51 protein-coding genes and 1 pseudogene (1 of these 52 cut by a window edge) are annotated in these 55,438 nt (G+C 63.5%); 25 read left to right on the forward strand and 27 right to left on the reverse strand.

The features are described from left to right. Positions 1-183 (reverse strand): annotated as a pseudogene (locus tag ACZ6YA_RS12710) (hypothetical protein); the annotation flags it as partial. Positions 184-360: 177 nt separating this feature from the next. Here ACZ6YA_RS12710 and ACZ6YA_RS12715 point away from each other — a divergent pair. After that, positions 361-1,053, forward strand: a complete 693-nt coding sequence (locus ACZ6YA_RS12715) for a response regulator (RefSeq protein WP_465897470.1) — start codon at positions 361-363, stop codon at positions 1,051-1,053. Further along, complete coding sequence (locus ACZ6YA_RS12720) at positions 1,050-2,309, forward strand: HAMP domain-containing sensor histidine kinase (RefSeq protein ID WP_465897471.1); 1,260 nt, start codon at positions 1,050-1,052, stop codon at positions 2,307-2,309. The genes ACZ6YA_RS12715 and ACZ6YA_RS12720 overlap by 4 nt, the downstream gene beginning before the upstream one ends. 28 nt (positions 2,310-2,337) lie before the next feature. On the opposite strand, the gene ACZ6YA_RS12725 is transcribed toward ACZ6YA_RS12720, so the two are convergent. Both ACZ6YA_RS12725 and ACZ6YA_RS12730 read right to left on the reverse strand, forming a co-directional pair. Continuing rightward, positions 2,338-3,039, reverse strand: coding sequence for a DUF3053 domain-containing protein (locus tag ACZ6YA_RS12725; RefSeq protein ID WP_465897472.1), 702 nt, complete (start codon positions 3,037-3,039; stop codon positions 2,338-2,340). A gap of 99 nt (positions 3,040-3,138) precedes the next feature. Continuing rightward, entirely contained in the window at positions 3,139-4,083 is a 945-nt protein-coding gene (locus tag ACZ6YA_RS12730) for a LysR family transcriptional regulator (RefSeq protein ID WP_465897473.1), read from the reverse strand. Positions 4,084-4,223: 140 nt separating this feature from the next. On the opposite strand from ACZ6YA_RS12730, the gene ACZ6YA_RS12735 reads away from it, so the two are divergent. From ACZ6YA_RS12735 to ACZ6YA_RS12750, 4 genes are read left to right on the forward strand one after another with little or no spacing between them, the layout of a single operon-like run. After that, the gene (locus ACZ6YA_RS12735) at positions 4,224-5,051 is read left to right on the forward strand and encodes an amidohydrolase family protein (protein WP_465897474.1); all 828 of its coding nucleotides are present in this window, start codon (positions 4,224-4,226) and stop codon (positions 5,049-5,051) included. Positions 5,052-5,093: 42 nt separating this feature from the next. After that, positions 5,094-6,443 (forward strand): MFS transporter, encoded by a 1,350-nt coding sequence (locus ACZ6YA_RS12740; protein ID WP_465897475.1) that lies wholly within the window; start codon positions 5,094-5,096, stop codon positions 6,441-6,443. Continuing rightward, positions 6,440-7,180: an SDR family NAD(P)-dependent oxidoreductase gene (locus tag ACZ6YA_RS12745; protein ID WP_465897476.1), complete on the forward strand. Its 741-nt coding sequence runs from the start codon at positions 6,440-6,442 to the stop codon at positions 7,178-7,180. Before ACZ6YA_RS12740 ends, ACZ6YA_RS12745 begins: the two co-directional genes overlap by 4 nt. Continuing rightward, complete coding sequence (locus ACZ6YA_RS12750; RefSeq protein ID WP_465897477.1) at positions 7,177-7,968, forward strand: sugar phosphate isomerase/epimerase family protein; 792 nt, start codon at positions 7,177-7,179, stop codon at positions 7,966-7,968. Before ACZ6YA_RS12745 ends, ACZ6YA_RS12750 begins: the two co-directional genes overlap by 4 nt. 9 nt (positions 7,969-7,977) lie before the next feature. Here ACZ6YA_RS12750 and ACZ6YA_RS12755 read toward each other — a convergent pair whose 3' ends face one another. From ACZ6YA_RS12755 to ACZ6YA_RS12775, 5 genes are all read right to left on the reverse strand, one after another. Then, positions 7,978-8,727: an ABC transporter ATP-binding protein gene (locus ACZ6YA_RS12755; RefSeq protein WP_465897478.1), complete on the reverse strand. Its 750-nt coding sequence runs from the start codon at positions 8,725-8,727 to the stop codon at positions 7,978-7,980. Between the two features lie 3 nt (positions 8,728-8,730). Continuing rightward, on the reverse strand, positions 8,731-9,549 hold the full coding sequence (locus tag ACZ6YA_RS12760; RefSeq protein ID WP_465897479.1) for an ABC transporter permease: 819 nt from the start codon (positions 9,547-9,549) through the stop codon (positions 8,731-8,733). Then, positions 9,549-10,541: an aliphatic sulfonate ABC transporter substrate-binding protein gene (locus tag ACZ6YA_RS12765; protein WP_465897480.1), complete on the reverse strand. Its 993-nt coding sequence runs from the start codon at positions 10,539-10,541 to the stop codon at positions 9,549-9,551. Before ACZ6YA_RS12765 ends, ACZ6YA_RS12760 begins: the two co-directional genes overlap by 1 nt. Positions 10,542-10,929: 388 nt before the next feature. Then, on the reverse strand, positions 10,930-12,447 hold the full coding sequence (locus ACZ6YA_RS12770; RefSeq protein ID WP_465897481.1) for an MDR family MFS transporter: 1,518 nt from the start codon (positions 12,445-12,447) through the stop codon (positions 10,930-10,932). Further along, complete coding sequence (locus ACZ6YA_RS12775; RefSeq protein ID WP_465897482.1) at positions 12,444-13,106, reverse strand: TetR/AcrR family transcriptional regulator; 663 nt, start codon at positions 13,104-13,106, stop codon at positions 12,444-12,446. Before ACZ6YA_RS12775 ends, ACZ6YA_RS12770 begins: the two co-directional genes overlap by 4 nt. 250 nt (positions 13,107-13,356) lie before the next feature. Between ACZ6YA_RS12775 and ACZ6YA_RS12780 the strand changes: the two genes are divergently transcribed. Together ACZ6YA_RS12780 and ACZ6YA_RS12785 are read left to right on the forward strand one after the other, a co-directional pair. Beyond that, positions 13,357-13,677, forward strand: a complete 321-nt coding sequence (locus ACZ6YA_RS12780) for a hypothetical protein (RefSeq protein ID WP_465897483.1) — start codon at positions 13,357-13,359, stop codon at positions 13,675-13,677. A gap of 137 nt (positions 13,678-13,814) precedes the next feature. After that, entirely contained in the window at positions 13,815-14,630 is an 816-nt protein-coding gene (locus ACZ6YA_RS12785; RefSeq protein WP_465897484.1) for a substrate-binding periplasmic protein, read from the forward strand. A 2-nt stretch (positions 14,631-14,632) separates the two neighbouring features. Here the strand turns inward: ACZ6YA_RS12785 and ACZ6YA_RS12790 are convergent, their stop codons facing one another. The 4 genes from ACZ6YA_RS12790 to ACZ6YA_RS12805 are packed head-to-tail and all read right to left on the reverse strand — an operon-like array spanning position 14,633 to position 19,746. Beyond that, positions 14,633-15,664 (reverse strand): XdhC family protein, encoded by a 1,032-nt coding sequence (locus ACZ6YA_RS12790; protein ID WP_465897485.1) that lies wholly within the window; start codon positions 15,662-15,664, stop codon positions 14,633-14,635. 12 nt (positions 15,665-15,676) lie between these two features. Continuing rightward, the gene (locus ACZ6YA_RS12795; RefSeq protein ID WP_465897486.1) at positions 15,677-17,023 is read right to left on the reverse strand and encodes a c-type cytochrome; all 1,347 of its coding nucleotides are present in this window, start codon (positions 17,021-17,023) and stop codon (positions 15,677-15,679) included. An 18-nt stretch (positions 17,024-17,041) separates the two neighbouring features. Then, positions 17,042-19,291 (reverse strand): xanthine dehydrogenase family protein molybdopterin-binding subunit, encoded by a 2,250-nt coding sequence (locus ACZ6YA_RS12800; RefSeq protein ID WP_465897487.1) that lies wholly within the window; start codon positions 19,289-19,291, stop codon positions 17,042-17,044. Continuing rightward, positions 19,291-19,746 (reverse strand): (2Fe-2S)-binding protein, encoded by a 456-nt coding sequence (locus ACZ6YA_RS12805; RefSeq protein WP_346614344.1) that lies wholly within the window; start codon positions 19,744-19,746, stop codon positions 19,291-19,293. The genes ACZ6YA_RS12800 and ACZ6YA_RS12805 overlap by 1 nt, the downstream gene beginning before the upstream one ends. Positions 19,747-19,992: 246 nt before the next feature. On the opposite strand from ACZ6YA_RS12805, the gene ACZ6YA_RS12810 reads away from it, so the two are divergent. The 3 genes from ACZ6YA_RS12810 (at position 19,993) to ACZ6YA_RS12820 (ending at position 24,100) form a co-directional block, all read left to right on the forward strand. Beyond that, positions 19,993-22,179, forward strand: a complete 2,187-nt coding sequence (locus tag ACZ6YA_RS12810; RefSeq protein ID WP_465897488.1) for an OsmC domain/YcaO domain-containing protein — start codon at positions 19,993-19,995, stop codon at positions 22,177-22,179. A 212-nt stretch (positions 22,180-22,391) separates the two neighbouring features. Next, positions 22,392-23,204 (forward strand): class I SAM-dependent methyltransferase, encoded by an 813-nt coding sequence (locus ACZ6YA_RS12815; RefSeq protein WP_465897489.1) that lies wholly within the window; start codon positions 22,392-22,394, stop codon positions 23,202-23,204. A gap of 50 nt (positions 23,205-23,254) precedes the next feature. After that, positions 23,255-24,100 (forward strand): hypothetical protein, encoded by an 846-nt coding sequence (locus tag ACZ6YA_RS12820; protein ID WP_465897490.1) that lies wholly within the window; start codon positions 23,255-23,257, stop codon positions 24,098-24,100. On the opposite strand, the gene ACZ6YA_RS12825 is transcribed toward ACZ6YA_RS12820, so the two are convergent. Beyond that, positions 24,097-24,396, reverse strand: a complete 300-nt coding sequence (locus ACZ6YA_RS12825; protein WP_465897491.1) for a hypothetical protein — start codon at positions 24,394-24,396, stop codon at positions 24,097-24,099. The genes ACZ6YA_RS12820 and ACZ6YA_RS12825 overlap by 4 nt on opposite strands. A gap of 173 nt (positions 24,397-24,569) precedes the next feature. Between ACZ6YA_RS12825 and ACZ6YA_RS12830 the strand changes: the two genes are divergently transcribed. The 4 genes from ACZ6YA_RS12830 to ACZ6YA_RS12845 all read left to right on the forward strand — a co-directional run bounded on the left by ACZ6YA_RS12830 (position 24,570) and on the right by ACZ6YA_RS12845 (position 27,669). Then, positions 24,570-24,998 (forward strand): DUF2231 domain-containing protein, encoded by a 429-nt coding sequence (locus tag ACZ6YA_RS12830; protein WP_465897493.1) that lies wholly within the window; start codon positions 24,570-24,572, stop codon positions 24,996-24,998. Next, the gene (locus ACZ6YA_RS12835) at positions 24,995-26,287 is read left to right on the forward strand and encodes a PQQ-dependent sugar dehydrogenase (protein ID WP_465897494.1); all 1,293 of its coding nucleotides are present in this window, start codon (positions 24,995-24,997) and stop codon (positions 26,285-26,287) included. Before ACZ6YA_RS12830 ends, ACZ6YA_RS12835 begins: the two co-directional genes overlap by 4 nt. 75 nt (positions 26,288-26,362) lie before the next feature. Continuing rightward, positions 26,363-26,941, forward strand: a complete 579-nt coding sequence (locus ACZ6YA_RS12840) for a hypothetical protein (RefSeq protein ID WP_465897495.1) — start codon at positions 26,363-26,365, stop codon at positions 26,939-26,941. Positions 26,942-27,150: 209 nt separating this feature from the next. Next, positions 27,151-27,669, forward strand: coding sequence for a DMT family transporter (locus tag ACZ6YA_RS12845; protein WP_465897496.1), 519 nt, complete (start codon positions 27,151-27,153; stop codon positions 27,667-27,669). Here the strand turns inward: ACZ6YA_RS12845 and ACZ6YA_RS12850 are convergent, their stop codons facing one another. Beyond that, positions 27,670-28,578, reverse strand: coding sequence for a LysR family transcriptional regulator (locus ACZ6YA_RS12850; RefSeq protein ID WP_465897497.1), 909 nt, complete (start codon positions 28,576-28,578; stop codon positions 27,670-27,672). It abuts the gene before it with no gap. A 131-nt stretch (positions 28,579-28,709) separates the two neighbouring features. On the opposite strand from ACZ6YA_RS12850, the gene ACZ6YA_RS12855 reads away from it, so the two are divergent. The 3 genes from ACZ6YA_RS12855 (at position 28,710) to ACZ6YA_RS12865 (ending at position 31,954) form a co-directional block, all read left to right on the forward strand. Then, positions 28,710-29,924 (forward strand): YeeE/YedE family protein, encoded by a 1,215-nt coding sequence (locus tag ACZ6YA_RS12855; RefSeq protein ID WP_465897498.1) that lies wholly within the window; start codon positions 28,710-28,712, stop codon positions 29,922-29,924. A gap of 107 nt (positions 29,925-30,031) precedes the next feature. Further along, positions 30,032-31,006: a quinone oxidoreductase family protein gene (locus ACZ6YA_RS12860; RefSeq protein ID WP_465897499.1), complete on the forward strand. Its 975-nt coding sequence runs from the start codon at positions 30,032-30,034 to the stop codon at positions 31,004-31,006. A 27-nt stretch (positions 31,007-31,033) separates the two neighbouring features. Next, positions 31,034-31,954: a LysR family transcriptional regulator gene (locus ACZ6YA_RS12865; RefSeq protein WP_465897500.1), complete on the forward strand. Its 921-nt coding sequence runs from the start codon at positions 31,034-31,036 to the stop codon at positions 31,952-31,954. Between the two features lie 60 nt (positions 31,955-32,014). Here ACZ6YA_RS12865 and ACZ6YA_RS12870 read toward each other — a convergent pair whose 3' ends face one another. Together ACZ6YA_RS12870 and ACZ6YA_RS12875 are read right to left on the reverse strand one after the other, a co-directional pair. Next, a complete protein-coding gene (locus ACZ6YA_RS12870) occupies positions 32,015-32,344 on the reverse strand; it encodes a hypothetical protein (RefSeq protein WP_465897501.1) in 330 nt (109 codons plus the stop codon). A 75-nt stretch (positions 32,345-32,419) separates the two neighbouring features. Beyond that, positions 32,420-33,070 carry a DUF998 domain-containing protein gene (locus tag ACZ6YA_RS12875; RefSeq protein ID WP_465897502.1) on the reverse strand — a complete coding sequence of 217 codons (651 nt, stop codon included), beginning with the start codon at positions 33,068-33,070 and terminating at the stop codon, positions 32,420-32,422. A gap of 233 nt (positions 33,071-33,303) precedes the next feature. Here ACZ6YA_RS12875 and ACZ6YA_RS12880 point away from each other — a divergent pair, with 233 nt between their 5' ends. Further along, on the forward strand, positions 33,304-34,053 hold the full coding sequence (locus ACZ6YA_RS12880; protein ID WP_465897503.1) for a FadR/GntR family transcriptional regulator: 750 nt from the start codon (positions 33,304-33,306) through the stop codon (positions 34,051-34,053). 156 nt (positions 34,054-34,209) lie between these two features. On the opposite strand, the gene ACZ6YA_RS12885 is transcribed toward ACZ6YA_RS12880, so the two are convergent. The 11 genes from ACZ6YA_RS12885 to ACZ6YA_RS12935 form a co-directional block, all read right to left on the reverse strand. After that, entirely contained in the window at positions 34,210-35,790 is a 1,581-nt protein-coding gene (locus tag ACZ6YA_RS12885; RefSeq protein ID WP_465897504.1) for an aldehyde dehydrogenase (NADP(+)), read from the reverse strand. 23 nt (positions 35,791-35,813) lie between these two features. Further along, positions 35,814-37,367, reverse strand: coding sequence for a galactarate dehydratase (gene garD / locus ACZ6YA_RS12890; protein WP_465897505.1), 1,554 nt, complete (start codon positions 37,365-37,367; stop codon positions 35,814-35,816). 75 nt (positions 37,368-37,442) lie between these two features. Continuing rightward, positions 37,443-38,807 (reverse strand): MFS transporter, encoded by a 1,365-nt coding sequence (locus tag ACZ6YA_RS12895; RefSeq protein ID WP_465897506.1) that lies wholly within the window; start codon positions 38,805-38,807, stop codon positions 37,443-37,445. 104 nt (positions 38,808-38,911) lie between these two features. Further along, on the reverse strand, positions 38,912-39,823 hold the full coding sequence (gene kdgD, locus ACZ6YA_RS12900) for a 5-dehydro-4-deoxyglucarate dehydratase (protein WP_465897507.1): 912 nt from the start codon (positions 39,821-39,823) through the stop codon (positions 38,912-38,914). 610 nt (positions 39,824-40,433) lie between these two features. Further along, the gene (locus ACZ6YA_RS12905) at positions 40,434-41,243 is read right to left on the reverse strand and encodes a gamma-glutamyl-gamma-aminobutyrate hydrolase family protein (protein WP_465897508.1); all 810 of its coding nucleotides are present in this window, start codon (positions 41,241-41,243) and stop codon (positions 40,434-40,436) included. Positions 41,244-41,544: 301 nt separating this feature from the next. Then, positions 41,545-42,327 carry an amino acid ABC transporter ATP-binding protein gene (locus ACZ6YA_RS12910; RefSeq protein ID WP_465897510.1) on the reverse strand — a complete coding sequence of 261 codons (783 nt, stop codon included), beginning with the start codon at positions 42,325-42,327 and terminating at the stop codon, positions 41,545-41,547. A 22-nt stretch (positions 42,328-42,349) separates the two neighbouring features. Next, entirely contained in the window at positions 42,350-43,594 is a 1,245-nt protein-coding gene (locus ACZ6YA_RS12915; RefSeq protein ID WP_465897512.1) for an NAD(P)/FAD-dependent oxidoreductase, read from the reverse strand. 15 nt (positions 43,595-43,609) lie between these two features. Further along, positions 43,610-44,320 (reverse strand): ABC transporter permease, encoded by a 711-nt coding sequence (locus tag ACZ6YA_RS12920; protein WP_465897514.1) that lies wholly within the window; start codon positions 44,318-44,320, stop codon positions 43,610-43,612. Further along, positions 44,317-45,036 (reverse strand): ABC transporter permease, encoded by a 720-nt coding sequence (locus tag ACZ6YA_RS12925; RefSeq protein ID WP_465897516.1) that lies wholly within the window; start codon positions 45,034-45,036, stop codon positions 44,317-44,319. Before ACZ6YA_RS12925 ends, ACZ6YA_RS12920 begins: the two co-directional genes overlap by 4 nt. Positions 45,037-45,139: 103 nt before the next feature. After that, entirely contained in the window at positions 45,140-45,892 is a 753-nt protein-coding gene (locus tag ACZ6YA_RS12930) for a transporter substrate-binding domain-containing protein (protein WP_465897517.1), read from the reverse strand. Positions 45,893-45,913: 21 nt separating this feature from the next. After that, positions 45,914-46,777 (reverse strand): MurR/RpiR family transcriptional regulator, encoded by an 864-nt coding sequence (locus tag ACZ6YA_RS12935; RefSeq protein ID WP_465897518.1) that lies wholly within the window; start codon positions 46,775-46,777, stop codon positions 45,914-45,916. Between the two features lie 143 nt (positions 46,778-46,920). Here ACZ6YA_RS12935 and ACZ6YA_RS12940 point away from each other — a divergent pair, with 143 nt between their 5' ends. The 6 genes from ACZ6YA_RS12940 to ACZ6YA_RS12965 form a co-directional block, all read left to right on the forward strand. After that, on the forward strand, positions 46,921-47,949 hold the full coding sequence (locus ACZ6YA_RS12940; protein WP_465897519.1) for an Ldh family oxidoreductase: 1,029 nt from the start codon (positions 46,921-46,923) through the stop codon (positions 47,947-47,949). A gap of 114 nt (positions 47,950-48,063) precedes the next feature. Then, positions 48,064-49,260, forward strand: a complete 1,197-nt coding sequence (locus ACZ6YA_RS12945; protein WP_465897520.1) for an amino acid aminotransferase — start codon at positions 48,064-48,066, stop codon at positions 49,258-49,260. A gap of 196 nt (positions 49,261-49,456) precedes the next feature. Beyond that, positions 49,457-50,737 carry a serine/threonine transporter gene (locus tag ACZ6YA_RS12950; RefSeq protein WP_465897521.1) on the forward strand — a complete coding sequence of 427 codons (1,281 nt, stop codon included), beginning with the start codon at positions 49,457-49,459 and terminating at the stop codon, positions 50,735-50,737. Between the two features lie 168 nt (positions 50,738-50,905). Continuing rightward, positions 50,906-51,406, forward strand: coding sequence for a thiol peroxidase (gene tpx / locus ACZ6YA_RS12955; protein ID WP_465897522.1), 501 nt, complete (start codon positions 50,906-50,908; stop codon positions 51,404-51,406). Between the two features lie 234 nt (positions 51,407-51,640). Then, complete coding sequence (locus tag ACZ6YA_RS12960; protein ID WP_465897523.1) at positions 51,641-52,930, forward strand: MdtA/MuxA family multidrug efflux RND transporter periplasmic adaptor subunit; 1,290 nt, start codon at positions 51,641-51,643, stop codon at positions 52,928-52,930. Next, positions 52,927-55,438, forward strand: partial view of an MdtB/MuxB family multidrug efflux RND transporter permease subunit gene (locus ACZ6YA_RS12965; protein WP_465897524.1) — the 5' portion only. 587 nt of this gene lie beyond the right edge of the window; only the first 2,512 of its 3,099 coding nucleotides appear in the window; its start codon is at positions 52,927-52,929; its stop codon lies off the right edge, out of view. The genes ACZ6YA_RS12960 and ACZ6YA_RS12965 overlap by 4 nt, the downstream gene beginning before the upstream one ends.

Consider the following 55,438-nt stretch of genomic DNA (forward strand, 5'->3'; position numbering starts at 1 on the left):
CGAATCCACCAGGCGCCGGTCATCGGCCTGGTCGCCCACGTTCAGGGGCAAGGCGCCGAACACGCTGCCGGCGGATACCCGCTGCAGGCCGTTGATGCGGATGTCGGCGATCCTGAACGGCGCCGCCTGGGCCAGGGAGGCTTGCAGCAGCAGGAGGGAGAGCAACAGTCGCGGGTAATTCATCGGGGGTTCCAGGCGGGCATTGAGGAGCAGCGCGGCGGCTGCCAGGCAGCGGGCGATGAGAATAAGGGCGGGCAATGTTTGGCGCGGTTAACCCAGGGTAAAGATGTGTAAAGTTCGCCCACGGCCCGGCGCGACGGGGGGATCATGGTGCCTTTGCAGAACCTGGCTACTGATTCCATGATTCCCGTACTGCTGGTCGATGACGACCGCGAACTCACCGAAATGCTCGCCCTTTACCTGGCTCGCGAAGGCTTCCAGGCCACTGCAGTTGCTACCGGCGAGGAGGGTGAGGCTCAAGCCTTGAGCGGCCGCCACCACATCGTCGTGCTCGACGTGATGCTGCCGGGCATCAGCGGGATCGAAGTGCTGCGGCGCATCCGGGCGCGCAGCCAGGTGCCGGTGCTGTTGCTCACCGCACGCGGTGACAACATCGATCGCATCGCCGGGCTGGAGCTGGGCGCCGATGACTACGTGCCTAAACCCAGCTCGCCCGGTGAGCTGGTGGCACGCCTGCGTGCGATCCTGCGCCGGGTACAGCCGCAGGGGGTGGCCGAGAGTCTGGCTGCCGAGTCCATCGGCAGGGGGGCGTTGACCCTCTGGCCAGGGCGCCGCAAGGCACAGTGGGGTACGACGCCGCTGGACCTGACCGGTACCGAGTTCAGCCTGCTCGTAGCGTTGGCCCGCCAAGCCGGGCAACTGGTGAGCAAGCAGGACCTGTCGCTCAACGCCCTGGGTCGCCCGCTGACCCGCTACGACCGGCGTATCGATGTGCACGTCAGCAGCATTCGCCAGAAACTCGGCCCGCGCGTCGATGGCAGTAGTTGGATCCAGAGCGTGCGGGGCATGGGCTACATGTTGATCGTCGAATGATGCGCCGGCGCCTGTTCTGGAAGTTGTTTCTGGCATTCTGGCTGGCCAACTGCCTGACCTTTCTGGTGGGTGCTGGGGCCTTCATGCTCGACGATCTGCGTGGCGATACCCCGGGGTTGCGCTCACTGCTGGTTACGGAGCTGAACCTGCTGCACCGCTACGGCGAACAGGCCGGCCGCCAGTATTTGCACGTATCGCCACAGCCCGACGATGTGCAGGTAGGGCTGTACGACGGCGCGGGCCATCTTTTGGCCGGCAGGGCTGTGGCTGAGACCCGTTTCGAGCGGGCACTGCTCGACCAGGGCGGCCAGGCCCTGGTGCTGCGCGCTTCAGTGGCAACCGATCTGGGTGAGGCACCACGCCCGCGTGGCATGGGTCCGCTGGTCACGGGTACGCTGATGAGTGCACTGTTTGCCATGCTCTGCAGCCTGTACCTGACTCGGCCCTTGGCCTGGCTTCGTACGGCCATGGGCCAGGTCGCTCAGGGCCGCTTCGAGGTGCGTGTCAAGCCGCGCCTGGGCAAGCGCCGCGACGAAATCGTCGACCTCGCCGAAGACTGCGACCGCATGGCCGGCCAGCTCAAGGCGCTGGTCGAGGCCCAGCAACAGCTGCTGCACGATATTTCCCATGAATTGCGTTCGCCGCTGACGCGCTTGCATGCAGCCATCGGCCTGTTGCGCCAGCAGCCCGAGCGTCAGGAAATGCTCGGGCGCATTGAGCGTGAATCGCGCCGCATGGATGATCTGATCGAGCAACTGTTGACCTTGGCCCGCCTGCAGTCGCAGCAGGGCGAGGGCGATTGTGCGCAGCTCGATGCGGTCGAGTTGCTCGCGCAGATCGTCGAGGACGCACGTTTCGAGGCCGGCATGAAGCGGTGTCAGGTGTCGCTGCAGGCGGCCGCCACATTCGTCACCAGGGGCCACGAAGAGTTGCTGTACCGCGCGTTCGAGAACGTGATCCGCAATGCGGTGCGCTACACCGCTGCCGGTACCGAGGTGTGCATCGAGGCCTGCTTGGTGGGCGCGGGTGATTGGCTGCAGGTAGGCATCGTCGACCAGGGGCCGGGCGTCGATCCGGCACGCCTGCAGAGCATTTTCGAGCCTTTCGACCGTGGTGGCGACAGCGGTGGCGATGGTTTCGGCCTTGGCCTGGCCATCGCCCAGCGCGCCATTGGCCTGCACCAGGGGCGGATCAGCGCGCAACCTGGCGAAGTGGGTGGATTGAGGATCACGATCCTGTTGCCGCGCCTTGCCTGAACAAGGGCGGCCAATCAGTTTTAATCGTCTACCGGCCAAGCATTACGGTTTTTAACTGGGCCTGCGCCTGTTGCAAGGTTTTGCCTTGGGTATTCAGATCGGCCAGCAAGGCATTCAGCTCAGCTTGAACTTTCGGGTCTGACACCTTCACGATCGCCCCGTTTACCTCGATTTGCGCTTTGTGCGCGTCAACGTAATCGGCCACTTTCAGGCTGCTGTCGAAGGTGCTATTGATCTGCGGCAGCACTTGCAGGAAGGTATCGGCCGGCACGCTTACGGTGCGGTCGTACGCTTTGTCGTAGACCACCTTGAGGTCTTCCGGCTGTTTGAGTTGGGCGTGTGCGGTATCCGCTTTGGCCTTCTGATCCTGCAGCTGGCTGCCCATGTCATTCAGGCCGGTCTGGACCGCCTTGATATCGTCGCGGCGCGAGGTGATGTCGTTCAGCGAACGCACCGCGCCTTTTTGCAGCAATGTGCCCAAAGGCTTCACGGCGTTATCCATGGCGCCATTGAAGTTGCTGATCACTGCGTAGTGGTCGCTGTAAGGGCCAAACGCCTGGGACTCATCGGGAGTCAGCTTGGGTACGTGCACACCCGGCTTGTCGACGATCCGGGTTTGCAGAAACTCGCTGAAGGCGGCGCGCTGTTTGGGTTCGTTGTCACCGCAGGCGGCGAGTGCAAGGGGCAGGGCGAGGGCGAGCAGCCAGCGGGGGCGCAAAGAGACGTTCATGTCGTTGAATCTCCTGAAATAAGGGTACGCCGGGCGGCGGGGGCGCTGCGCGGCGATACAAGGATAGTGCTTCGCGGGAAGGGATCCAACTTTCGTTCACTACGCTTGCGGCAGCGCGTAGCCGGCAATTCCCCGCCCAAGCTTGAGCGCCTGCGCATGCAGCACCCGCATCAAGTGCAGCATTGCCTGCGACGGCGGTTCGAAGCGCGAATAAACGAAGCTGATGTCGAAGTGAATCTCCTCGGCCAGCGGCACCACCGCCAGGCCGCTATCCTGGGCGACGAATTCGTCGATCAAGGTGATGCCCATGCCTTGCTTGACCAGCGCTACGGCTTCGTTGGCATTGGTGAATGACAGCAACGAGTCCAGGTGCAACCCTCTGCGCGCTATTTCCTCCGCCAGCAGCTTGCCGAAGGGCATGTCCGGGCGGAACAGCAGGAGCGCGTGGCCCTCCAGTTGCTGCAACCTCAGTGAGGTTTGCTGAGCCAGCACATGATCGGCGGGCATCACTGCCACCATGCGCCCACGCATGAAAGCCTGCGAATGCAGGTGATCATGAACCACTGGCAAGGCGGCGATCGACAGGTCGACTTTTTTCGACAGGATCTGGTTGGGCATCTCCCCCATTAGCGAGGTCTGCCATTCGATCTGAAGCGCTGGCGCCTCACGCTTGAGCTGGGCCAAGGCAATCGGAATCACCACCGTCGACAACGAGGCGCTGCAGGCGATGCGCAACTGGCGATGAGCGCCGGACGTCAGTGACAGCGCCGTCTCGTTGACCTGCAGCGCTGCCTGGTACACGCGCTCAACCTCACGCAACAGGATCTGCGCTTCAGCCGTGGGCACCAGGCGATTGTTGATGCGCTCGAACAGGCGATAGGCCAGGCGCCCCTCGATGTAGCCGATCAGCTTGCTCACCGCCGGCTGCGAAACGTAGAGCATTTTCGCCGCGGCGCTGATCGAGCCGGTCAGCATAACGGCACGGAACACTTCCATGTGGCGCAATTTGAACACCAGGGGGCTGGCGTCGGAAAGCATAGGCATTACCTTCGGTTATGGACTTGGCCATCTGTGTATGAGCGTCATGGCGGCGCGCGCAGTATCGTGAGCCCAGGCCAATCGCCCTGGTGGCGAACAATAACAAGATCTGTAGGCAAGCGCAGTGGCGCTTGAAGGAGCTGCCTATGAACATCTTTGACGAACCAAAGATCGATTGCCATAACCATTTGTTTGATCCCGCACGCTTCGCTTATCACCCCGACGCCCCCTATGCGCCGTCCGGCCAGGAAGTTGCGCCGCTGGAGCAGTTCAACCAGGTGATGGACGCTTATGGCGTGCGCCATGCCTTGCTGGTGGGGCCGAACAGCGGCTACCACACCGACAACCGCTGCCTGTTGCATGCCTTGGCCAGCGGCGAGGGGCGTTTCAAGGGCGTGGCGGTGGTCGATCGCCAGATCAGCCTGGAACAACTGGCCGCGCTGCGTGAGCAGGGCGTGGTCGGTGTGGCGTTCAACCCTGCGCTTTATGGCGTGGCCAGCCTTCACGATGTCGAGCCGCTGTTGGGCAAGCTTGCCGAGCTTGGACTGTTCGCTCAGGTTCAAGTCTGCGAAGACCAGTTGCTCGATTTGCAGGGGCTGATTGAGCGCAGCGCGGTGCGCGTCCTGATCGACCATTGCGGGCGACCGGATGCTGCCGCCGGCATCCAGCAGTCCGGCTTCCAGGCCTTGCTCCGGCTGGCCCGGCACGGGCGGGTCTGCGTGAAGCTTTCGGGCATGCAGAAATTCGCCGCCGCCGATGCCCTGCATTCGCAGAGCAGCGCCTACGTGCATGAGCTGATCAACGCCTTTGGCCCGCAGGCCTGCGTGTGGGGCTCCGACTGGCCGTTCATTCGCCAGCGCACGCGCGTGGATTACGGCCCGTTGTTGAAGCTGGCCGAACGCCTGATGCCCGACCCGCAACTGCGCCGCACCATCCTGTGGGACACCCCCAGGCGCCTGTTCGGCTTCGCCTGATGCCTATGCATTTGCCATTCCAATAACAAGAGAGCAACTGTCATGAACGCTGATCAGCACATCCGCGCCGGGGTGTTCGACACGCCTGCGCGCTTGCAACAAAGAACCCGCACTCGCTTCATGATCCTGGCGCTGATCTCTGGCGGCACCATGATCAATTACCTCGACCGCAGCGTGATGGGCATCGCCGCGCCGAGCATCAGCGCCGACCTGGGCCTGAATGCGGCGATGATGGGCCTGATCTTCTCGGCCTTTTCGTGGACCTACGCCGCCGCGCAGATCCCAGGCGGCATCCTGATCGACCGGCTCGGCACCAAGCTGACGTACTGGTTGGCGCTGACCCTGTGGTCGTTGTTTACCGGGCTGCAGGGCCTTGCCCAAGGGTTTTTGTCATTGCTGGGCATGCGCTTTCTGGTCGGTGTGACCGAAGCACCGTGCTTCCCCACCAACAGCCGCGTAGTGGCGACCTGGTTCCCGCAAAGCGAGCGGGCCAGGGCGACCGGCATCTACACCTTTGCCGAGTACACCGGCCTGGCGTTCCTCACGCCTTTGCTGTTCTGGGTGTTGCACGCCTATGGCTGGCGCTTTCTGCTGATGGCGGTGGGGCTGATGGGCGTGTTGTATGGCCTGGTCTGGTGGCGCAAGTACCATGAGCCGCACCAGTCCAAGACGGCCAACCAGGCGGAGCTTGACTATATCGCCGCCGGCGGTGGTGTGGTCGATGGCGGGCAGAAGGCTACGGTGTTCCGCTGGTCGCAGATCCCCGCGCTGCTCAAACACCGCAACATGCTCGGCATCTGCCTGGGACAGTTCGCCTGCAACTCGACCAATGTGTTCTTCCTCACCTGGTTCCCGACCTACCTGGTCACCGAACGGCACATGCCGTGGCTGAAGGTCGGCTGGGTGGCGGTGCTGCCGTTCATTGCCGCGTCGCTGGGCACGCTGGTTGGCGGCTGGCTGTCCGATGCGCTGCTGCGCCGTGGTTACTCGCTGAATGTGGCACGCAAGCTGCCGGTGATTGCCGGCCTGCTGACGGCGTCGGTCATCGTCCTGGCCAACTATGTCGAGTCGGACGCGCTGGTCATCGCAATCCTCTGCGTCGCCTATTTCGCCCAGGGCATGTCGGCGCTGGCCTGGATGATCGTGTCAGACATCGCACCCAAGGGCCTGCTGGGCCTGAGTGGTGGCCTGTTCAACCTGTTCGCCAACGCCGCCGGTATCGTCACCCCGCTGACCATCGGCCTGATCGTCAGCGCCACCGGCTCGTTCGTCTGGGCCCTGGTCTTCGTGTCTTCGATCACCGCGCTAGGCGCGCTGTGTTACCTGTTCATGGTGCGCGACCTGCGTCGCCTGCCGGATCTTCCCTGTGTCGAAAAAGGAGCTGAACAATGAACCAATCCCTGCAAGGGCAAACGGCAATCGTCACCGGCGGCATGCGTGGCATCGGCCTGGCCATCGCCCAACGCCTGCATGCTGCAGGCGCCCAGGTGGTGGTCTGGGACCTCGCGGTCGACGGTTGGGACAGCGTCGCGAGTGGCTTCGAACCGGTATTGCGCCAGGCCGTGGATGTCGCCTCGCTGGCCTCGGTCGAGGCGGCGTTCGCCGATGTGCTGGCCCGCGTGGGCCCGGTCGAGATCCTGGTCAACAACGCGGGTATCAACGGCCCGGTAGTACCGTCGTGGGACTACCCGCCCGAAGCCTGGGACAAGGTCATCGCCATCGACCTGAACGGCGTCTTCTACTGCTGCCGCACGGCCATCCCGCACATGCGCGAGCGCGGCCACGGGCGCATCGTCAACATCGCCTCGATGGCGGGCAAGGATGGCGTGCAATACATCAGCGGTTACTCGGCGGCCAAGGCCGGGGTCATCGCCTTCACCAAGGCGGCGGCCAAGGAACTGGCGCAGGATGGCGTGCTGCTCAACTGCATCGCGCCAGCCATGGTCGAGACGCCGTTGATGGCCGAGATGACGCCCGAGCATATCGCCGCGAGCAAGGCCAAGATCCCCATGGGGCGTTTCCTCAAGGCCGAGGAAATCGCCAACATGGTGGCCTGGATCGCCGGCCCGGAATGCAGCTTTACCACAGGCTTCGTGTTCGACCTCAGCGGCGGGAGGGCGACCTATTGAGGCCGCTTGGGGTCGCCCACCTGACGGCACTGGACCTTGCTCCCGAGGCGTTGGTGCGTGAGGCTGGCCGGGCCGGTTTCAGCTCGGTTGGCCTGCGCCTGCACCCGGTGATGGCGGGGGCGCAGGCGTACCCGCTGACAGTTGGCAGCCAGGCATTGGGCGAACTGAAGGGGGTGATGGCGGGTGAGGGTGTCGGTGTCGCCGATATCGAGTTCGTCTCGCTGACGCCGCAGGTGCAGGTTGCCGATTGCGAAGCGTTGCTGGCGGCGGGTGCCGAGCTCGGGGCGGCGAGCCTCACGGTTTCCGGCGATGACGAGGACGGTGTGCGGCTTGCGCACAACTTCGCGGCGCTGTGTGAGCTAGCCAATGTGTATGGCCTGCGGGTGGACCTGGAGTTCATGCGCTGGCGCCCGGTAGCCACCCTGCAACAGGCGCAGGCTTTGCTGACAGCGGCCGGCCAGGCCAACAGCGCGGTGCTGGTGGATGCACTGCACCTGTTCCGTTCAGGTGGCGATGTGGCGGCGATCGCCCAGGTGGACCCGCGCCACCTGCGGGCGGTGCAGTTGTGCGATGCGCCGCTGCAGGCACCGGTTGATGCACTGATCATTCAGGAGGCCCGTGAAGACCGGTTGCTGCCGGGGCAGGGGCAATTGCCGTTGGCAGCCTTGCTGCATGCATTGCCAACGGATGTGCAGATCAGTGTGGAGACGCCTTCGTTGCTGCTTCATGGGGGGCGTAGGTTGACAGCAGCGGGTGAAGTTACGCGCGCCTGGCTTGGCCGCAGGTGATTAACGGGATCAGATCACCCGGGCACTGTGCAACGCCTCCAGCGCTTCCCCGCGCAACCGCGCCAGCCGGTCATCGCGCCGCTCGCGCGGGTATCCCAGGCCAACCTGCAACGTCCGGCGCACTGTACCTGGGCGGTTGCCGATGACCAGCACCCGGTCACTCAGGTACAGCGCCTCATCCACATCGTGGGTCACCACCAGCAAGGCAATCCCGTGGCGCCGGGCCAGTTCCAGCAGCAGGTCTTGCAGCTTGAAGCGGGTAAAAGCATCCACCGCGCTGAACGGCTCATCCAGCAGCAACAGCTGCGGCTGTGCATACAGCCCGCGGGCGATGGCAACGCGCTGGGCCATGCCGCCCGACAAGGCCTTGGGCAGTACGTCGGCAAAACCGGTCAGGCCCACCTCTTCGATAAGCGCGGTAACGCGTGCGCGATCGTAGCCTTGGTCTTCGCTGAAACCAATGTTGTCGGCCACGCTCAGCCAAGGCATCAACCGGGGCTCCTGGAACACGAAGCCGACCTGCTCAGGGCGTCGCTGCAGGTGGCCGACAAAATGCCGGTCCAGTTGCGCCACCAGCCGCAGTAGAGTGCTTTTGCCACAACCACTGGGGCCGAGCAGGCTGACGATTTCGCCCGCTTGCAGTTGCAGTTCAATCCGGCCGAGTACCGGTGTGTCGCCGAACGCTTTACTTTCAACCTGCAATTCGAGCAAGGGTGCCTTTGCCAGGGCAGGTTGATGGATACGCAAGGGTTGGTTCATGGTTCAGGCCTTTGTGTCCGTGCCATCGAAAGTGTCCCGCCAGGCCAGCCAGCGCTTTTCCAGCCCGGCCAACAGGCCGTCGCTGAGCTTGCCCAGCAGTGCCAGCACGATGATCGCCGCCAGTACCAGATCGGGCCGTGAAGTTTCCCGGCCGTCGCTGAGCAGGTAGCCCAACCCACGCGTGGCGGCGATCAATTCGGCGGCGACCAGGAACATCCAGCTCAGGCTCAGCGCGCTGCGCAGCCCGGTAAACACTCCAGGGATGGCTGCCGGCAGCAACACACGGCGGGCCAGGCGCAGCGGGCCGAAGCCGTACATGCGCGCCACTTCCACCAGCTTGCGGTCGATGTTGCGGATCGCCGCCACGCCATTGAGGTACACCGGGAAGAACGCACCGATGGCAATCAGGGTGACCTTGGAGGTTTCGCCAATGCCCAGCCACAGCAGCAACAGCGGTACCCAGGCAAGGCTCGGGATTGCCCGCAGGCTGGCGAAGGTCGGCTCCAACCAGGCTTCGGCCTCACGGCTCAGACCGACCCAGGCAGCGAACAGCAGGCCGAGCAGGGCGCCGATGGTAAAGCCTGCCAGCACCCGCGAGAGGCTGGCAGCGACGTGCTTCCACAACGCACCGTCGGCAAGTTGCAGCAGGGTTTGCGCGACTTCGCTGGGGGCCGGCATCTGGTAAGCGGCGATCCAGCCGAGGCGTACCACCGCTTCGAGCAGCAGGATGATCGCCACTGGCAACGCCAGGCCCTTGAGCCGGCGAGCCCATTGCCGCGGGCGGGCTGCGCTGGCAGCCAGTAGGTTGCTGGGGGCGCTCATTACTCGATACTGGCCTTGCCGAAGGACGGATCAATCAGCTGGTCAATCACCTGATTGACCTCCACGCCACGCTTGACCAGCTCTTCGGATACCAGGATCGGTGCCGCGGCTTTGGAGGCGGCGACGTCCTGGGCAGTCAGTTGCGGCGTGGAGAGGTCGGTACGCGATAGCTGCAGCTTGGCCACATCCAGCGGCAGTTTCGATTCATCTGCCAGCAATTTGGCGAACTCATTCGGATGGGCCACTGCCCATTGGCGGGCTTGCTCATAGGCCTTGATCACCTTATCGATGGTCTGCGGGTGCTGCTTGGCAAACGCCTCGGTCACGCTGACCACGCCATAGCTGTTGAAGTCCTTGTTGCGGTAGAGCAGGCGCGAGCCGGCCTGCAGTTCGCTGGCGGCCATGTGCGGATCGAGGCCGGCCCAGGCGTCGACGTCGCCTTTTTCCAGCGCGGTGCGGCCGTCTGGGTGTTGCAGGTGCAGCAGTTCGACGTCGTCCTTTTTCAAGCCTGCCTTTTCCAGGGCGCGCAAGGTGAACAGGTAGGGATCGGTGCCTTTGGTGGCGGCGATCTTCTTGCCCTTGAGATCGTCGATGGTTTTCAGCGGCGAATCCTTGGCAACCACCAGGGCGGTCCACTCGGCGCGGCTGTAAACATACACCGATTTGATCGGGCTGCCGTTGGCGCGGGCCAGCACGGCCGATAGGCTGGCGGACGAACCGAAGTCGGCGCCGCCGCTGTTGAGGTATTCCAGCGAACGGTTGCTGCCCTGGCTGAAGACCCAGCTCACCTTGGCGTCGGGCAGGGCCTTTTCCACCCAACCGAAATGCTTGAGAACCAGGCTGACGGGTGAGTAGTAGGCGTAATCGAGGCGCACTTCTTTTGGGCTGGTTTCGGCGTGGGCGGCCGGGCTGAGGGTGAGCGCGACCAGGCCAGCGGCGGTCAGCGTCTTGAGGCTACGGGGGAGGGCGAGGGCCAGGTCGGTCAGGCGCATTGCAGGGTCCAGTCGAATGAAGGTGTGTTCATCCGATTGCAGGGGGCATGCCATATGGCCATATGCCCAATGAATCAGCCCTTCACGGCCACGCGCTGGCATCGCAGTCTGTTCATCACCACACACTCTGCTGATCTGCTGTTGTCAGGCGTACACCGCCCGCAATGGCTTTCATACATTTCTGGAGCAACCTGTCTCCCTTGCGCCGCTCGCTGGCGTTGCGTCAGGTGATGACCCGGCCGGTGCCGGCCAGGCCAGCGATGGCCTGTAGCTTCAGGCTTTCGATGTTGATCAGGTCTTGCACTGTGAGCACTGGGCTTGTTCTCGTTCGATCATCAAACTGTAGCGTGTTGCTTAGCGTCGCGGGCAAGCCAGTTTGCGCAGATTATCAGCTATGCGCCGTTCGCAACGGCACCTCCCGCAACAACCACGACAACCCGAACGCCACACAGCTAACCAGCGCAGCCACCAGAAATACCCCCTGCATGGCCCCGGAAAACGCCAGCAGATAAGCCTGCTGCAGCGGCGCCGACAATCCATGCACCGCCGTCGGTGAAAGGCTTGCGGCCCCTCCAGCTGCCGCGGCAAACTCGCCGGGAAGTCCATCCAGCAACGCTCGGGAGAACAGTGCGCCCAACACCGACACGCCCACCGAGCCGCCGATGGAGCGGAACAGTGTGGCTCCTGATGTCGCCACGCCCATATGCCGCCGTTCGACGCTGTTCTGCACGGTCAGGATCAGCACTTGCATCACCATTCCCAATCCCGCGCCGAGCAAGCCCATGTACAGGTTCATCTGCCACATCGGCGTATCCAGCTGCAACCGGCTCAACAGGCCGAGGGCGATCACCTGCAGCAGCGTGCCGACGATCGGAAAGATCCGGTAGCGCCCCCAGCGGCTGATCAGCCGCCCGGTGATGGCCGACACCACCAGCAGGCCGCCCATCAACGGCAGCATCTGCAAACCGGCGCTGGTGGGTGATGCATCTTTGACCACTTGCATGTACAGCGGCAGGAAGGTCACCGAACCGAACAGCGATACGCCGACGATCAAGCCGATCAAGCCGGCCAATACGAAGGTGCGGTGACGGAACAGGTGCAGGGGCATGATCGGTTCGGCGGCGCGGCGCTGCTCGAAAATGAAACCGACCAGGCCGATCACGGTAAACAGTACCAGGCACAGGACATCGAGCGAGGCCCAGGGCAGCAAGCTGCCGCCCAGGCTGGTGATCAGCACCAGCGAACCGAGCATCACGGTAAGGAAGAACGCGCCGATGTAGTCGACCACGTGCTTTACCGGCGCAACATGCGGGCGGAACACGCTGCCGATCACCACCACTGCCAGCAGGCCCAATGGCAGGTTGATGAAGAAGATCCAGTGCCAGGACAGGTGCTCGACCAGAAAACCGCCGATCAGCGGCCCAACCACGGTGGCCAGACCGAACACCCCGCCGAACAGGCCTTGATAACGCCCGCGCTCGGCAGGGGGGATGACATCGCCGATGGCCGCCATGGCCACTACCATCAGACCGCCACCGCCCAGGCCTTGCAGAGTGCGGAACAGAATCAGCTGGGTCATGTCCTGCGCCACCCCGCACAGCGCCGAGCCCAGCAGGAACAGGACGATAGCGATCTGCAAGACCCGCTTGCGGCCATACAGGTCACCGAACTTGCCATACAGCGGCACCACCACGGTCGATGCCAGCAGGTAGGCGGTGACCACCCACGACAGCCAGCGCAGCCCGCCGAGGTCGCTGACGATGGTCGGCAGCGCCGTGGAGACGATGGTCTGGTCGAGCGCGGCGAGGAACATCACCAGCATCAATGCGCCGAGCAGCAAGGGAATGGAGGCCTGCGTCGGCGGTTCGACCGGCGAGGTTTGCGGATTACGTTCGAGCAGGGTCACGGCTGCATGCCTTGGGTATACAAGCGGCTGCTTTCCCTCAACCCTGCCAGCGCGAAGCTGTAAAGGTGAGTGGCGACTTCATCGGCAGGCATGCCAAGGATTTCGTGCAGCGCGCCGGAGGCACCGCGTGGGCCGATCAGCAGCATGGCCCAGGGGGCGCTGACGCACAGGATGCAGCGGGTGAGGGCGGGGTGCTCCGGGGCAATCGCGGTGATCTCGCTGAACAGACCTTTGAGCAGCGCCAGCCTTAACGGCGCCCCGGCTTGCAGATGTGCCTGGCCATGCGGGCTGGGGGCGAGGATCTCGGCTGCCAGCACGCGCAGGTGCCAGTTGCTGCGCCGCTGCGAGGCCTTGTTTACCACCAGCTCGATCAGGGCGCGCAACTTCTCTGTTGCCGCTTGCTCGCCCAGGGTAATGCGCTGCAGGTCGGAAATGTCCAGGAACCGCCGCCGGGCTTCGTCGAGCACCGCCAGGTACAGGCCGTTACGGCTGCCGAAGTGATAGTTGATCGAGGCCAGGTCCACCTCGGCCTTGGCGGCGACCTGCTTGTTGCTGGTTTCGGCATAGCCAACGGCGGCGAACAGCTCGCCTGCGGCCTCAAGAATCCGAGTGCGGGTGGCTTCGCCATCTTTACGCGGTTCGCGCGGCGTTGTTGCCATGGCATCGACTCCGTAGAAAGTGCAGGGAAACTCAGGGTGATCGAATTTTAACTTAAATTCAATTTAAATTTAGCATCAGCAATACATGGAATGTGGCTACCGGACGGCGCACACTGCTAGGGCGAGCGGCCCCACCTATGGTATACAAGCCACTCAACGACACCACCATCGCCTGGCCCCCGGATGCGTCCACGTGCGGGTGGTGATTTTCATGCAACTGCTCCTTTTATTGAGAAACGGAGATTCGAAGATGACCGCCACCGACCGTCTGAGCCTGCTTCAGTATGAGCACCTGGGCCTGGACGATGTTGCCGCCGCTGAATTCAAGGTCGCGCTGGGTGAGTTGCGCAAGCTGGCGCTGGGTGACCGTTACGAGCACCATGCCGCGCTTCACCTGGGTGATATCGCCGAAGCTGAGAACCGCCAGCAACTGGATCAGACCAAGAACTGGGGCATCGGCTTTCTGCAGGGGCTGACCTGCGCTCATACCCTATCCGACGAGCAGATCAAGGCCTTGCACAGCGTGTTCCAGGTGGCTGCGAAGCGGTCTTTGGCGCGTTTGCCTGCTTGATCCAAGCAGGACAGCCGGCTGATTCTGGTCCAGACTGTGTAAGACATGTGCACAGCAGTACAGCAGTCGTCCACTGGATGTGGCAGCCTTTCGCGACCACGCCTGGTCGCTGAAGGGCGCATGCATCGAGGGTTCAGATGGTCGCGCGCGGGTCTGGCCGGTCCTTGCTGCTTTCGCTTAGCTTGCTTCTGCTGCCGCAACTCGCGACGGCAGAGGGTGACTGTCGGCAACTGACAGCCACCGGCAATCCGGAATATCCCCCTTACCTGTGGCGCGACCCGCGCGATCCCCAGCAATTGGTTGGTGCCAATGCAGACCTGCTCAAATACCTGGGCGAGGCGCTTGGGCTACAGATCCAGGTGCTTTACGGCGGCCCATGGTCGCGGGCCCAGGAGGAGGTGCGCACTGGCCGTATCGACCTGCTGGCTGGCTACTTTCTGACCCAGGCACGTCAGCAGGAGGTGGATTTCGTCAAACCGCCGTTCCTGCGGACACCCAGCGTTGTCTGGGTGCGCCAGGATGCGGCGTTTGACTATCGCAGTTGGGCCGATCTGCAGGGGCACACCGGCGGCACGCTGGTCAGTAATAGCCATGGCCAGCAGTTCGACGATTATGCCGCGGCCAACCTCAAGCTCGAAGCGGTGCCCAGCGCCAGGCAGGCATTCGAGAAGCTGCTGCACAAGCGCAATGACTATGTGATCTTCGAACAGTACCCCGGTATGGCGCTGACGCGGACGCTGGGTATGGACAATCAGCTGAAGGTCCTTCAGCCGCCGGTTTCCAGTGAGGGATTGTACCTGGCGCTGTCCCAGGAATCGCCGTGCAACCAGCCGGCGCTGCGTGAACAACTGGCGTTGAAGATGAAGGAAATCGTCTCCGGCCCGTTACCGGGGCAGTTGCTGGAAAAAAACCTTGAGCGCTGGAAGAAGGAACAGGCGCAGCTGCAGCATTGAAGCTATAGCGGTGGTGCAAATGCCCCCAATGCCCCCAATGTCCGCTTGGCCTCGGTCACACTGACCTCGCCGGGTAGCGTCACGCCATTCTTGATGGCAAGAATCTCGGCCATGACACTCACCGCAATCTCCGCCGGAGTCTTGCTGCCGATATAAATGCCGATGGGGCCATGCAGGCGCTTGAGCGTGGTTTCGGTTTCACCGAAATGCTCGATCAGGCGCGCACGGCGCAGTTCGTTATTGCGCCTTGAACCGATCACGCCAATGTAGAACGCAGGGCTGCGCAAGGCTTCTAGCAGGGCGAGGTCGTCCAGCTTGGGGTCGTGACTGAGGCCGACGATACAACTGCGAAGGTCGGGGGTGAAATCTCTGACCACGTCGTCCGGCATGCCAACGATCTTCTCTACGCCTGCGACGTTCCAGCCGTCCATGTATTCCGGGCGAGGGTCGCACACCGCCACCTTGAAGCCGTTGAACAGCGCCATCGTCGCCAGATACTCGGCCAGCACCCCGGCACCGATCAGCAGCATGCGATAGCCAGGGCCCAGGGTGTTGAACATGCGTTTTGCGTCGAAGCTGAATTGCTCGGGCGTATGGGTGGTGGTCAATTGAACGTCACCGCTGCCAAGGTCCAGCTCGCGGCGTACCAGGTTGCCCGCGTCGAGGCGTGGCAACAGCTGCTCAAGGCTCGACAATGACGGGCTGAATTCAAGGATCAGTTCCAGGGTACCGCCACAGGGCAGGCCGAAGCGGTGCGCCTCGTCGGCGCTGACACCATAGCGGACCACGCGCGGCAGCCCCTCTGGCATGCCGTCGCCCTGGTAGGCGGTGGTGTAGCGGTGGACCAGATCATCCTCGATGCAGCCCCCGGACACGCTGCCAATCACCCGGCCGTCACCGCGCAGCGCCATCATCGAACCCACCGGCCTTGGCGACGATCCCCAGGTGCGGGCCACAGTGGCCAGCAGTACCCGTTGGCCGGCTTGCAACCAGTCGCGGGCGGTGCGCAGGACCAACAGGTCGATGCTTTCCATGGGCAGGGCTCCTTAACGCATATGCAAGATGATCGGGCTGCTGCTGGCCGGGTCGGTATGCTCGCGCAACTTGCCGACGGCCTGCGCATCCACCGTACCGCCGTGATTGCCCCAGGTGCTGCGGACGAAACTCAGCACTTCGGCAATTTCCTGGTCCGACAACTGCTCGCGGAACGCCGGCATGCGGTAAGCATCCGGCACGCCAGCGGCCACGATCCGTTGCGAGCCGTTGAGGGTGATATTGATTGCCGAGGCATTCTCCTTGGCCAGCGCCGAGGTCGCGCCGGCCAGAGGCGGCATCCATTCGGCCTGACCTTTGCCGTCGAGGCCGTGGCACGTGGCACAGCGTGTCACGTAGGTGTGGGCACCGGGGCTGTTCAGGCGTTCGCCGGCCGAAACGGCCTGGTACTGCCAGGGTGCGCCGTCGCGCTGCGGGTCGCCCGGCAATGTTTTGAGGTAGCGGGCAATCGCCGCCAGGTCGTCATCGCCCATGAACTGGGTGGAGTTGTTGAACGCTTCGGTCATCGAGCCATAGACCACCGCATGCTGATTGCGCCCAGTCTTCAGGAATTGGACGATCTGGGCTTCGCTCCAGCGGCCTAGGCCCGTGTTGTGGTCGCCACGCAGGCTTGGCGCATACCAGCCATCGAGCAGCGCCCCTGCCAGGAACGGTTTATCCTCGTCATCCAGAGCTTTTTCGTTGAACGCCAGCCCGCGCGGTGTGTGGCAACTGCCGCAGTGACCTGGGCCCTGAACGATGTAGGCACCTCGGTTCCACAGTGCGTCCTGGCCAGGCTTGCTTGCATAGGGCGTGGTGGGGGCGAACACGCCGTTCCACAAGGCAATGGGCCAGCGCATGTTCAGCGGCCAAGGGATGTCGCTGGGGATATTCGCCTGCTGCGCTGGCTGCACACCCTTCATGAAGAAGGCATACAGCGCCCGCACATCGTCATCGCTGAGCTTTACGTACGAAGGGTAGGGCATGGCCGGGTACAGTCGCCGGCCACCCGGTGCGACGCCATGGCGCACCGCGCGGTCGAAGTCGGCGAGGCTGTAGTTGCCGATGCCGGTCGCCGGGTCGGGGGTCACGTTGGTGGCGTGGATCGCGCCCAGTGGCGTGGCCATTTTCAACCCGCCAGCAAAGGGCTTGCCGTCGGGCAGGCTATGGCAGGCCACGCAATCGCTGAGCCTGGCCACATACTCGCCACGACTGACCAGCGCCGGATCGGAACTGCTGGTTTGTTCACTGGCGAACGGCGAGGCGGGCTCGCGGGTCACGTACCAGGCCAACAGGCCTGCCGCGACCAGGCACGGCAGCGCCAGCCAGGTTGCGGTTCTTGCGAAACGACGCTGGGTCATGGGGCAGTCCTTGTCCGGTCAGCTGAAGGTATGGCGGCTTAATGGCAGGCTGCGCACGCGCTGGCCCGTGAGCTGCGCCACTGCGTTGGCCACGGCCGGCGCCACTGCCGGCAGCGGCGGCTCGCCGATGCCGCCCATCTTCGCGCCGCTTTCAACGATGCGTACCTGTACCCGGGCCATGCGCGAGGCCGGCAGGATCGGGTACAGGTCGTAGTTGCGCGCGCGCGGCTTGCCATCGATGAACACCGCTTCTTCGATCAGCGTTTGCGACAGGCCCAGCGCCACGGCGCCATTGACCTGGGCTTCGATGATCGCCGGGTTGACGATGCTGCCTGGGTCGATCGCCTGCCAGATGTCATGCACCTTGACCTGGCCACCTTCAAGTGAAACCTCGGCGATTACCGCCGCTTCAGAGCCGAACGGCGAAGCCATGGCCACACCGCGCGCGCGCTTGCTGCCGTCTTCGGCAGTGAACGGCCCGCGTTTCCACCCGCCGGACAGTTCGCCGACCGCCTGCAGCAGGGTGGTCAGACGCGGGTTGTCGCGCAGCAGGTGCAGGCGCAACTCGAAGGGGTCCTTGCCGCCCTTGTCGGCCAGTTCATCCAGGAACGATTCATAGAAGAAGTCGTTCAGCGAGTTGCCTACCGAACGCCAGTAACCCAGCATGGCCGGGCCTTTGACGTAGATCTGGGCGATGCGTTTGTTGGCGATGGCGTATGACTTGCCCGACAGCCCTTCAAGCGCCGTAGGGTCGATTTTCTCGCCCTGCTTGCCAGCCAACGCTTCGGTCGGGCCTTCGGTGGCGCTGACCGCTTCGATGGCCACGGGCAGGCCATCGGCATCGAGCCCAGCGCGGAACTTGACCACGGCGACGGGCCGCAACACATCGCGCAGGAATTCCTCCTCGCGGCTCCAGATCAGCTTGACCGGGCGGCCGACCGCTTTGGCCAGCAAGATCGCCTGCGGGTAAGGATTGGCCGAGTCATAAAGGAAGTGGCGGCCGAAGAAGCCACCCAGCAACGGCGAATGCAGGGTGATCTGCGCAGCGGTTAGGCCGGTACGCTTGGCGATGTCGTCGCGAAACATGTCTGGCGCCTGGTTGGGCAGCCACACCTCCAGCGAGCCGTCCGCGTTGAACCGCGCAATGGCCGACGGCGGCTCAAGTTGAGCATGGTTGAGGTACTGGTTGTGATAGGTGGCCTCGACCTTGGTCTTGGCGTTGGCCAATGCGCCAGCGACGTCGCCTTCGTTCTCTTCGTCGCGCGCCGGGCCCTGCTGGGCGGCCAGGTGGTCGCGCCAGGCATCACTGGAGAATTCCGCTGGCATCGGCCGCACCTTGCTGTCGGCACCGGGTTCCAGCCAGTCCACCTGGATCGCTTCAACCGCGCGTTTGGCGTGCCACCAGCGTTCGGCGACCACCGCAACGGCGCCAGGCAACTGATGCACCGAGTGCACGCCTTTCATGGCCTTTACCTGGGTTTCGTTGCGCAGGCCGCCGACGGTCATGCCCAGACGAGGCGCGTGCTGCACGGCGGCATGGAGCATGCCGTCAACCTTGATGTCGATGGTATACAGCGCCTTGCCGGTAGATTTGTCGTAGGCATCGACGCGGCGTACCGGCTTGCCGATCCAGCGGAACTGGCTGGGGTCGCGCAGCTTGATGCTGGCCGGGTCCGGCACCGGCAAATCCATGGCGCGTTCGGCCAGCTCGCCATAGGCCAGCGAACGGCCGGAGGCGGCATGCAGCACCTTGCCAGGCTCGGTGGACAATTCACCCACCGGTACGCCCCATTGCTCGGCGGCCGCCTGCAGCAGCATGGCCCGGGCCAGGGCACCGAGGCGGCGCATGGTCGGATAGCTGGTGCGCACCGACATGCTGCCGCCGGTGATGCGCATGCCATTGTCCATCACCACATAGGCTTCGCCAGGCGGGGCACTGTCGACCACGAAGGTGGCCGGGTCGACGTCCAGTTCTTCACCGACGATCTGCGCCATGGCGGTGTAAGTGCCTTGGCCGCCCTCCATGAACGGGCACAGCAGGCGCACCGTGCTGTCCGGGCGGATCTCGAGGAATGCAGGCACCTGGGTGCCGCGCTCTGTGGTGGCAGCCGCGGCAGCCTGCACGCGACCGGTGCCCAACGGCAGGCCGAATCCCAGGACCAGGGCGCCCACGGCGGTTCCCGCAAGAAAGCGCCGTCGCGACAGGTTGACCGTTGCGCCCGCTGGCAGGTCGAGCAGCGCCGCGGGGGTTTCGACAGGCGTGTTCATCAGGCCTTCTCCCCTTGGGCAAGCTCGTGCACGGCGGCGTGGATGGCGTTGTAGGTGCCGCAGCGGCACAGGTTGACCATTGCCGCGTCGATCTGCGCATCGCTGGGTTGCGGGGTGTGCTTGAGCAGCGCAGTGGCCGCCATCACCTGGCCGGACTGGCAATAGCCACACTGCGCCACCTGGTGTTCGACCCACGCCGCCACCACGCGCTTGCCCACGTCATCGGCCTCGATGGCTTCGATGGTGGTCACTTCACGCCCGACCACGCCGGCCACCGGGGTGACACAGGCGCGCACCACATTGCCGTCCACCAGCACCGAGCAGGCGCCGCACTGGGCCAGGCCGCAGCCATACTTGGTGCCTGTCAGGCCGAGGTCGTCGCGGATCACCCACAGCAGCGGGGTGTCGGCGTCGGCCTCGACCTGGTAGGTCTTCTGGTTGATTCGAAGTTCCATGGCTCACCTGCTGATCATCGGTTGTCAACGTTTGCTGTCAGGTGGGGAATACGTTGTTCCCCAATCCAGAAACGCTAGCACAGCGCTGTGACCGCCGGTCTGGCAGGGGCTGCAAGTTCAGAGGATCAGGCAAGCAATCCGGTGGAATGCGCAATTGCGCGGGGCAGTCCTGTTGCCCCAAGACTTCCCGGTAAAAAAATCGGATAATGCCCGCCATTCGTTCCGCACGCTTTCTGGTACCCCCGCATGGAAATCAAGGTCAACTTTCTCGACAACCTCCGTCTTGAGGCCAAATTCGACGACTTCACGGTGATCGCCGACCAGCCGATCCGCTACAAGGGCGATGGCTCGGCACCGGGGCCGTTCGACTATTTCCTTGCCTCGTCGGCCCTGTGCGCCGCCTACTTCGTCAAGCTGTACTGCCAGACCCGCGATATTCCCACCGAGAACATTCGCCTGTCGCAGAACAACATCGTCGACCCGGAAAACCGCTACAACCAGATCTTCAAGATCCAGGTCGAGCTGCCGGAAGACATCTCCGAGAAGGACCGCCAAGGCATCCTGCGTTCCATCGACCGTTGCACGGTCAAGAAAGTCGTGCAAACCGGACCCGAGTTCATCATCGAAGAGGTGGAAAACCTCGACGCCGATGCTCAGGGCCTGCTGATGCCGGTGGCCGACACCACCACCTACATCGCCGGCAAGGACCTGCCGCTGGAGCAGACCATCGCCAACATGTCCGGCCTGCTCGCCGGGTTGGGCATGAAGATCGAGATCGCCTCGTGGCGCAATATCGTGCCCAACGTGTGGTCGCTGCACGTGCGCGATGCGCAGTCGCCGATGTGCTTCACCAACGGCAAGGGTTCGACCAAGGAGGCCGCGCTGGCCTCGGCGCTGGGTGAATTCATCGAGCGGCTGAACTGCAATTTCTTCTATAACGACCAGTTCTGGGGCGAAGACATCGCCAACGCGGCATTCGTGCATTACCCCAACGAGCAGTGGTTCAAGCCAGGGCCGAAGGACGAGCTGCCGGCCGAGATCCTCGACGAACACTGCCTTGAGATCTACAACCCGGACGGCGAGCTGCGTGGCTCGCACCTTTACGACACCAATTCCGGCAACACCGAGCGCGGCATCTGCTCGCTGCCCTTTGTGCGCCAGTCGGACGAGCAGGTGGTGTACTTCCCGTCCAACCTGATCGAGAACCTGTTCCTCAGTAACGGCATGAGCGCCGGTAACACCCTGGCCGAAGCGCAGGTGCAGTGCCTGTCGGAAATCTTCGAGCGGGCGGTCAAACGCGAAATCCTCGAAGGCGAGCTGTGCCTGCCGGATGTGCCGCAGGCGGTGCTGGCCAAGTACCCGGGTATTGTCGCCGGTATCCAGGGCCTGGAAGAGCAGGGCTTTCCGGTATTGGTCAAGGACGCATCGCTGGGCGGGGAATTCCCGGTGATGTGCGTGACCTTGATGAACCCGCGCACCGGGGGTGTGTTCGCTTCGTTTGGCGCTCACCCAAGCTTCGAGGTGGCGCTGGAGCGCAGCCTCACCGAGCTGCTGCAGGGCCGTAGCTTCGAGGGCCTCAACGATCTGCCACAGCCGACTTTCGAAAGCCATGCGCTGACCGAGCCGAACAACTTCGTCGAGCACTTCATCGATTCCAGCGGTGTGGTGTCGTGGCGCTTCTTCGGTGCCAAGGCCGACTTCGAATTTGTCGAGTGGGACTTCTCCGGCCACGGCGAAGATTCCAACATCCAGGAAGCCGCCACCTTGTTCGGCATCCTCGAAGACCTGGGCAAAGAAGTGTACGTGGCCGTGTACGACACGCTCGGCGCCAACGCCTGCCGCATCCTGGTGCCGGGTTATTCCGAGATCTACCCGGTCGAGGACCTGATCTGGGACAACACCAACCGCGCCCTGGGTTTCCGTGCCGACATCCTCAACCTGCACAGCCTCGACAACCGCGCCCTGCGTGCGCTGCGCAAGCGCCTCGACAACTGCGAGGTGGATGACTACACCACCATCACCACGCTGATCGGCGTCGAGTTCGACGACAACACGGTGTGGGGCCAGCTGACCATCCTTGAGCTGAAGCTGCTGATCTGCCTGGCGCTGAAGAAGTTCGAAGATGCCAAGGAGCTGGTCGAAGCATTCCTGCAGTTCAACGACAACACCGTCGACCGTGGCTTGTTCTACCAGGCGCTGAACGTGGTACTGGAAGTGGTGCTGGACGATGAGCTGGAGATGGAGGACTACGAGGCCAACTTCCGCCGCATGTTCGGCAATCCGCGCATGGACGCGGTACTGGGGTCGGTGGACGGCAGCGTGCGTTTCCATGGGCTGACCCCAACCAGCATGAAGCTCGAAGGGCTGGACCGTCATCTGCGCCTGATCGAGAGCTACAAGAAGCTGCATGCCGCGCGGGCCAACGCGGTCTGATACCTTTGCAAGGGGCGCTCAGCGCCCCTCGTCAAAGCGATATAGCGGAACAGTATTTGCCCTATCGCTAATCCGTATTGCCATCCATTCCGTATCGCTTGCCGAGTGCTCTGCCCAGCGCTTAGCTATATCCCGCTCAAACCATACCAACCCCCCGGCGCGTAGACCGCCAGAAGGACCTCGGCCGCGCTTAGAACAGGAAGGCGCAGACCATGAGCACTCCTTTGGATACCAATGCTTTGAAGGCCCGCCAGCAGGCGGCGTGGGCCAGTGGCGATTACGCGGTGATCGGCACCACGCTGCAGTTGGTGGGCGAACGGCTCGCCGAAGCCTGCGACCTGCGCTGGGATGAGCAGGTACTGGATGTTGCGGCGGGCAACGGCAATGTCACCCTGGCTGCGGCCCGGCGTGGTTGCCGGGTGACCTCGACCGACTACGTGCCCGAACTGCTCAAACGCGGGGAAGAGCGCGCTCGCGCGGAACACCTCAATGTTGATTTTCAGGTGGCCGATGCCGAGGACTTGCCGTTTCGCGACGGCAGCTTCGATGCGGTCGTCTCGACCTTTGGCGTGATGTTCGCCCCCGACCAGGCGCAGGCCGCCCGCGAGTTGGCGCGTGTCTGCCGTTCTGGTGGCAGGGTCGGCCTGGCTAATTGGACCCCGCAGGGCTTCGTCGGGCAGATGTTCAAGACCCTGGGCCGGCATGTACCACCCCCCGTCGGGGCATTGCCACCGTCGCGCTGGGGTGATGAAGAGCAACTGCGGGTGATGTTCGAGGGTACCATCGGCGCCATGGACGTCAGCCGGCAGCACTTCAACTTCCGCTATCGCTCGGCTGCGCACTTCATCGAGGTGTTCCGTACCTGGTATGGGCCGGTGCACAAGGCATTTGCGGCGTTGCCGGCGGACGCTGCTGCGGCGTTGGAGAGCGATCTTACGGCGTTGCTGAATGAGCACAACCAAGGCGGGGCATCATCGCTGGTGGTGCCTAGCGAATACCTGGAAGTGGTGATCATGAAGCGTTGACCTGGATCCGAGTTAGCATAGGGCGCCCAAACACTGTCAAGGACGTACTGGTGATCAAGCTTTTCAACCGCCTGAGAGGCTGCCTCGTGGCTAAGCCAGGCAAACAACAGCCCGTCGAACCTGTTTTTGCGCCTACCCGTGTCGAGCAGAACCTGGCCTGGTTGCCACGTAACCGGGTATTGGAACCACTCGACCTGCCGCTTCCGCTAGGTTTGATTGGCGCGCCATTGCAACACCGCTATTCAGCTTTCATGGCGCAGGTAGCGAAAGCGACCGCGCCGCTGGACGATGTCCCGCTGCGTGACGCCGGTCGGCGGTTGGCCAGCGAGTTGCTGACCCAGGCAATCACCCTGGGCAGCAGCAAGGCCCATGAGCAGTCGGACGAGGTGTACTGGCTGGTGCAGAGCGCCGCCATCGCATCCTTGTTTGCCGACGGGGCGCAGAGCGCCGAGTTCGCGAGCTACCGCCAGCATGTTCAGTCTTATGAATCGGCCTCTCGTATGTCTACCCAGGTCATGGCATTCGAGCGCTACGTGGCTGCCAATGGCCAGCCGGTTGAAGACGAAGAGATGCTGTCCACTTCAGCGGATGATCACTATCGGGTTCTGGTGAGGCCTTGGGAGGCGGGAAATACGCATTGGGTCTATTCACCACGGATTGTCGATACCCGTGCAGGCACCTGCCTGTTGCGTTTCAGTGATGCTCGATGGTCATCGGACATGAGCACCTGGCATACCCCGACAACGGTCGAGTTGGTGTTGCGCAAATATCCGGGCGGGAAGGAGGCGAGGGTGTTTATCGACTGTGCAAACCGCTGCGCACGGTTGGAGAAGGGCAGCGAACTCGAACTGACGCAGCTGGAGTGCGCGCTTGACGCGTACCGGGGAAATGATTAGTTCTTGCACTTGGCCATGACCACCTGGCAGGTGTTCGGTGTCCCGCCGGACCGCCCTGCATAGCGGATGCAATTGTTCATCGATTTCTGTCGGGCAATGCTCAGCGTGTTGCCCCACGCCAGGCCCCCTTCGCCCAGGCTGGGCACGGCTTTGGCGAAGCAGTTCGAGCCAGGTGTCGCTGCGTAGTAGCGCGCCTTGCTGCTCTTGTTCGAACATCCCGCGTTCACCGCCAGGCTGAGGGCTAGAAGGGCATGCGCCGCCCACAACGCGTAGGGCCGTGCCGAGTTAACGCTCATGCCTTTGCCTCTGCAGGGGTGGTTAATGCTTTAAGGATAGGTCAATCAAGCCAAGCGGTGAACTTATCGGACGACATCGTGATCACTTGCATTGCGCACCCCGCGCACGCCTGATGGACCGGGTATTCGCGCCAGGTCATCAGTTCCGGGTCACTGACTGATAAGGAGGCGCCGTGACCGCTACTGAGCAAACCCTCTACCGATGCACGCCCAGCCCGTTGCATGCGATTCTGCTGGCCGGCACGGTTCCGTTGTTCCTCGGCGCCTTGCTGAGCGATATCGCCTACTTCAAGAGTTACCAGATCCAGTGGAGCAACTTCGCCGCCTGGCTGATTGCGGGTGGGTTGCTGTTCTGCGGGCTGACACTGTTGTTCGCCCTGGCCAACCTGATCCGCGCCGAGCGCAAGGGCGGGCGGCCGACGTTGTATTTCCTCTTGCTGCTGGTGACCTGGGTACTGGGTCTGGTCAATGCGTTCGAGCATGCCAAGGACGCCTGGGCGGTGATGCCGGCGGGGCTGGCGCTGTCGCTGGTGGTGACGGTGCTGGCCTGCGTGGCGGCCTGGCTGGGGATGAGCAATCTGCGTTCGGGAGGTGAGGCATGAAGCCATTGCAGGCATTGCCAGTATTGAGCGTGGCGCTGCTGTTGAGCGCCTGTGGCGGTGACGGTGAGGCCACTCAGGCGCTTGGCCCTGACCCGAAACTACCCGCCCCGGAGCGGGGCCTGCTGCCGAGCATGAAGATTGCCCAACCTGCGCAGTGGGGCGAGCAGAAACCGACGGTGCCGGAGGGCTACAGCATCACTGCCATCGCCACCGGTCTTAAAATCCCGCGTCAGAGCCTGGTACTGCCCAACGGCGACATTCTGGTGGCCGAAGGCCGGGGTGGCAATGCCGCAAAACTCAAACCCAAGGATGTCATCGCCAGCCAGATCAAGGCCAAGGGCAACACCCAGGTCAAGGGCGGCAACCGCCTGACCCTGCTGCGCGACGCCGACGGCGATGGCACCTACGAGGTGCAGACGGTGTTCGCCGAAAACCTCAACGCGCCGTACGGCCTGGCCTTTGCCGATGGCAAGCTGTATGTGGCCAACCAGGATGCGCTGGTGCGTTTCGATTATCAGGACGGCCAGACCAAAGCCGGGGGGCCGCCGGCCAAGGTCACCGACCTGCCAAGCGAGATCAACCACCACTGGACCAAGGCGCTGACCATCAGCCCGGATGGCCGCTACCTGTATGTCGGCATCGGCTCTAACAGCAACATCACCGAGCGAGGCATGGAAGCCGAGGTTGACCGCGCCATGGTCTGGCAGATTGATGCCGTCAGCGGCGCGCACAAGCCTTATGCCACTGGCCTGCGCAACCCGACCGCGCTGGCCATCCAGCCCGGCAGCGGGCAACTGTGGACGGTGGTCAACGAGCGCGATGAACTGGGCCCGGACCTGGTGCCGGACTACCTCACCTCGGTGCGCGAAGGTGGCTTCTATGGCTGGCCCTACAGCTACTGGGGGCAGAACGTCGATGAGCGGGTGAAACCGCAGAACCCCGACAAGGTTGCGGCCGCAATCAAGCCGGACTACAGCCTGGGCTCGCACGTCGCCGCGCTGGGCGTGGATTTCTCCCTTCCCGCCATGGGCGAGCGGTTCGCCGAGGGTGTGTTCGTGGGTGAGCACGGCAGCTGGAACCGGCCGAACCCGGTGGGCTACAAGGTGATCTTCGTGCCGTTCAACAACGGCAAGCCGGCTGGTGAGCCAATCGACTTCGCCACGGGCTTCCGGGGTGAGGATGGCAAAACTCGCGGGCGGCCGGTCGGGGTGACGGTCGATCCGAAGGGGGCATTGATCATTGCCGATGACTTGGCCAATACCGTGTGGCGAGTCACGCGCAATCGGTAACTCCAGCTATGGTGAAGGAGCGGCGCGTGAACCGTTCACGCGCCAATCCGGTCTTGATCACAGGGAAGCAGGCCTATGAATGCTCTTTGTACACTCGCTCGCGCCGTTGCGCTTGCCACGCTCGTTGGCACCGCCAGTTTCGCGGTGCAGGCTGCCGATATACCGATTGCCAGCGAAGCGCTGGAAAGCCATGTCACCACTCAGGTCACGGCCATCGACCAGGCTAATCGCCAGGTGACGGTCAAGGGACCGCACGACAAGGACGTGACCTTCCAGCTCACGGAGCAGGCCAAGGCACTGCCCAATCTCAAGGTGGGTGACAAAGTCGACATCTACGTGACCCGCGCGGTGGCTTATGTGCTCAACACCAATGTGGGTGGGGCGCCGAAAGCCAGCGAAGAGTCCGGCACCATCCGCGCCACCAAGGACAATCCCAACCCGGGCGGTGAAGCGTTCCGCCAGGTCAGGGTTACTTCGCAGATCAAGAAGATCGACCTGAAAACCCACGAGGTGAGCTTGTTGCCACCGGAAGGCAAGCTGCAGGTGGTCAAGGTTGAAGACCCTGAACTGCAGGCGCGGATGAAGAACTTGAAAGTCGACCAGACGGTTGATGCGATCTACACCGAAGTGCTGCGGATCGAGACCTCGCGTTAAGTCAGTACCGGCCTCTTCGCGGGGCAAGCCCGCTCCCACAAGTTCTCAAGCTATTGAGGAAAGCCTGTGGGAGCGGGCTTGCCCCGCGAAGAGGAATGACAGCAAACTAATATCTATCAGGCGAATAATGTAGGTGCATATCTTAGATTTCCATAATCCATCTCGATTTCAGCATCATGTGTGCACCCTCCCTCCTAACGAGTGCATAGATGGTTAACAAAGCTCTGTTTATCGGTTTTCTTCCTCTGGTATTGGCGCTTGTGGCCGGGATGGTGCTGCCCTATCAGGCCGCCAGCAACGCGGCAGTGGGGCGCGGGCTTGGGCACTGGTTATGGGGTGCCTTCACATCGCTGACGATCAGTTCTGTGGTGGTCATCGCGGCACTGTTGGTTTTGCGGGTACCCATGCCCGATCTGGGCAAGGCGCTGCAAGGTCCCTGGTGGCTGTGGATCGGCGGGGTGCTGGGCGCCTTGTACGTGGCGGCTGCCGCGGCGTTGACGCCCAAACTTGGCACAGCGGGTTTTCTGGTGCTGGTGGTGGCGGGGCAGATCCTGACGTCGGTAGTCGTAGACCATTTCGGACTGATGGGCGTGACCAGCAAGCCGGTGAGTCTGCCGAGGATTGCCGGCGTGATCCTGATCCTGGCAGGCGTGTTTCTGGTCCAGAGCACCTGGGCAGCAAGTCCGTCTGATGCACAAGCAACTGTCGTTAAACAGCCGGAAGGTTGATCACTGCTCGGGCTGACAGCACGCCCAGACCGTCTCGCGCAGCCAGCGATGACCTGGGTCACTGGCTTTTCTCGCGTGCCACGCCTGCTGATAAGCCAGTGGAGGGATGGGCAAGGGCGGTGCGAATTGGCGCAGGGTGTTGTGTTGCCGCATAGGGCCCACCGCGCGTTTGGCCACGGTGAGGATCAGGTCGGTGCCACCGAGCACCTCCACGGCGGCACTCCAGTGGGGTAACGCCAGCGCAATACGTCGCCTCAGGCCTTGCGCAGCCAGAGCACGTTCGATCTCGTCATGGGCATCCGGGCGCATGGCCATGAGCACGTGCGGACGCGTTAGCCAGTCATCCAGCGCCAGTCCGCCTTTGGGCGGCAGTACCTGGCGGTCGGCGATGCTGACGAAGCTGTCCTCGAACAGGGTCTGGGCCGTAATGTCTTGAGGCAGCTCGGGGAAAATGCCCAGGGCCAGGTCGAGCTCCCCATCGAGCAACTGCGCCATCATCGCCTCGCGGCTGGCCTGGCTGATGGCCAGGTCGACGCCGGGAGCCGTCTGGCGCAGGTGGCGAACCAACGGCGGCAGAATGATCCGTGAAGAATAGTCGGACAACGACAGACGGAAGCGGCGTTGGGCCAGGGCAGGCTCGAAACGTGGGGCGGCCAGCAGGCTGTTGAGGCTGGCCAGGGCGTCCTGCAGGGGTTTGTTCAGGGATTCGGCGCGGGCGCTCAGGGCCATCTGGCCGTTTTGGCGAATCAGCAGGGGGTCGTTGAAGTAGGTGCGCAATTGCGCCAAGGCATGGCTCACCGCCGGCTGGCTGCGGTGCAGGCGCAGGGCCGCTCGGGTCACATGCTTTTCGCTCAGTAGGGCGTGGAGAGCCAGTAGCAGGTTGAGGTCAATCTTGCGCAGTTCATCCATGGGGCGAATGGCCTTGGTGGCTTGATGGACGTTGTATCAGCCTAACAGATGTACCGCCCTGATCGTGGGCAGCATTGACTGGCCTACGGCGCTATAATCGCCGCCCGTTTTACTGTAATCCGAGCATTCCAATGGGTCTTTCCACAACCGCCACACCCGAACCTCGCCACCTGGGCGCCCCCGTGATCGCCCTGGCCCTGCTGCTGGCCGGCGCCTGGTTCCTCAACCTCAACGCCGGCTTCAAGCAGGTGCTGCTGCTGATTGTAGGCGCCGCATTGGGGCTGACGCTGTACCACGCCGCCTTTGGCTTCACCTCGGCCTGGCGGGTGTTCATCAACGAGCGCCGCGGCGCCGGCCTGCGCGCACAGATGGTCATGCTGACCCTGGCCGTGCTGCTGTTCTTCCCGGCGCTTTCGGCTGGCAGCCTGTTCGGCAACCCGGTGACCGGCCTGGTGGCCCCCGCTGGTGTGTCGGTGGTGTTCGGTGCCTTCATCTTCGGCATCGGCATGCAGCTGGGCGGCGGCTGTGCCTCGGGCACGCTGTTCACCGTGGGCGGTGGCAATGCGCGTATGCTGGTGACCCTGCTGTTCTTCATCATCGGCTCGGTCACTGCCACGCATCATGCTGATTGGTGGTTCGCCTTGCCGTCGTTCCCGGCGACCTCGATTGTCCAGGCCTGGGGCGTGGGGCCGGCGCTGCTGGTGAGCGTGGCCGTGTTCGCGTTGATCGCCTGGGCCACCCTGGTGCTGGAAAAGCGTCGCCATGGCGCCCTGGAAAGCCCGGTCAGCAGTGAGCATCAAGGGCTGCGCCGTTTCCTGCGTGGCCCATGGCCGCTGCTGTGGGGCGCGATTGCCTTGGCCTTGCTGAACTACGCAACCCTGGCCCTGGCCGGACGGCCTTGGGGTATCACCTCCGCCTTCGCCCTGTGGGGCGCCAAGACCCTTGCCAGCTTCGGCGTAGACGTCGGCAGCTGGGTCTTCTGGCAGGCACCGGCCAATGCCAAGGCGCTGGCCGCGCCGCTGTGGCAGGACGTGACCACGGTGATGGACCTGGGCATCGTGCTCGGCGCGCTGCTGGCAGCAGGCTTGGCGGGGCGTTTTGCACCAAGCCTGAAAATCCCGCTGCCGTCGCTGATCGCTGCGGTCATCGGTGGCCTGCTGCTGGGCTATGGATCGCGCCTGGCTTACGGTTGCAACATCGGCGCCTACTTCAGCGGCATCGCCTCGGGTAGCGTGCATGGCTGGCTGTGGCTGATCGCGGCTTACACCGGCAACCTGATCGGCGTGCGCCTGCGCCCGCTGTTCTTCGCCGGTGAGCGCCGGCCGGTGGCGTTGACCGGCTGCTGACAGCATTGCTGTATCAGGTGCAGAAATCTTCTGCACCTGGCCTGATTGTTCGATTCCTGCCGACTAATTAGCCTGAGTCGGTCTTTCACTCCCATCAGGAATCGAACATGGCTACCCGTATCGTGTTGAGCGCCACCGGCGCCGCCGACGTCATGCAGCTACAAGCCCTGCAAGCCCAGCAGCCTGGCCCCGGCCAGGTGTGGCTGGAGCAGACCGCCATGGGCGTGAATCCGCTCGATGTGCTGCAGCGCAAAGGCGGCGCGCCGCTGGCATTGCCCTGTGGCCTGGGCCTGGAGGCTGCGGGACGCGTCGGCGCGGTGGGCGAGGGCGTGGACAATGTTCAGGTCGGTGACCGCGTCGCCTATGCCACAGGGCCAGTGGGCGGTTACGCCAGCGGCCGTCTGTATCCCGCAGAGCGGCTGGTACCTTTGCCGGCCGAGCTGAGTGACGAAGCCGCTGCGGCCGTCTTGTTCAAAGGCATCACCGCGCAGTATCTGCTCAAGACCACCTATCCGGTAGGCCCGGGCACCCAGATGCTGCTGTACGGTGCAGCCGGTGCGCTGGGCCAGCTGATGGTGCCGTGGGCGCGGCACCTGGGGGCAACGGTAATCGGTGTGGTATCGCGCCCGCAGAGCGTGGCACGGGCGCAAGCGGCGGGCTGCAACCATGTGCTGGTGTTCGATGCCGCGACTTTGGCTGGTCAGGTGCGCGAACTGACCCAAGGGCAGGGCGTCGATGTGGTCTATGACTGCGTGGGCAAGGTATCGCTGGAAGCGTCATTGGACAGCTTGCGCCCACGCGGGCTACTGGTTTCGTTCGGCGGAACTTCAGGCGCGCCGGCAGCGGTCGAGGTGGCCACACTCAACAGCAAAGGCTCGTTGTACCTCACCCGTCCCTCGCTGGCCGCCCACACCCGCACGGTCCAGGAATACCAGCAGCGTGCAGCCGATGTGCTGGCAGCGGTCGCCGAAGGTATCATCCAGCCACGGGTGTGGCGCCGCTACCCGTTGGCCGATGCCGCCAGGGCCCATGGGGACCTGGAGCAGGGCTTCTCGGAAGGGGCGCTGATCCTCACCGCCTGATTGCCAACTACGCCACCGAGCCTTGCCATGGATGCCTTAGACAGCCGCCGCGCCGACGAACTTGCCACCTTGCTTGCCCTGTACGAGCGGGGTTCTTTTTCGGCGGCCGGCCAGCACCTGGCGCGCCACCCCACGGTGCTCTCCAAGCGCCTCAGTGCGCTGGAGCAGCGCCTGGGCATCCGCCTGGTGGAGCGCACTACCCGGCAACTGCGCTTCACCGACGAGGGCGAGCGCCTGGTGGCGCGTGTGCGTGAAGCCAGCCGGCTTATCGCGGAGGCCGAGCAGGAGGCTGCCGAGGGCGCAGCATCGGTGCGCGGGCGCCTGCGCCTGGCATTGCCGGCGGCGATGGGGCGGCGTTGGTTGAGCGGGATGCTGGCGGACTTCGTGCTGGCCTACCCGCAGGTGACGGTCGAGACCGAGTACGCCGATCGCTTCGTCGACCTGGTTGGAGAGGGTTTCGACGCCGCCATCCGTATCGGCGAGCTGGCCGACAACCGCCTGGTGGCGACCAAGCTGTGCGACCACGTGCGCATCCTCTGCGCTTCGCCCAGCTACGTATCGCGGCATGGTGAACCCGATAGTCCGCCAGAACTTTCAGGTCATAATTGTCTAGGATTCAGTGGCTTACGATCATTTCCTGAATGGCGCCTTACCTGTGGAACGCAACAGGTGAGTGTGAAGATCAGTGGCTCGTTGCGTGGCAACGACAACGAGGCGTTGCTGGAGGCCGCGCGGCGTGGGGTAGGCATCCTTGCTGGCGGTGATTGGCTGATGGGCGCGGACCTGGCTGCCGGACGCCTGGTGCGGGTGTTGCCGCAATGGCAGTTGGATGTGGCGGCAGGGATCTATTTGGTGCGGCCATCAGCACGCTTGAACACAGCCGCGCTGGGTGCATTCAAGGCATGGCTCGAAGCGCAGTTCAGGGCAGGGCCGCCTTGGCGCAAGTAGAACTGAGATTAATCAGATTTCAAATTAAGTAGTTCAAATAACTAATTGATTGTAAACGATTTATCTTTTAGTGACTGCGTGCTGAACGCACTGCTCATAGTACGTCTGCTTGATCGCCACGGGCTTCAGCCGTGAGCTGCTGTTGTAGGTCTGTTCAGTGATGCCCAAGGCCGTCATGCGCATCCAGGGTTTGGCGAACCTGCGCACCTGCAGCTTCTTGCGCGTGGCATACAGGGTCACGCCGGAGAGTTTGGCCTGCTGGGCCTCTGCGGCAATCTGCGAACCCCAGCCACAGGCTTGGCGATCGTTCTGGCTCAACGTCCTGGCCTGGGCACCGAAGGCAGTTGTAGCCACCAGGCAGCCTGCCACCATTGCTAGAAATACGCGCATGTTGCTGTCCTAAGCATTTGACGGAAAAAGGAGTTTGCCTTCGCTTCAGATGCTTGGGGGCCAGCATTTTTCAGCTCAGGTAGTGGCGATGAGCAGGCGATTTGCCAGCGCTGGGCGGAGGCTGTACAGCGCAAGGACGGCAACCCAGATCACTGACACCCCGTAGTTCAGCCGTTGGTACAAGCCGAACAACTGGCCGCTCTGGGCGGCTTGGGCCATTAGGATGACGGTCACTGTCGCTGCGATCACGCAGCCTAGGGAAAACAGCCCCAGTGCGCGCGACCCGACCACGGATTTGCCGGCCCATATCCACAAGGCGCTGGCCAGGGTCAATGAGAGGAACATCAACAGGCCAGACAGGTTGTGCAGTTGCTGTGACACTGACGGCTCAGCCGGTGCACAGACCTGGTCGCAGGCAAACCAGCCGGTGCCCAAGCTGCCAACGCCATGCAGCAGGAGTAAACCTGCACTCGCTAGCGCCAGCTTCGAACCCCGCCAGCGCCGCGCCAGGCCCAAGGAGAACAGCGTGAACAGCACGGCCAGGGGGAAGTTGTTGAGCAGTGGCGACCAGTGTTGGGTGGGGGCGCCTACGGCGCCGAGCTGGCTCATGGCTTGCTGAAGATGGTCATAGCCAGGGTAGGCGCGTGCGGTGAGCCAGACGCCCAGCAGCAGCCAGAACGGGATGATAAGGCCGCAGGTGAGCAGAAAGCGGTCGAGAGGTTTCATCAGGTGGTTTCCTTCCGTGGAATGGCCATTCGAAGCAACAACAATAATCTCAGGCAGTCGGTTTATCACGCCGCATCTGGATCACCAAGGTAAAGCGATCATCCGAATGAGTACACGCGGGTGCTGGGCCGGGCACCCGGGGCGGCGCTTTAATAAATACCACGTCGGGTGTATGTGATCGTACAACTGCTTGCGCTATCATGACGGCTGTCTTTCAAGGTGAAATACAGGGCATGACAGAGCAGCAGGTACAGGCAAGGACCCGGCGCAAGCCGCGCAGTCTGGCCCAGGAACTGGTCACGGTGCTGACCGAGCGCATTCGCAGCGGCCAACTCAAGCGCGGCGACAAGCTGCCGACCGAATCGCAGATCATGGCCGAGGAGGGCGTCAGCCGCACCGTGGTGCGTGAGGCGATCTCGCGGCTGCAGGCAGCCGGGCAGGTCGAAACGCGCCATGGTATCGGCACGTTCGTGCTGGACACCCCGGCCACCGGCGGCTTCCGCATCGACCCGGCCACCGTGGTCACGCTGCGTGAGGTGCTGGCGGTGTTGGAACTGCGCATCGCCCTGGAGATCGAATCGGCCGGGCTGGCTGCACAGCGGCGCAGTGACGAGGAAATGGCGGGCATGCGCGCGGCGCTGGACGAACTGAACGAAGGTGCCGCCCATGCCACCGATGCAGTGTCGGCGGACTTCCAGTTCCACCTGCGCATCGCCCAGGCCAGCGGCAACCACTACTTCGCCGACATCATCAACCACCTCGGCACCAGCATCATCCCGCGCACGCGGCTCAATTCCGCACGCCTGGCCCATGATGACCAGGCGCACTACATGAGCCGGTTGATGCACGAGCACGAGGCAATCTACGAAGCTATTGCCCGGGGCGACAGCGAAGGGGCGAAGATGGCCATGCGCATGCACCTGAGCAACAGCCGCGAGCGGCTGCGCCAGGCGCATGCGGAGGCTGAGGCGCAAGGGGTTTAAGCTTCCTGGCGTCAGGTCCGGCCTCTTCGCGGGCAAGCCCGCTCCCACAGGTTTTGCGACGTCTTCGAAACCTGTGAGCGCGGGCTTGCCCGCGAAGAGGCCAGTACAGCAAAAGAAAAGCCCCGCTAGTTGCGGGGCTTTTTGGCATCAGGGTATTCAGATCGCCCCTTCACTCCACTGCCCGTTCACCAACCGGCGAAGGCCCAGCGGGTTGCTATCCCGCAGTGCCTCAGGCAGCAGCGCCTGCGGGTAGTTCTGGTAGCACACCGGGCGCAGGAAGCGGTCGATGGCCAAGGTACCGACCGAGGTGCCACGGGCATCGGAAGTGGCCGGGTACGGCCCGCCGTGGACCATCGCGTCACACACTTCCACACCGGTCGGGTAACCGTTGACCAGGATACGGCCGACCTTTTCTTCCAGCAGCGGCACCAGCCAGGCGAATGCCTCGAAGTCTTCCGGCTCGCCGATCAGCGTGGCGGTCAGCTGACCGCGCAGGCCGAGCAGGGCGGCGCGCAGTTGCGCGTTGTCCTGAGCTTCGACGGCAACGGTGGTCGGGCCGAACACTTCTTCTTGCAGCAGCGGGTCGGACTCCACCAGCAACCGGGCGTCGGCCTTGAACAGCTGGGCGCGGGCCTGGCTGCCCTGTTGCGGCTGACCGGCCAGGTGTTCGATCCCTGCGTGTGCCTGCAGGTGCTCCAGGCCGCCCACATAGCTGCGCAGGCCACCGGCATTGAGCAGGGTCTGGCCGGCTTGCGCGTCCAAGTGCTGGCCGAGTTCGGCGAGTAACTGGCTGAACTGTGGAGACTGCAGGCCAATTACCAGGCCCGGGTTGGTGCAGAACTGGCCGGCGCCCAGGCACACGGAGCCGGCGAGTTCGCGGGCGATGGCTTCGCCACGCTTGGCCAGCGCCCCTGGCAGGATGATCACCGGGTTGATGCTGGACATCTCGGCGAACACCGGGATCGGCTGCGGGCGCTCGGCGGCCATGCGGCACAGGGCGTCGCCGCCTTTGAGCGAACCGGTGAAGCCGACGGCCTGGATGGCCGGGTGCTTGACCAGCCATTCACCGACACCACCGCCGAAGACCATGTTGAACACGCCCTTGGGCATGCCAGTGCGCTCGGCAGCCCGGACGATGGCAGCGCCGACCAGGTCGGCGGTGGCCATGTGGCCGCTGTGCGCCTTGAACACTACCGGGCAGCCCGCGGCGAAGGCTGCAGCGGTGTCGCCGCCAGCGGTGGAGAAGGCCAGCGGGAAGTTGCTGGCGCCGAACACGGCGACCGGGCCGACGCCGATGCGCATTTGGCGCAGGTCTACGCGCGGCAGCGGCTGGCGATCGGGCAAGGCCAGGTCGATGCGTGCCCCCAGGTAGTCGCCACGGCGCAGCACTTGGGCGAACAGGCGCATCTGGCCGCTGGTGCGGCCACGTTCACCCTGAATGCGCCCAGCGGGCAGTGCGGTTTCACGGCAGACGATGGCGACGAAGGCATCGTCCAGCTCGTCCAGTTCAGCGGCGATGGCGTCGAGGAACTCGGCGCGGCGCGCCGGGGCCAACTGGCGGAACTCGACGAAGGCTGCGGCAGCGGCTTGTGCCGCCTGGTCCACTTCGGCCTCGGTGGCCTGGGCGAAGTTGTAGGGCAGGGCTTCGCCGGTGCTAGCGTCCAGGCTCTGCAGGCGTTGCGCGCCAGCGGCGCTGCGCTGGCCGGCGATGAAGTTGTGGCCAAGAATCTCAGGCATGGGGTGCTCCTGTAGGTGAGTAATCAGGTAATAGGTGCCGGATTGAACAGGGTGATGTCGTTGTGCAGGCGGTGCTGTTCGGCCCAGGTCTGTTTGCGGCCGCTGGCCACGTCCAGGTAGTAGTGGAACAGTTCCCAGCCGAGTTCCTCGATGCTCGAACGGCCGCTGGCGATGCGCCCGGCGTCGATGTCGATCAGGTCGGGCCAGCGCTGGGCCAGTTCGGTGCGGGTACAGACCTTGACCACGGGTGCCATGGCCAGGCCGTACGGAGTGCCGCGGCCGGTGGTGAAGACGTGCAGGTTCATGCCGGCGGCCAGTTGCAGGGTGCCGCAGACAAAGTCGCTGGCCGGTGTGGCGCAGAAGATCAAGCCTTTGCGCGCGACCCGCTCGCCTGGGCCAAGCACGCCCTGGATGGCGCCGCTGCCCGACTTGACGATCGAGCCGAGGGATTTTTCGACGATATTGGAAAGGCCGCCTTTCTTGTTGCCCGGTGTGGTGTTGGCGCTGCGGTCGGCCGCGCCTTGCTGCAGGTAGCGGTCGTACCAATCCATCTCGCGTATCAGGGCGTCGGCGACGTCCTGGTTTTCCGCGCGCGAGGTGAGCATGTAGATGGCGTCGCGTACTTCGGTCACTTCCGAGAACAGCACGGTAGCGCCGGCCCGTACCAGTAGGTCGGAGGCATAGCCCAGTGCCGGGTTGGCGGTGATGCCGGAGAAGGCGTCGCTGCCACCGCACTGCATGCCGAGGATCAGCTCGCTGGCCGGCACGGTTTCGCGGCGGCGCTGGTCGAGTTTCTGCAGGCGGGTTTCGGCCAGGCCCATGATCTGCTCGATCATCTCGGTAAAGCCAAGGCTGGCGTCCTGCAGGCGATACAGCCACGGTTCGCTGAGGTCCACCGAGGGGTCGTTGTCGTGCATCACCTGCCCGGCCTGCAGCTTTTCGCAGCCCAGGCTGATGACCAGCGCTTCGCCACCGAGGTTGGGGTTGCGCGCCAGGTTGCGCACGGTGCGGATCGGGATGTAAGCATCGCGGGCGTTGATCGCCACGCCGCAGCCATAGCTGTGGGTGAGGGCGACCACGTCGTCGACGTTGGGGTATTTAGGCAGCAGCTCGGCGCGGATGCGCTTGACCGCGTGCTCCAGCACGCCGGTCACACACTGCACGGTGGTGGTGATGCCGAGGATGTTGCGGGTGCCGACGGTGCCGTCGGCATTGCGGTAGCCTTCGAAGGTGAAGCCCTCAAGCGGCGGCAGGGGCGCTGGGACGGCATCGCAGCGCGGCAGGCTGTCCAGCTCGGGTGCCGATGGCATGGAAAGCTGGCTTTCCTGCACCCAGCTGCCCTGGCGCAGGTCTTCCAGGGCGTAGCCGATGACCTGGCCGTAGCGGCGCACCGGCTCACCTTTGGCGATCAGCACGGTGGCGACCTTGTGGCTTTGCGGCACGGCTTCGACCAGGGTCAGGCCGTCGGGGAAGCGGGCGCCTTCGCCCAGGCCACCGTCATTGACCACCACCACGACGTTATCGTCGTCGTGCAGGCGGACGTAGCGGGGCGAGTCGGAGTGTTCGATCAACTGCATGTTCAGGCCCTACTTGTGGGTTCTCAGGCTTTTGTACATCCGCCCGCACCGGTACCCCGGCGCGGGCGTGTTCACTCAGTGACGCGAGCTGGCCAGCTCGCCATTGGCGGCAGGCTCAGCCTGTGGCTTGGGGGCGTCTTCGCGCAGCTCGATCCGCTTGATCGGGCCGACGATCACCAGGTAGCTGAACACCGCCACCAGGGCGTTGGCACCCACGTACACCAGGGCCCACTTGAACGAGCCCGTGGCGCTGATGATGTAGCCGATGACGATCGGGGTAGTGATCGAGGCGATGTTGCCGAAGGTGTTGAACAGGCCACCGGACAGCCCGGCGATCTGCTTGGGCGAAGTGTCGGCGACCACGGCCCAACCCAATGCACCAATCCCTTTGCCGAAGAAGGCCAGGGTCATGAAGCCGACGACCATCCACTCGGCCTCGACGTAGTTGCAGAAGACCATGGTGGTCGACAGCAGCAGGCCACAGACGATCGGCAACTTGCGCGAGAAGGTCAGCGAATTGCCACGGCGCAGCAGCCAGTCCGACAGCACGCCACCCAATACCCCGCCAATGAAGCCGCAGATGGCCGGTAGCGAGGCGATGATGCCCGCCTTGAGGATGGTCATGCCACGCTCCTGCACCAGGTACACCGGGAACCAGGTGAGGAAGAAGTAGGTAATGGCGTTGATGCAATACTGGCCCAGGTACACGCCCAACAGCATGCGGCTGGTCAGCAGCTGCTTGATGTAGCCCCATTTCGGGCCGTCGTTGCCGCGCTTCTGGTCCATGTCCACCAGGCCGCCGTTCAGCTCGATGTGCTCGAGCTCTTGCGGGCTGATGCGCGGGTGCTGGCGTGGGTTGTAGATGGTCTTCAGCCACACGGCGGAGAAGATGATCCCCAGTGCACCCATGACCACGAACACGTGTTCCCAGCCGAAGCTGAACACGATCCAGCCCATGATCGGGGCGAACAGCGCGGTGGCGAAATATTGCGCCGAGTTGAAGATCGCCGAGGCCGTGCCACGTTCTGCGGTGGGGAACCAGGCCGCGACGATACGGGCGTTGCCCGGGAATGACGGGGCTTCGGCGAAACCGACCAGAAAGCGCAGAGTGAACAGGGTGACGACCGCCCAGGCGACTGGCAAGCCACCGACAAACCCTTGCAGCAGGGTGAACAGCGACCAGGTGAAGATGCTGAAGGCGTAGACGTTCTTGGAGCCGAAGCGGTCCAGCAGCCAGCCACCTGGAATCTGGCCGGCAACGTAAGCCCATCCAAAGGCGGAGAAGATATAACCGAGGGTTACGGCGTCAATGCCGAGGTCTTTCTGCAGGCTGGAGCCTGCGATGGCGATGGTGGCGCGGTCGGCATAGTTGATCGTGGTCACCAGGAACAGCATGAACAGGATCAGGTAGCGCACATGCGTCTTTTTAGTCGCTTGCATGCTGGCAGTACTCCCACTATTTATTTTTGTGCGGGCTCACGAATTGTATCCGGAGTGGGGGCTTCCCACTCCGGGTGCGGCAAGGGCAGGCCGCAGGGGTGCGCTTATTGCGGACCCATCTTGTCCATCAGAGCGGCGAGCATTTCGTATTCTTCAGCGGTCAGGTCGGTCAGCGGAGTACGCACCGGGCCTGCGTCATAACCGGCGATCTTGGCGCCAGCCTTGACGATGCTCACGGCGTAGCCGGCCTTGCGGTTGCGGATGTCCAGGTACGGCAGGAAGAAATCGTCGATCAGCTTGCCAACGGTGGCGTGATCGTCACGAGCGATGGCGTGGTAGAAGTCCATCGCGGTCTTCGGCACGAAGTTGAATACCGCAGAGGAATAAACCGGCACACCCAGGGCCTTGTAGGCCGCAGCATACACCTCGGCGGTCGGCAGGCCACCCAGGTAGCTGAAACGATCACCCAGGCGGCGACGGATCGACACCATCAGCTCGATGTCACCCAGGCCGTCCTTGTAGCCGATCAGGTTCGGGCAGCGTTCGGCGAGCTTTTCCAGCAGGTCGGCGTTCAGGCGGCAAACGTTGCGGTTGTACACCACCACACCGATGTTCACCGATTTGCACACGGCTTCGACGTGGGCGGCAACGCCGTCCTGGCTGGCTTCGGTCAGGTAGTGCGGGAGCAGCAGCAGGCCCTTGGCCCCCAGGCGCTCGGCTTCTTGCGCGTATTCGATGGCCTGGCGGGTGGAGCCGCCGACGCCGGCGAGGATCGGTACCGACTTGGCGCAAGTGTCGACCGCCGTCTTGATCACCTGGCTGTACTCGCTGGCGGCCAGGGAGAAGAACTCACCGGTGCCGCCGGCGGCGAACAGGGCGCTGGCGCCATACGGGGCGAGCCATTCCAGGCGCTTGATGTAGCCGGCCTGGTTGAAGTCGCCCTGGGCATTGAAGTCGGTGACCGGGAAAGACAGCAGGCCGTGGGAGAGGATGGATTTCAGTTCTTGTGGATTCATTGTTGTTGGCATCCTGTGGCGCTTGGGTGAAGGGTGGTGTGCTGCGATGGAGGTAAGTTATCGTACAACTGGTGCGATGACTAGTCCTCTTTGAGAAATTTTTGGGGTCTTGGGGTCTTGGGGTCTTGGGGTCTTGGGTGCTTGGCTGGGGTTCTGGGGGGATGCTGAAATCGAGCGCCGCCCGCGCGGCGCTTCGCGGGCAAGCCCGCTCCCACATTTGTTGCAACGTGCCATTGTCTGTGAGGTCATGGTTGCCAGCCTTGTTAGCATGTCGATACATCTGGGCTGGCGCGACGGCAGCCCCGCAATGTTGCGACGTGCGCCAAGGCGAACAACCATGGCCTGTCAGGCATAGGTACGTTGCAACAAATGTGGGAGCGGGCTTGCCCGCGAAGCGCCGCGCGGGCGGCGCTCGATCTGATAGGCGATAAACCTGTCAAGGCGAACACCTAAACAGTCATCGTATCTCTGAAGGAAAAAAACGATCGCGGAGACAGGCACAAGCCCGCCGCCCGCTCCCACGGGAAGTGTTCTGGGACCAGCAGAGGGTGACCGGGGAAGCGGGGGCGACCTTGCGCCGCCCCGCGATCAAAACTAACGAAGCTGAGGGTCAGGCGGCCTGTTGGCGCTTGATCTGGGACTTGCGCACCTGGGTGCGGCAGGCATCGCCGAAGGCCTGGAAGATCTTGATCGAGTCTGGGTTCTTCGCCGCTTGCCACTCCGGGTGCCACTGCACGGCGAACAGGAACGGCGAAATGCTCGGGCCATGAATCGCCTCGACCAGGCCGTCTTCAGCGTGGGCAATCGGTTCGAGGCCGGCACCCAGGTTCCGCAGGCCCTGGCCATGCAGCGAGTTGACGCGGATCTCATCGGTGCCGAGGGTATCGCGCAGCCAGCTGCCCGGCTTGATCTTCACGCCATGCACCTGGGCGTATTGCACTTCGACCGGGTCTTCCGGGTTTTCCCGGTGGTCGTTGAAGCCAGGCTCGGCGTAAACCTTCTGGTAGATGTCACCGCCCAGGGCCACGTTGATTTCCTGCATGCCACGGCAGACGCCAAAAATCGGCAGGCCACGCTTGAGGGCCGCTTTGACCAGCGGGATATCGAACAGGTCGCGGTTGATGTCCTGGCCTTTGCCCGGCGTCTGGTTTTCCTGCCCGTACAGGCTCGGCTCGATATTGCTGCCGGCACCGGTCAGGTATACGCCGTCGGCCATGTCCAGATAGGTCTCGAGGTCATCGACGCCACAGCAAGTGGGCACCAGGACCGGGACGCAATCGGCGAAGTCGACCAGCGGGGTGATGTATTTGTGGGTCATGACCTGATAGTCATGACCTTTGCGCTCTTGGCTGCCCATGGTCATCAGGACGACGGGTTTGCGCAGGGAAGGTTGCTTGTTGCCAATGTTGCTGTTGGACATATGTCACCTTATGACAGGTTCGACCTGTCGTTGTTGTGCAGGTGCACGGCCCGGGGCCTGATGTGCTACCTGAAGCCCCGAGCACTGCCGGCTCGTCAGAGGCGACGATTCCGGTCGGGGCTTGTAGATAGCTTGCCAGAGCCGTTCGATATGTCAAACGAGCAAAAAGGCGCTCAGGCGCCGAAATACGGGGGCTGAACCCATGCAAGCCTGAGCCGGCAAGGGTTTGACAGGGGGTCGGGTCAATAATATTTAACGATGCAGTTGGCTCATTGCAGCCGTGCAATGATGCGACCCCACGTCAGTGCAGAATCTGCGAAAGGAACGCCTTGGCCCGTGCCGTGCGCGGCTGATTGAAGAAAACGTGCGGCGGGGTGTCCTCGATGATCTGCCCGCCCTCAAGGAACAGAACCCGCTCGGCCACCTGCCGGGCAAAGCCCATTTCATGGGTGACACAGAGCATGGTCATGCCGGTGCCCGCCAGTTGCACCAGTACATCCAGCACCTCGGCGACCATTTCCGGGTCCAGCGCCGAAGTCGGTTCATCGAACAGCATGATCCGCGGCTTCATGCACAGCGCCCGGGCGATCGCCACACGTTGCTGCTGACCGCCGGACAGCTGGCTGGGGTATTTATGCGCCTGGCTCTCGATGCCGACCTTGCTCAAGTACATCCGCGCCCGCTCCTCGGCGTCTTTGCGTGACAGGCCGCGCACGCTGGTGGGCGCCAGCAGGCAGTTGTCGAGCACGCTCATGTGCGGGAACAGGTTGAAGTGCTGGAACACCATGCCGATTTCACTGCGCACTTGGCTGGCCTGCCGGGTGGTGGTGGCAAGGTCGATACCGGCCACCTGAACGCTGCCCTGTTCGGCGACTTCCAGGCGGTTGATGCAGCGGATCAGCGTGGATTTACCCGACCCGGACGGGCCGCACAGGACGATGCGCTCGCCCTCGCGCACCTGCAGGTCGATGCCGCGCAGCACATGGAAGGCGCCATAGTGCTTGTTCAGGCCCTCGATGCGGATCAGCACCGGGCGCGTGTCGGTTTCAGGGGCAAGGCTGGCAACGCTTAGGGGGGCGGTCATGTTGTTGTTCTCCCGCGTGGTTTCAGTCGAAACGTGCCGCGCTGTAAGGCGCAGGGTCGGTGAAGGGGCGCTCGCCGGTGAGCAATTCAGCCAGCAGGCGGCCGCTGACTGGGCCGAGGGTCAGGCCGTGATGGGCGTGGCCGAAGTTGAACCACAGGCCCTTGTGCCGCGGCGCAGGGCCGATCACCGGGCGCATGTCCGGCAGGCACGGGCGGCGGCCCAGCCAGGGTTTGTCGTCCAGGCGCTCGCCCAGCGCCGGGAACAGCTTGCGCGCCAGCGCTTCGCAGCGCTTGAGCTGGATTTCGTTGCCCGGCGCGTCGCTGGCGGCGAACTCGATGCCGGTGGTCAGGCGCACCCCGCGCGCCATTGGCGCCAGCACGTAGCCGCCCTCGGTATCGCAGATAGAATGCTGTAGGTGGGCGCCGCCGCGGGTGCCGTAATGCATGTGGTAGCCGCGTTTGATGCCCAGCGGGATCTGATAACCCAGGCGCTCGAAAATGTCGGTCGACTGCGGCCCTAGGCAGGCCACCACCTCGTCGGCGGTGATCGGCCCTCGTTGGCTGTCGACCCGCCATTGGCTGCCGACTTGACGCAGGCTCCGCGCATCGCCATGCAGGAACTGCCCGCCACGTCGGACGAACAGGGCGGCGTAGCCACGGGTAAGGGCACCGGGGTCGTTCACGGTTTTCGGGTCCAGCCAATGGATGCCGCCGACCACCGCACTGTCGAGCTGATGCTCGCGGCCTTGCAGTTGCCCGCGCTCCAGCAACTCGTACTGCAGGCCATAACGGGCCAGGCCCTTGACCTCGGCCTTGGCCTGCTCGAACCGCGCAGGGGCGCGGTACACCTCGATCCAGCCCTTGGCCTGCACCAGTCCTTCAAGGCCGGCGGCAGCGATCAGCGCGTCATGTTCCTCGACGCAGCGCTGCACCAGCGGCAGCATATCGGCGGCAGCAGCGGCCAGGCGCCCAGGCGCCGATTGCCGCCAGTAACGCAGCAGCCAGGGCGCGGCCTTGGGCAGGTGCAGCAGGCTGTAGCGCACGTCTGGTTGGCGGTTCAAGCCATAGCGCAACAGCGCGCCGAACTGCCGGGGAAAGGCATAGGGGATGACGCTGGAGCGCTCGATCAGCCCGGCATTGCCGTGGCTGGTACCGCTGCCGGGTTCGTCGCGGTCGATGAGGATCACCTGGCGCCCGCGTGCCTGCAGGTGCAACGCGGTGCTGACGCCGACGATACCGGCGCCGAGGACAAGGGTCTGGCAGTGCATGAATGTATCCTTCGGTCAGTTCAAGTGGCGGCCCAAGCGGGCCTCCAGGTGTTTCAGCAGGCGCCGAACAAGCTCGACGATCACCAGGTACAGCACTGCCGCCCACAGGTAGATCTGGAAGTCGAAGCTGCGGGAGAAAGCCAGCTTGGTCACGCCCATCAGGTCGTAAATGGTCACCAGTGAGGCAATGGCGCTGGCCTTGATCATCAGGATCAGCTCGTTGCCCAAAGGGCCGATGGCCACCAGCAGCGACTGCGGCAGGATCACCTTGAAAAACGTGGTCGAGCGCTTGAGGTTCAGTGCCCGCGCGGCTTCGTGCTGGCCGGGCGCAACGGCCATCAGGCTGCCGCGGAAGATCTCGGCCTGATACGCGGCGGTATTCAAGGTAAAGGCCAGCAAGGTGCACAGCCACGCGTCGCGGAAGAACCACCAGAGGCCGACGTCCTGCCAGAAGCTTTTGAGTGAACCCAGCCCGTAATAGAGCAGAAACAGCTGTGCCAGAAGAGGTGAGCCCCGGAAGATATAGATGTAGCCCGCCGCCAGGCGTTGCAACAACCGGTGGCGCGACATCCGCGCCAGGGCCAGCATCAGACCGAGCACGGCGCCCAGGCTGAAGGAAATCGCCACCAGCTTGGCGGTGACCAGCAAGCCATCGATGAATCGCGGCCCGTAGCGTTCCAGCAGGTCTGGGTCGAGCACCAGGGCCAGCAGTTGTTCGGCACTCATGCGCGTGCTCCTTGCAGGTGGCGATTGCTGCGCCGTTCGATATAGGCGAACACCCGCCCCGACAACGCCGAGAACAGCAGGTAGCCCAGGCAGGCCACGCCATAGAAGAACATTGGCTCCTTGGTCACGCTGACGGCCAGGTTGGTCTGGCGCATCAGGTCGACCAGCGAGATGGTCGATACCAGCGACGTGTCCTTGAGCAACGACAACCAGTTGTTGGAAAGCCCTGGCAGGGCAATGCGCGTCAGTTGTGGCAGCACCACCTTGAAGAACGCCGTGTGCTTGCCCAGGCCCAGCGCCGAGCAGGCCTCAAGCTGCCCTTTGGGCAAGGTCTTGAAGGCGGCCAGCCAGATCTCGCTGGAAAACGCGGCGAACACCAGGCTGAAGGCGAGCATGGCGGCGAGGAAGGTATTGATCAGGAACTCGCCTTGATAGCCCATCGCCGCCAACAGCTTCTGCGCGGCGATCTGGCAGCCGTAATAGATGATCAGCAAGGTCAGCAGCTCGGGCAGGCCCCGGAATACTGTTGAGAAGGTGGTCGCCCAAGCGCGCGGCAGGCGTTTGCGTGAACGCGCTGCGAGTGCCACTACCAGGCCCAGTGGCAGGCCGATGGGCAGGCAGGCCAGTGCCAGCGACACGGTTACCAGCGCGCCCGCCAGCAGCGCCTGGCCCCAACCGCCACTGGCGAAGGACAGCAAGGACAATTGATCGAGCATGACATATCCCTCGTATTAACTGAGCAAGCCCCCTGTAGGAGCGGCTTCAGCCGCGAACACCGGCAAAGCCGGTGCCATCCCCACATTGGCTGTCGCGCTCCCGTCAGTTATAGATATCGAAGTCGAAGTATTTGCTGGCGATCTTCTGGTAGGTGCCGTTGGCGACGATCGCTGTCAGCGCAGCATTCAGGCGTTGGCGCAACGCTTCATCGTCCTTGCGCACGGCGATGGCGGCGTCGGCCTTGGTCCCGGCCACATCGCCGAGCACTTTGCAGCAGTCCTGGCCGTTCTTGTTCATCCACTCGTGCAGCGGGAACTTGTCGGCGATCACCCCGTCCAGGCGACCGGCGGCGAGGTCCGCGTTGGCTTCGTCCATGGTCGGGTACAGCTTCACGTCGGCACCGGCCTTGGCATACACATCTTCGGCATAGATGGCCTGGGTCGAGGATGACTGGGCGCCCACGGTGTAGCCGTCGAAGCTGCTCTGTGCATCGCTGATCTTGCTGTCCTTGGCCACGGCAACGGTCAGCGGGGTGCGGTAGTAGTGATCGGTGAAGGCGATCTTCTTGCGCCGCTCCTCGGTGTCGATCATCGAGGCCACCACTGCGTCATACTTGCGCGCCATCAAGGCGGGGATGATGCCTTCCCAGTCCTGGGCAACCAGAGTGCACTCGACGTTCATCTGTGCGCACAGGGCATGGGTGATGTCGATGTCGAACCCATGCAACTGGTTATCGGCATCCACATAGTTGAAGGGTGGGTACGCGCCTTCGGTGGCAAAGCGCAGAGTTTCGGCGCTCGCGGCACCCGCCAGCAGCAGGGCACACGCACCCACCATCGTCATGGTCTTGTTCATCTCGCACCTCTTGCACTCTTGCTATTGTTGTTTGCCCGTCGTGTAGCCGACGAAGGCGTTATGTAGAGCGGCAGTCGCTTCCAAGCGTTTTTCAACATCAGGCCCGAGTTTCTTGCAGACCTCGTTGACCATCAGGTGCACCCACGACAGCATCGCCGAGGTGGACTCCCAGAACAGATTGAACTCGGTGGGGATGCGGAACACCTCGTCGGCGTTGGCATCGGCCCAGTCGCAGAAGGTGTCGGTCACCAGCGTGACCGGGATATTGGCCTCGCGTGCCTTCTGGCACAGCAGCAGGGCATGGCGGGAATAGCGTCGCGCCTCGAACACCACCAGGGCGCTGTTATCCGGGCGCCCGAGCAGCACTTCGCCGAAGTGCCCGGCGCTGCCATCGACTACCTGCACGCCATCGCGCAGGTAATGCAGCAGGTGAGCCATGCACTGGGCAATGCCGCGCTCGGTCTGAAAGCCGGCAATGAATACGCGTGGCTTGTCCGCCAGGCGCTGGGCAGCCTGGTGCCAGGCGTCGCTGCGGCTGTATTCATGCACCCGCACCAAGGCGGCGATTTCCAGCTCCAGGCTACCCGTGCGGCTGCTGTCGTCGTGCTGCTGGCGGTAATCTTGCAGGCGATCGCCCACCAGCCATGGTCCATCGCCCAAGTCGCTCTGCAGATCTTGCTTGAGCGCCTTGAGATGGGCATAACCGAGGGAACGGCAGAAACGTCCGACACTGGATTCGCTGACTCCCAGCTTTTCGGCAATGCTGGCGGAGGTCTGGAACGGCAGTTCGTGAAGGTTGGCAAGCATGTAGCTGGCGATCTTGTGGCCCGAAGCCGTGGCCCCTTGCAGGCTGTTTTCCAGGCGTTGCTTGATCGGTTGGCTCATGCTGCTGCTCCAGGCGAGGCGTGAAATAGAAAATGGATGTTTTCTGTCATTTCGTCAATATTTGACAGATAGCTGTCACATGCAGGAAAGTTTTTGTCGCTGCCCACGCTGTTGCCATTCCAATTCCAAGAAAGGAGCTTCAGATGTCTGCACCCTCTACCCATCCCACCGTGCGCATGCCGTTCGCCGAATTGCGGGGCCTGTTGCAAGCGATCTTCCAGCGTCATGGCTGCAGCGAGACGGTGGCTGGCGTGCTCGCCCACAACTGCGCCAGCGCCCAGCGCGACGGTGCCCACAGTCATGGGGTGTTTCGAATTCCCGGGTATGTGTCGACCCTGGCCAGTGGCTGGGTGAGCGGCCACGTGCAGCCGCACGTGACCGATGTGGCGACAGGGTATATCAGCGTCGACGCAGGTGGCGGCTTTGCCCAACCCGCTTTGGCGGCGGCGCGTGCATTGCTGGTGGAAAAGGCACGCAGCGCCGGCATTGCGGTGCTGGCGATCCACAACTCACACCACTTCGCCGCGCTGTGGCCGGATGTCGAGCCGTTCGCCGATGAAGGCCTGGTGGCGTTGAGCGTGGTCAACAGCATGACTTGCGTGGTGCCGCATGGCGCGTGCAAACCGCTGTTCGGCACCAACCCGATCGCTTTCGCCGCGCCGTGCGCGGGGCATGACCCAATCGTCTTCGACATGGCCACCAGCGCCATGGCCCATGGTGACGTACAGATTGCCGCACGGGCCGGCCAGCAGCTGCCTGAGGGCATGGGCGTGGACGCTGATGGCCAGCCGACCACCGACCCCAAGGCCATTCTCGAAGGTGGCGCGTTGCTGCCATTTGGCGGACACAAGGGCTCGGCGCTGTCGATGATGGTCGAGCTGCTGGCGGCGGCGCTGACGGGTGGGCATTTCTCTTGGGAGTTCGACTGGTCGAACCACCCAGGCGCGAAAACACCCTGGACCGGGCAGTTGATCATCGTCATTGATCCGAGCAAGGCCGAAGGCGATCGTTTTGCCGAGCGCAGTCAGGCCTTGGTCGAGCAGATGCAGAGCGTGGGCTTGACGCGCATGCCCGGTGAGCGACGTTACCGGGAGCGGGAAATTGCTGAGCGGGAAGGGGTGGCGTTGACCGAGCAGGAGCTGCAAGGCTTGAAGCAACTGCTTGGTTCATAGCGCTGTGCACGCTTGCATAGACAACCTGCACATCAGGTGATGTTCCTTGCCGCCGACTCCGGGTATCCTCAGGGCAGCCATTCCGAACTGTCCTGATCCAAGGAGCTGCACGCTGTGTTCAAACATGTCGATGCCTATGCCGGCGACCCGATCCTCTCGCTGATGGAAACCTTCAAGGCCGACCCGCGCGCCGACAAGGTCAACCTGAGTATCGGCCTGTATTACGATGAGGCCGGCGTGGTGCCGCAACTGGCGGCCGTGGATGCGGTTGAAAAACGCATCGCCGAGGTTGACCACGAAGCCTCGCTGTACCTGCCGATGGAAGGCCTGGCCAGCTATCGCCAGGCCATCCAGGCACTCCTGTTCGGTGCCGACCACCCGGCCGTGACCGGCAAGCGCGTGGCCACCGTGCAAACCGTTGGCGGCTCCGGCGCGCTCAAGGTGGGTGCCGACTTCCTCAAGCGCTACTTCCCGCAGTCCGAAGTCTGGGTCAGCAACCCGACCTGGGACAACCACCGCGCCATCTTCGAAGGTGCCGGGTTCAAGGTAAATACCTACCCTTACTTCGACCAGGCCACCCGTGGCGTCGATTTCGACGGCATGCTGACAACCCTGCAGGCCTTGCCGGCCAATAGCGTGGTACTGCTGCACCCGTGCTGCCACAACCCCACCGGTGCCGACCTGGCCCAGAATCAGTGGCAACAAGTGGTGGAAGTGGTCAAGGCGCGCCAGCTGATCCCGTTCCTCGACATCGCCTACCAAGGCTTTGCCGAAGGCCTGGTGGAAGACGCCTACGCCATCCGCGAAATGGCCCGCGCCGGCGTGCCGTGCCTGGTCAGCAACTCGTTCTCGAAAATCTTCTCGCTGTACGGCGAGCGGGTAGGGGGCCTGTCGGTGGTCTGCGACGATGAAGCCACCACCCAGAGCGTGCTCGGCCAGCTCAAGGCCACCGTGCGCCGCAACTACTCCAGCCCGCCCAACTTCGGCGCCCAGCTGGTGGCCGGCGTGCTGAGCGATGCGGCCCTTAATGCTCAGTGGGCGGCTGAAGTGGAAATCATGCGCAAGCGTATCCTCGACATGCGTCAGGCGCTGGTCGACGCGCTGGCTGTGCTGCTGCCGGGCCAGGACTTCCAGTTCTTCCTGCGCCAGCGCGGCATGTTCAGCTACACCGGTTTCAGCGTCGAGCAGGTGCGTCGCCTGCGTGACGAATTCGGTGTGTACCTGATCGACAGCGGCCGCGTGTGCATGTCCGGCCTGCGTCCGGCCAACCTGCAACAGGTTGCCGAAGCGTTCGCAGCGGTGCAGAAGTAACACCGCCGGGGCCGCTCTGCGGCCCCATTGGCGCAACCCTCTTGTAAAGACAAGTGCAACCGTCCCTCGGACGGGGCTTCGCAATCGCCCTCTTTCAGTGCACAATCGCGCCCCTCTTTTCTGGTTGGGGTGCGTGAAGCGTCTGTTTCGCCATTCCCAGCCCTGTTGCAGTCTTGCGAGTGGAGCTACACCCGGAATGAATGAGCAGGCCCCAAGCGTTGAACAACAATATGAACAATCAACTCCGGCAGCCCTGGGCAGTTGGGCGCGTCAAGACACCACCTGGATGCTGGGCCTATTCGGCACCGCCATCGGCGCAGGCACCTTGTTCCTGCCGATCAACGCCGGCCTAGGCGGTTTCTGGCCGCTGATGATCCTCGCCATACTGGCGTTCCCGATGACCTACTTCGCCCACCGAGGACTGACTCGCTTTGTACTGTCCGGTCGCAGTGGCGGCGACATCACCGAAGTGGTCGAAGAGCATTTCGGCATCAAGGCCGGTGCCCTGATCACCGTCCTGTACTTCTTCGCCATCTTCCCGATCCTGCTTATCTATAGCGTGGCGCTGACCAACACGGTCACCAGCTTCATGGAGCACCAACTGCACATGGTCCCGCCGCCGCGGGCGCTGCTGTCGTTCGTGCTGATCCTCGGCCTGCTGGCGATCGTTCGTTGCGGCGAGCAGGCCACGGTCAAGGTCATGAGCCTGCTGGTCTATCCGTTCATCGTCGCCCTGGCGCTGCTGGGCCTGTACCTGGTACCGCACTGGACCGGCGGTATCCTCGACAGCGCTACCCAGCTGCCAACGGGCTCGGCCTTCCTGCACACGGTGTGGCTGGCGATCCCGGTCATGGTGTTCTCGTTCAACCATTCGCCGATCATCTCGGCCTTTGCCGTTGACCAGAAGCGCCGTTACGGCGAGCACGCTGACGCGCGCAGCGGCCAGATCCTGGCCCGCGCCCACCTGTTGATGGTGGCCATGGTGCTGTTCTTCGTGTTCAGCTGCGTGCTGACCCTGGACAGCGCGCAATTGGCCGAAGCCAAGGCGCAGAACCTGTCGATCCTGTCGTACCTGGCCAACCACTTCAGCAATCCGACCATCGCCTTCGCCGCGCCGTTGATTGCCTTCATCGCCATCGCCAAGTCGTTCCTGGGCCACTACATCGGTGCCAGCGAAGGCCTCAAGGGCATCATCGCCAAGACCGGTGCACGCCCGGGCGCCAAGACGCTGGATCGCGTGGTCGCCGCACTGATGCTGGTGGTGTGCTGGATCGTCGCCACCCTCAACCCGAGCATCCTCGGCATGATCGAATCGCTCGGCGGCCCGATCATCGCCGTGCTGCTGTTCCTGATGCCGATGTACGCCATCCGCCGCGTGCCCTCGATGCGCAAGTACAGCGGTGCGCTGTCCAACGTGTTCGTGGTGGTGGTCGGCCTGGTCGCGCTGACCTCCGTGGTGTACGGCCTGCTGGGCTGATTCATTACCTGCTGTAGGAAGTGTCCGGGTTGCTTGTCGCCACCCGGGCATTTTTTTGTCCACAGGAATTGTCAGGCAATTGAACAATTTCACCGTACCCCATAGGCACCCGGCCGCCTTCATGCTTAACTCAGGGTCCTTTTCAAACCCCGCATAAGGATTTCGTCCATGGCTCAAGTGACTCTCAAAGGCAACCCGGTTCAGGTCAAAGGCGAACTGCCGAAGGCCGGTGCCCAGGCGCCTGCCTTCTCTCTGGTCGCTGGCAACCTGGCTGATACCTCGCTGAAGGACTTTGCCGGCAAGCGCAAGGTGCTGAACATCTTCCCGAGCGTCGACACCCCGACGTGCGCCACCTCCGTGCGCAAGTTCAACGCCCAGGCCAATGAACTGGCCAATACCGTGGTGCTGTGCATCTCCGCCGACCTGCCATTCGCCCAGGCGCGCTTCTGCGGTGCCGAAGGCCTGGAAAATGTACAAAACCTGTCGACCCTGCGTGGTCGCGAGTTCCTCGAAAGCTACGGCGTTGCCATCGCCGACGGCCCGCTGGCCGGCCTGGCCGCCCGCGCCGTGGTGGTGCTGGACGAAAACGACAAGGTGCTGCACAGCGAGCTGGTTGGCGAAATCGCCGAAGAGCCGAACTATGACGCGGCACTGGCTGTTTTGAAGTAAGGATTGCGTGGGGGAGGGGCCAGCACTGGCCACGGAACTCTCCACCTCCCCACCTCTCCAAGCAACACCCTGTAACGGCCCGGAACGCTTTCCGGGCCGTTTTCATTTAAAGTTCAGCCTTTTGGCAACGTCAGGCAATGGTAAACCTCTGGTAAAGGCCCTTTGCTAAAACGATGCCAGTGCTTATCGTTCACCCTTCCCAAGCCGTCATTCCGAACAAGGTTCGTTCAACCCATGCAAGCTTCTGTCTCCCGATCCCCCCGTCGCTGGCTCGTCGGCCTGTTGATCCTGCTGCTGGTGGCCTTGCTGGCCTGGTGGCTGTGGCCCGCCGCAACGCCTGCCCATAAAGAGGCTGGCGGGGGACGCCCGGGCAAAGGCATGGGCATGGGCGGACGCCCAGGCTTCGGTGGTTCCACCGAGGCGGTGCCGGTGCGTGTCGAGCCGGTACGGGTGGGTGACTTCCCGCTCTACTACAAGGCCCTGGGTACGGTCACCGCGACCAACACGGTCAACGTGCGCAGCCGGGTAGCCGGCGAGCTGGTGAAGATCCACTTCAAGGAAGGCCAGCAGGTCAAGGCCGGCGATTTGCTCGCCGAGATCGACCCGCGTTCCTATCGCATCGCCCTGCAGCAGGCCGAAGGCACCCTGGCACAGAACCAGGCGCAGCTGAAGAACGCCCAGGTCGACGTAGCGCGCTATAAGGGCTTGTATGCCGAAGACAGTATCGCCAAGCAGACGCTCGATACCGCCGAAGCCCAGGTGGCGCAGTTCCAGGGGCTGGTAAAAACCAACCAGGCCCAGGTCAACGACGCCCGCCTGAACCTCGACTTCACCCAGATCCGCGCACCCATCAACGGTCGCGTGGGCCTGCGCCAGCTCGACCTGGGCAACCTGGTGGCCGCCAACGACACCACCGCGCTGGTGGTCATCACCCAGACCGAACCGATCAGTGTCGCCTTCACCCTGCCGGAAACCGAGCTGAGCACCGTGCTCGAACGTTACCGCAGCGGCGCCAGCCTGCCGGTCGAGGCCTGGGACCGCAGCGAAAGCAAACTGCAGTCCAGCGGCGTGCTGGGCAGCATCGACAACCAGATCGACACCACCACCGGCACCCTGAAGTTCAAGGGCCGTTTCGAGAACAAGGACCTGGCCCTGTTCCCCAACCAGTTCGTCAACGTGCGCCTGCTGGCCGACACCCTCAAGCAGGTGGTCATGGCCCCCGCGGCGGCCATCCAGTTCGGTAATGACGGTACCTTCGCCTACGTGGTCAATGCCGAGAACACCGTCAACGTGCGCAAACTCAAGGTGGGCGCCAGTGACGGTGAAAACAGCGTAATCCTCGAAGGCCTCAACGCGGGTGACCGCCTGGTGCTCGAAGGCACCGACCGCCTGCGCGAAGGTACCAAAGTGGAGGTGGTAGACGACAGCTCGCAAGTACCAACCACCCCCGGCCAACACTTGCAGGGCCAGGACGCCAAAGGCTCGGTGCAATCCGGCGAAGCGGCAGGCAAGGCGGGCGCATGAACCTGTCGCGCCTGTTCATTCTCCGCCCGGTCGCCACCACGCTGAGCATGTTGGCCATTGTCCTGGCCGGCCTGATCGCCTACAAGCTGCTGCCGGTGTCGGCCTTGCCGCAGGTCGATTACCCGACCATCCGCGTCATGACCCTGTACCCAGGCGCCAGCCCGCAGGTGATGACCAGTGCCGTGACCGCGCCGCTTGAGCGCCAGTTCGGCCAGATGCCGGGTCTGACCCAAATGGCCTCGACCAGCTCCGGCGGCGCTTCGGTGCTGACACTGCGCTTCAATCTGGACATGAACATGGATGTTGCCGAGCAGCAGGTACAGGCGGCGATCAACGCCGCCAGCAACCTGCTGCCCAGCGACCTGCCGGCGCCCCCGGTGTACAACAAGGTCAACCCGGCCGATACGCCGGTGCTGACCCTGGCGATCTCCAGCAAGACCATGCCGTTGCCCAAGCTCAACGACCTGGTCGATACCCGCGTGGCGCAGAAGCTTGCGCAGATCGGCGGCGTGGGCATGGTCAGCATCGCCGGCGGCCAGCGCCAGGCCGTGCGGATCAAGGTCAACGTCGATGCGCTGGCCGCCAACGGCCTCAACCTGGATGACGTGCGCACCCTGATCGGCGCCTCCAACGTCAACCAGCCCAAGGGCAACTTCGATGGCCCGACCCGGGTGTCGATGCTCGACGCCAACGACCAGCTGCGCTCCCCAGAGGAATACGCCAATCTGATTCTGGCCTTTAACAACGGTGCGCCGTTGCGCCTGAAGGACGTCGCCGAAATCGTCGACGGCGCCGAGAACGAACGCCTGGCGGCTTGGGCCAACCAGAACCAGGCCGTATTGCTGAACATCCAGCGCCAACCGGGCGCCAACGTCATTGAAGTGGTCGACAGCATCAAAGCGTTGCTGCCGTCGATCACCGACAACCTGCCGGCCGGCCTCGACGTCTCGGTGCTGACCGACCGCACCCAGACCATTCGCGCCGCGGTCAAGGACGTGCAGCACGAGTTGCTGATCGCCATTGTGCTGGTGGTGATGGTCACCTTCGTTTTCCTGCGCCGCGTCAGCGCCACGATCATCCCGTCGATTGCCGTGCCATTGTCGCTGATCGGCACCTTCGGCGTGATGTACCTGGCCGGTTTCTCGATCAACAACCTGACGCTGATGGCGCTGACCATCGCCACCGGTTTCGTGGTCGACGATGCCATCGTCATGCTGGAGAACATCTCGCGGCATATCGAAGAGGGTGAAACGCCGATGCAGGCTGCGCTCAAGGGCGCCCGGCAGATTGGATTCACCCTGATCTCGCTGACCTTCTCGCTGATTGCCGTGCTGATCCCGCTACTGTTCATGGCCGACGTGGTCGGCCGCCTGTTCCGCGAATTTGCCATCACCCTGGCGGTGGCGATCCTGATTTCCCTGGTGGTGTCGCTGACCCTGACGCCAATGATGTGCGCGCGCTTGCTCAAGCGTGAGCCCAAGGAAGAGGAGCAAAGCCGCTTCTACCGCGCCAGTGGAGCCTGGATCGACTGGCTGATCGAACACTACGGCCGTGGCCTGCAGTGGGTACTCCGGCATCAGCCGCTGACCTTGCTGGTGGCCGTAGCCAGCCTGGGTTTGACCGTGGTGTTGTACATGGCGGTGCCCAAGGGCTTCTTCCCGGTGCAGGACACTGGGGTGATCCAAGGGATTTCCGAAGCCCCGCAATCGACCTCGTTCGCCGCCATGAGCGAACGCCAGCAGGCTTTGAGCAAGGTGATCCTGCAAGACCCGGCGGTGCAGAGCCTGTCGTCGTACATCGGTGTGGACGGTGACAATGCCACGCTCAACAGTGGCCGTTTACTGATCAACCTCAAACCCCACGGTGAGCGCGACGTGACCGCCGGTGAAGTGATCAGCCGCCTGCAACCGCAACTCGACAAACTGGTGGGTATCCGTCTGTTCATGCAGCCGGTGCAAGACCTGAGCATCGAGGACCGGGTAAGCCGCACCCAGTACCAGTTCAGCTTATCCTCGCCCGATGCTGACCTGCTCGCGCAGTGGAGCGGCAAATTGGTCAACGCGCTGCAACAGCGGCCGGAGCTTCAAGATGTGGCCAGCGATCTACAGGACCAGGGCCTGCAGGTGTACCTGGTAATCGACCGCGATATGGCCAGCCGTTTGGGCATCAACGTATCGCAGATCACCAACGCCCTGTACGACGCCTTTGGCCAGCGACAGATCTCGACCATCTATACCCAGGCCAGCCAATACCGCGTGGTGCTGCAGTCGCGCGATGCGGCGAGCATCGGCCCGCAGGCGCTGGAGTCGATCCACGTCAAGGCCAGTGATGGTGGCCAGGTACGCCTGTCGGCTCTGGCGCGCATCGAGCAGCGCCAGGCGCAGTTGGCGATCTCGCACATCGGCCAGTTCCCGGCGGTGATGATGTCGTTCAACCTGGCCCACGGCGCGTCCCTGGGCGAAGCCGTCAAGGTGATCGAGCAGGTGCAGCAGGACATCGGCATGCCGA

It is taken from the genome of Pseudomonas sp. NPDC090752, from assembly GCF_055584805.1.

Excerpts from the sequence above, each read along its gene's own strand:
- ACZ6YA_RS12715 (WP_465897470.1), top strand. The coding sequence starts at position 361 with ATGATTCCCGTACTGCTGGTCGATGACGACCGCGAACTCACCGAAATG.
- ACZ6YA_RS12720 (WP_465897471.1), top strand. The coding sequence starts at position 1,050 with ATGATGCGCCGGCGCCTGTTCTGGAAGTTGTTTCTGGCATTCTGGCTG.
- ACZ6YA_RS12725 (WP_465897472.1), bottom strand. The coding sequence starts at position 3,039 with ATGAACGTCTCTTTGCGCCCCCGCTGGCTGCTCGCCCTCGCCCTGCCC.
- ACZ6YA_RS12730 (WP_465897473.1), bottom strand. The coding sequence starts at position 4,083 with ATGCCTATGCTTTCCGACGCCAGCCCCCTGGTGTTCAAATTGCGCCAC.
- ACZ6YA_RS12735 (WP_465897474.1), top strand. The coding sequence starts at position 4,224 with ATGAACATCTTTGACGAACCAAAGATCGATTGCCATAACCATTTGTTT.
- ACZ6YA_RS12740 (WP_465897475.1), top strand. The coding sequence starts at position 5,094 with ATGAACGCTGATCAGCACATCCGCGCCGGGGTGTTCGACACGCCTGCG.
- ACZ6YA_RS12745 (WP_465897476.1), top strand. The coding sequence starts at position 6,440 with ATGAACCAATCCCTGCAAGGGCAAACGGCAATCGTCACCGGCGGCATG.
- ACZ6YA_RS12755 (WP_465897478.1), bottom strand. The coding sequence starts at position 8,727 with ATGAACCAACCCTTGCGTATCCATCAACCTGCCCTGGCAAAGGCACCC.
- ACZ6YA_RS12760 (WP_465897479.1), bottom strand. The coding sequence starts at position 9,549 with ATGAGCGCCCCCAGCAACCTACTGGCTGCCAGCGCAGCCCGCCCGCGG.
- ACZ6YA_RS12765 (WP_465897480.1), bottom strand. The coding sequence starts at position 10,541 with ATGCGCCTGACCGACCTGGCCCTCGCCCTCCCCCGTAGCCTCAAGACG.
- ACZ6YA_RS12775 (WP_465897482.1), bottom strand. The coding sequence starts at position 13,106 with ATGGCAACAACGCCGCGCGAACCGCGTAAAGATGGCGAAGCCACCCGC.
- ACZ6YA_RS12780 (WP_465897483.1), top strand. The coding sequence starts at position 13,357 with ATGACCGCCACCGACCGTCTGAGCCTGCTTCAGTATGAGCACCTGGGC.
- ACZ6YA_RS12785 (WP_465897484.1), top strand. The coding sequence starts at position 13,815 with ATGGTCGCGCGCGGGTCTGGCCGGTCCTTGCTGCTTTCGCTTAGCTTG.
- ACZ6YA_RS12790 (WP_465897485.1), bottom strand. The coding sequence starts at position 15,664 with ATGGAAAGCATCGACCTGTTGGTCCTGCGCACCGCCCGCGACTGGTTG.
- ACZ6YA_RS12795 (WP_465897486.1), bottom strand. The coding sequence starts at position 17,023 with ATGACCCAGCGTCGTTTCGCAAGAACCGCAACCTGGCTGGCGCTGCCG.
- ACZ6YA_RS12800 (WP_465897487.1), bottom strand. The coding sequence starts at position 19,291 with ATGAACACGCCTGTCGAAACCCCCGCGGCGCTGCTCGACCTGCCAGCG.
- ACZ6YA_RS12805 (WP_346614344.1), bottom strand. The coding sequence starts at position 19,746 with ATGGAACTTCGAATCAACCAGAAGACCTACCAGGTCGAGGCCGACGCC.
- ACZ6YA_RS12810 (WP_465897488.1), top strand. The coding sequence starts at position 19,993 with ATGGAAATCAAGGTCAACTTTCTCGACAACCTCCGTCTTGAGGCCAAA.
- ACZ6YA_RS12815 (WP_465897489.1), top strand. The coding sequence starts at position 22,392 with ATGAGCACTCCTTTGGATACCAATGCTTTGAAGGCCCGCCAGCAGGCG.
- ACZ6YA_RS12825 (WP_465897491.1), bottom strand. The coding sequence starts at position 24,396 with ATGAGCGTTAACTCGGCACGGCCCTACGCGTTGTGGGCGGCGCATGCC.
- ACZ6YA_RS12835 (WP_465897494.1), top strand. The coding sequence starts at position 24,995 with ATGAAGCCATTGCAGGCATTGCCAGTATTGAGCGTGGCGCTGCTGTTG.
- ACZ6YA_RS12840 (WP_465897495.1), top strand. The coding sequence starts at position 26,363 with ATGAATGCTCTTTGTACACTCGCTCGCGCCGTTGCGCTTGCCACGCTC.
- ACZ6YA_RS12845 (WP_465897496.1), top strand. The coding sequence starts at position 27,151 with ATGGTTAACAAAGCTCTGTTTATCGGTTTTCTTCCTCTGGTATTGGCG.
- ACZ6YA_RS12850 (WP_465897497.1), bottom strand. The coding sequence starts at position 28,578 with ATGGATGAACTGCGCAAGATTGACCTCAACCTGCTACTGGCTCTCCAC.
- ACZ6YA_RS12855 (WP_465897498.1), top strand. The coding sequence starts at position 28,710 with ATGGGTCTTTCCACAACCGCCACACCCGAACCTCGCCACCTGGGCGCC.
- ACZ6YA_RS12860 (WP_465897499.1), top strand. The coding sequence starts at position 30,032 with ATGGCTACCCGTATCGTGTTGAGCGCCACCGGCGCCGCCGACGTCATG.
- ACZ6YA_RS12865 (WP_465897500.1), top strand. The coding sequence starts at position 31,034 with ATGGATGCCTTAGACAGCCGCCGCGCCGACGAACTTGCCACCTTGCTT.
- ACZ6YA_RS12870 (WP_465897501.1), bottom strand. The coding sequence starts at position 32,344 with ATGCGCGTATTTCTAGCAATGGTGGCAGGCTGCCTGGTGGCTACAACT.
- ACZ6YA_RS12875 (WP_465897502.1), bottom strand. The coding sequence starts at position 33,070 with ATGAAACCTCTCGACCGCTTTCTGCTCACCTGCGGCCTTATCATCCCG.
- ACZ6YA_RS12880 (WP_465897503.1), top strand. The coding sequence starts at position 33,304 with ATGACAGAGCAGCAGGTACAGGCAAGGACCCGGCGCAAGCCGCGCAGT.
- ACZ6YA_RS12885 (WP_465897504.1), bottom strand. The coding sequence starts at position 35,790 with ATGCCTGAGATTCTTGGCCACAACTTCATCGCCGGCCAGCGCAGCGCC.
- garD (WP_465897505.1), bottom strand. The coding sequence starts at position 37,367 with ATGCAGTTGATCGAACACTCCGACTCGCCCCGCTACGTCCGCCTGCAC.
- ACZ6YA_RS12895 (WP_465897506.1), bottom strand. The coding sequence starts at position 38,807 with ATGCAAGCGACTAAAAAGACGCATGTGCGCTACCTGATCCTGTTCATG.
- kdgD (WP_465897507.1), bottom strand. The coding sequence starts at position 39,823 with ATGAATCCACAAGAACTGAAATCCATCCTCTCCCACGGCCTGCTGTCT.
- ACZ6YA_RS12905 (WP_465897508.1), bottom strand. The coding sequence starts at position 41,243 with ATGTCCAACAGCAACATTGGCAACAAGCAACCTTCCCTGCGCAAACCC.
- ACZ6YA_RS12910 (WP_465897510.1), bottom strand. The coding sequence starts at position 42,327 with ATGACCGCCCCCCTAAGCGTTGCCAGCCTTGCCCCTGAAACCGACACG.
- ACZ6YA_RS12915 (WP_465897512.1), bottom strand. The coding sequence starts at position 43,594 with ATGCACTGCCAGACCCTTGTCCTCGGCGCCGGTATCGTCGGCGTCAGC.
- ACZ6YA_RS12920 (WP_465897514.1), bottom strand. The coding sequence starts at position 44,320 with ATGAGTGCCGAACAACTGCTGGCCCTGGTGCTCGACCCAGACCTGCTG.
- ACZ6YA_RS12925 (WP_465897516.1), bottom strand. The coding sequence starts at position 45,036 with ATGCTCGATCAATTGTCCTTGCTGTCCTTCGCCAGTGGCGGTTGGGGC.
- ACZ6YA_RS12930 (WP_465897517.1), bottom strand. The coding sequence starts at position 45,892 with ATGAACAAGACCATGACGATGGTGGGTGCGTGTGCCCTGCTGCTGGCG.
- ACZ6YA_RS12935 (WP_465897518.1), bottom strand. The coding sequence starts at position 46,777 with ATGAGCCAACCGATCAAGCAACGCCTGGAAAACAGCCTGCAAGGGGCC.
- ACZ6YA_RS12940 (WP_465897519.1), top strand. The coding sequence starts at position 46,921 with ATGTCTGCACCCTCTACCCATCCCACCGTGCGCATGCCGTTCGCCGAA.
- ACZ6YA_RS12950 (WP_465897521.1), top strand. The coding sequence starts at position 49,457 with ATGAATGAGCAGGCCCCAAGCGTTGAACAACAATATGAACAATCAACT.
- tpx (WP_465897522.1), top strand. The coding sequence starts at position 50,906 with ATGGCTCAAGTGACTCTCAAAGGCAACCCGGTTCAGGTCAAAGGCGAA.
- ACZ6YA_RS12960 (WP_465897523.1), top strand. The coding sequence starts at position 51,641 with ATGCAAGCTTCTGTCTCCCGATCCCCCCGTCGCTGGCTCGTCGGCCTG.